The 56,693-nt window shown below is 66.5% G+C and carries 58 protein-coding genes (1 of these 58 running past the window's edge); 27 read left to right on the top strand and 31 right to left on the bottom strand.

Annotation, left to right across the window (positions count from 1 at the left end):
* From rplR to map, 7 genes are all read left to right on the top strand, one after another.
* On the top strand, window positions 1–384 hold the full coding sequence (gene rplR / locus FFF93_RS12810) for a 50S ribosomal protein L18 (protein WP_138768576.1): 384 nt from the start codon (window positions 1–3) through the stop codon (window positions 382–384).
* A gap of 26 nt (window positions 385–410) precedes the next feature.
* The gene (rpsE, locus tag FFF93_RS12805) at window positions 411–1,082 is read left to right on the top strand and encodes a 30S ribosomal protein S5 (protein WP_186372161.1); all 672 of its coding nucleotides are present in this window, start codon (window positions 411–413) and stop codon (window positions 1,080–1,082) included.
* A 3-nt stretch (window positions 1,083–1,085) separates the two neighbouring features.
* Window positions 1,086–1,292, top strand: coding sequence for a 50S ribosomal protein L30 (rpmD, locus tag FFF93_RS12800; RefSeq protein ID WP_056626615.1), 207 nt, complete (start codon window positions 1,086–1,088; stop codon window positions 1,290–1,292).
* Entirely contained in the window at window positions 1,293–1,787 is a 495-nt protein-coding gene (gene rplO, locus FFF93_RS12795) for a 50S ribosomal protein L15 (RefSeq protein ID WP_138768577.1), read from the top strand.
* A gap of 184 nt (window positions 1,788–1,971) precedes the next feature.
* Window positions 1,972–3,282 (top strand): preprotein translocase subunit SecY, encoded by a 1,311-nt coding sequence (secY, locus tag FFF93_RS12790; RefSeq protein WP_138768578.1) that lies wholly within the window; start codon window positions 1,972–1,974, stop codon window positions 3,280–3,282.
* A 5-nt stretch (window positions 3,283–3,287) separates the two neighbouring features.
* Entirely contained in the window at window positions 3,288–3,857 is a 570-nt protein-coding gene (locus FFF93_RS12785) for an adenylate kinase (protein WP_186372286.1), read from the top strand.
* Window positions 3,858–3,965: 108 nt separating this feature from the next.
* Window positions 3,966–4,793, top strand: a complete 828-nt coding sequence (gene map, locus FFF93_RS12780; RefSeq protein WP_138768580.1) for a type I methionyl aminopeptidase — start codon at window positions 3,966–3,968, stop codon at window positions 4,791–4,793.
* An 85-nt stretch (window positions 4,794–4,878) separates the two neighbouring features.
* Here map and FFF93_RS12775 read toward each other — a convergent pair whose 3' ends face one another.
* The 3 genes from FFF93_RS12775 to FFF93_RS12765 all read right to left on the bottom strand — a co-directional run bounded on the left by FFF93_RS12775 (window position 4,879) and on the right by FFF93_RS12765 (window position 8,190).
* Window positions 4,879–6,225 carry an ABC transporter substrate-binding protein gene (locus tag FFF93_RS12775; RefSeq protein ID WP_138768581.1) on the bottom strand — a complete coding sequence of 449 codons (1,347 nt, stop codon included), beginning with the start codon at window positions 6,223–6,225 and terminating at the stop codon, window positions 4,879–4,881.
* 85 nt (window positions 6,226–6,310) lie between these two features.
* Window positions 6,311–7,243 carry a carbohydrate ABC transporter permease gene (locus tag FFF93_RS12770; RefSeq protein ID WP_138768582.1) on the bottom strand — a complete coding sequence of 311 codons (933 nt, stop codon included), beginning with the start codon at window positions 7,241–7,243 and terminating at the stop codon, window positions 6,311–6,313.
* Window positions 7,240–8,190 (bottom strand): carbohydrate ABC transporter permease, encoded by a 951-nt coding sequence (locus tag FFF93_RS12765; RefSeq protein WP_186372160.1) that lies wholly within the window; start codon window positions 8,188–8,190, stop codon window positions 7,240–7,242. Before FFF93_RS12765 ends, FFF93_RS12770 begins: the two co-directional genes overlap by 4 nt.
* A gap of 235 nt (window positions 8,191–8,425) precedes the next feature.
* On the opposite strand from FFF93_RS12765, the gene FFF93_RS12760 reads away from it, so the two are divergent.
* From FFF93_RS12760 to FFF93_RS12725, 8 genes are all read left to right on the top strand, one after another.
* On the top strand, window positions 8,426–9,481 hold the full coding sequence (locus tag FFF93_RS12760) for a P1 family peptidase (protein ID WP_138768583.1): 1,056 nt from the start codon (window positions 8,426–8,428) through the stop codon (window positions 9,479–9,481).
* Between the two features lie 181 nt (window positions 9,482–9,662).
* Window positions 9,663–9,884, top strand: a complete 222-nt coding sequence (infA, locus tag FFF93_RS12755; protein ID WP_009358723.1) for a translation initiation factor IF-1 — start codon at window positions 9,663–9,665, stop codon at window positions 9,882–9,884.
* 69 nt (window positions 9,885–9,953) lie between these two features.
* Window positions 9,954–10,067 (top strand): 50S ribosomal protein L36, encoded by a 114-nt coding sequence (gene rpmJ, locus FFF93_RS12750; RefSeq protein ID WP_009358722.1) that lies wholly within the window; start codon window positions 9,954–9,956, stop codon window positions 10,065–10,067.
* Between the two features lie 183 nt (window positions 10,068–10,250).
* Complete coding sequence (gene rpsM / locus FFF93_RS12745; protein WP_011775569.1) at window positions 10,251–10,628, top strand: 30S ribosomal protein S13; 378 nt, start codon at window positions 10,251–10,253, stop codon at window positions 10,626–10,628.
* Window positions 10,629–10,673: 45 nt separating this feature from the next.
* Window positions 10,674–11,075, top strand: a complete 402-nt coding sequence (gene rpsK / locus FFF93_RS12740) for a 30S ribosomal protein S11 (RefSeq protein ID WP_018773682.1) — start codon at window positions 10,674–10,676, stop codon at window positions 11,073–11,075.
* A gap of 126 nt (window positions 11,076–11,201) precedes the next feature.
* A complete protein-coding gene (locus FFF93_RS12735) occupies window positions 11,202–12,212 on the top strand; it encodes a DNA-directed RNA polymerase subunit alpha (RefSeq protein ID WP_024366109.1) in 1,011 nt (336 codons plus the stop codon).
* A gap of 75 nt (window positions 12,213–12,287) precedes the next feature.
* On the top strand, window positions 12,288–12,866 hold the full coding sequence (gene rplQ, locus FFF93_RS12730; protein ID WP_138768584.1) for a 50S ribosomal protein L17: 579 nt from the start codon (window positions 12,288–12,290) through the stop codon (window positions 12,864–12,866).
* 31 nt (window positions 12,867–12,897) lie between these two features.
* Window positions 12,898–13,788 (top strand): tRNA pseudouridine(38-40) synthase TruA, encoded by an 891-nt coding sequence (locus FFF93_RS12725; protein ID WP_186372159.1) that lies wholly within the window; start codon window positions 12,898–12,900, stop codon window positions 13,786–13,788.
* Between the two features lie 10 nt (window positions 13,789–13,798).
* On the opposite strand, the gene FFF93_RS12720 is transcribed toward FFF93_RS12725, so the two are convergent.
* Window positions 13,799–15,481 (bottom strand): cell wall metabolism sensor histidine kinase WalK, encoded by a 1,683-nt coding sequence (locus FFF93_RS12720; RefSeq protein ID WP_261375123.1) that lies wholly within the window; start codon window positions 15,479–15,481, stop codon window positions 13,799–13,801.
* 234 nt (window positions 15,482–15,715) lie between these two features.
* Between FFF93_RS12720 and FFF93_RS12715 the strand changes: the two genes are divergently transcribed.
* The gene (locus FFF93_RS12715) at window positions 15,716–16,480 is read left to right on the top strand and encodes a response regulator transcription factor (RefSeq protein WP_138768585.1); all 765 of its coding nucleotides are present in this window, start codon (window positions 15,716–15,718) and stop codon (window positions 16,478–16,480) included.
* Here the strand turns inward: FFF93_RS12715 and FFF93_RS12710 are convergent.
* The 19 genes from FFF93_RS12710 to FFF93_RS12620 form a co-directional block, all read right to left on the bottom strand.
* Window positions 16,477–16,935: an Hpt domain-containing protein gene (locus FFF93_RS12710; RefSeq protein WP_138768586.1), complete on the bottom strand. Its 459-nt coding sequence runs from the start codon at window positions 16,933–16,935 to the stop codon at window positions 16,477–16,479. The genes FFF93_RS12715 and FFF93_RS12710 overlap by 4 nt on opposite strands.
* 96 nt (window positions 16,936–17,031) lie before the next feature.
* Complete coding sequence (locus tag FFF93_RS12705) at window positions 17,032–17,913, bottom strand: type II secretion system F family protein (RefSeq protein WP_138768587.1); 882 nt, start codon at window positions 17,911–17,913, stop codon at window positions 17,032–17,034.
* A gap of 7 nt (window positions 17,914–17,920) precedes the next feature.
* A complete protein-coding gene (locus FFF93_RS12700; protein WP_138768588.1) occupies window positions 17,921–18,853 on the bottom strand; it encodes a type II secretion system F family protein in 933 nt (310 codons plus the stop codon).
* Window positions 18,854–18,860: 7 nt separating this feature from the next.
* Complete coding sequence (locus FFF93_RS12695) at window positions 18,861–20,387, bottom strand: CpaF family protein (protein WP_138768589.1); 1,527 nt, start codon at window positions 20,385–20,387, stop codon at window positions 18,861–18,863.
* On the bottom strand, window positions 20,388–21,581 hold the full coding sequence (locus tag FFF93_RS12690; protein ID WP_138768590.1) for an AAA family ATPase: 1,194 nt from the start codon (window positions 21,579–21,581) through the stop codon (window positions 20,388–20,390).
* Window positions 21,578–22,354 carry a Flp pilus assembly protein CpaB gene (locus tag FFF93_RS12685; protein ID WP_138768591.1) on the bottom strand — a complete coding sequence of 259 codons (777 nt, stop codon included), beginning with the start codon at window positions 22,352–22,354 and terminating at the stop codon, window positions 21,578–21,580. The genes FFF93_RS12690 and FFF93_RS12685 overlap by 4 nt, the downstream gene beginning before the upstream one ends.
* Before the next feature lie 45 nt (window positions 22,355–22,399).
* On the bottom strand, window positions 22,400–23,437 hold the full coding sequence (locus FFF93_RS12680; RefSeq protein WP_315851452.1) for a pilus assembly protein TadG-related protein: 1,038 nt from the start codon (window positions 23,435–23,437) through the stop codon (window positions 22,400–22,402).
* Window positions 23,425–23,799, bottom strand: a complete 375-nt coding sequence (locus FFF93_RS12675; RefSeq protein WP_138768592.1) for a TadE/TadG family type IV pilus assembly protein — start codon at window positions 23,797–23,799, stop codon at window positions 23,425–23,427. The genes FFF93_RS12680 and FFF93_RS12675 overlap by 13 nt, the downstream gene beginning before the upstream one ends.
* A gap of 100 nt (window positions 23,800–23,899) precedes the next feature.
* Entirely contained in the window at window positions 23,900–24,130 is a 231-nt protein-coding gene (locus FFF93_RS12670; RefSeq protein ID WP_138768593.1) for a Flp family type IVb pilin, read from the bottom strand.
* 59 nt (window positions 24,131–24,189) lie between these two features.
* Window positions 24,190–24,429, bottom strand: a complete 240-nt coding sequence (locus tag FFF93_RS12665; protein WP_138768594.1) for a Flp family type IVb pilin — start codon at window positions 24,427–24,429, stop codon at window positions 24,190–24,192.
* 251 nt (window positions 24,430–24,680) lie between these two features.
* Window positions 24,681–25,562 carry a type II secretion system F family protein gene (locus FFF93_RS12660; RefSeq protein WP_138768595.1) on the bottom strand — a complete coding sequence of 294 codons (882 nt, stop codon included), beginning with the start codon at window positions 25,560–25,562 and terminating at the stop codon, window positions 24,681–24,683.
* A gap of 17 nt (window positions 25,563–25,579) precedes the next feature.
* Entirely contained in the window at window positions 25,580–26,527 is a 948-nt protein-coding gene (locus FFF93_RS12655; RefSeq protein ID WP_138768596.1) for a type II secretion system F family protein, read from the bottom strand.
* A gap of 2 nt (window positions 26,528–26,529) precedes the next feature.
* Window positions 26,530–28,002, bottom strand: coding sequence for a CpaF family protein (locus FFF93_RS12650; protein WP_138768597.1), 1,473 nt, complete (start codon window positions 28,000–28,002; stop codon window positions 26,530–26,532).
* Window positions 27,999–29,201 carry an AAA family ATPase gene (locus FFF93_RS12645; protein WP_138768598.1) on the bottom strand — a complete coding sequence of 401 codons (1,203 nt, stop codon included), beginning with the start codon at window positions 29,199–29,201 and terminating at the stop codon, window positions 27,999–28,001. Before FFF93_RS12645 ends, FFF93_RS12650 begins: the two co-directional genes overlap by 4 nt.
* Entirely contained in the window at window positions 29,198–29,992 is a 795-nt protein-coding gene (locus tag FFF93_RS12640) for a Flp pilus assembly protein CpaB (RefSeq protein WP_138768599.1), read from the bottom strand. Before FFF93_RS12640 ends, FFF93_RS12645 begins: the two co-directional genes overlap by 4 nt.
* 20 nt (window positions 29,993–30,012) lie before the next feature.
* Complete coding sequence (locus tag FFF93_RS12635; RefSeq protein WP_138768600.1) at window positions 30,013–31,122, bottom strand: pilus assembly protein TadG-related protein; 1,110 nt, start codon at window positions 31,120–31,122, stop codon at window positions 30,013–30,015.
* On the bottom strand, window positions 31,110–31,517 hold the full coding sequence (locus FFF93_RS12630) for a TadE/TadG family type IV pilus assembly protein (RefSeq protein WP_138768601.1): 408 nt from the start codon (window positions 31,515–31,517) through the stop codon (window positions 31,110–31,112). The genes FFF93_RS12635 and FFF93_RS12630 overlap by 13 nt, the downstream gene beginning before the upstream one ends.
* Before the next feature lie 115 nt (window positions 31,518–31,632).
* The gene (locus FFF93_RS12625) at window positions 31,633–31,845 is read right to left on the bottom strand and encodes a Flp family type IVb pilin (protein ID WP_138768602.1); all 213 of its coding nucleotides are present in this window, start codon (window positions 31,843–31,845) and stop codon (window positions 31,633–31,635) included.
* A gap of 268 nt (window positions 31,846–32,113) precedes the next feature.
* The gene (locus tag FFF93_RS12620; RefSeq protein ID WP_261375121.1) at window positions 32,114–32,779 is read right to left on the bottom strand and encodes an A24 family peptidase; all 666 of its coding nucleotides are present in this window, start codon (window positions 32,777–32,779) and stop codon (window positions 32,114–32,116) included.
* Between the two features lie 307 nt (window positions 32,780–33,086).
* Here FFF93_RS12620 and rplM point away from each other — a divergent pair, with 307 nt between their 5' ends.
* The 3 genes from rplM (at window position 33,087) to glmM (ending at window position 35,637) form a co-directional block, all read left to right on the top strand.
* On the top strand, window positions 33,087–33,530 hold the full coding sequence (gene rplM / locus FFF93_RS12615) for a 50S ribosomal protein L13 (RefSeq protein ID WP_015937805.1): 444 nt from the start codon (window positions 33,087–33,089) through the stop codon (window positions 33,528–33,530).
* A gap of 38 nt (window positions 33,531–33,568) precedes the next feature.
* Window positions 33,569–34,075 carry a 30S ribosomal protein S9 gene (rpsI, locus tag FFF93_RS12610; RefSeq protein ID WP_056737844.1) on the top strand — a complete coding sequence of 169 codons (507 nt, stop codon included), beginning with the start codon at window positions 33,569–33,571 and terminating at the stop codon, window positions 34,073–34,075.
* Between the two features lie 200 nt (window positions 34,076–34,275).
* The gene (gene glmM, locus FFF93_RS12605; protein ID WP_138768604.1) at window positions 34,276–35,637 is read left to right on the top strand and encodes a phosphoglucosamine mutase; all 1,362 of its coding nucleotides are present in this window, start codon (window positions 34,276–34,278) and stop codon (window positions 35,635–35,637) included.
* A gap of 66 nt (window positions 35,638–35,703) precedes the next feature.
* Here glmM and mscL read toward each other — a convergent pair whose 3' ends face one another.
* The 5 genes from mscL to coaA form a co-directional block, all read right to left on the bottom strand.
* Window positions 35,704–36,105 carry a large conductance mechanosensitive channel protein MscL gene (mscL, locus tag FFF93_RS12600; protein ID WP_138768605.1) on the bottom strand — a complete coding sequence of 134 codons (402 nt, stop codon included), beginning with the start codon at window positions 36,103–36,105 and terminating at the stop codon, window positions 35,704–35,706.
* Between the two features lie 83 nt (window positions 36,106–36,188).
* Window positions 36,189–36,422, bottom strand: a complete 234-nt coding sequence (locus tag FFF93_RS12595; RefSeq protein WP_138768606.1) for a hypothetical protein — start codon at window positions 36,420–36,422, stop codon at window positions 36,189–36,191.
* Window positions 36,419–38,074, bottom strand: a complete 1,656-nt coding sequence (locus FFF93_RS12590; RefSeq protein ID WP_138768607.1) for a hypothetical protein — start codon at window positions 38,072–38,074, stop codon at window positions 36,419–36,421. The genes FFF93_RS12595 and FFF93_RS12590 overlap by 4 nt, the downstream gene beginning before the upstream one ends.
* 65 nt (window positions 38,075–38,139) lie before the next feature.
* Complete coding sequence (locus FFF93_RS12585; RefSeq protein WP_261375120.1) at window positions 38,140–39,063, bottom strand: D-alanyl-D-alanine carboxypeptidase family protein; 924 nt, start codon at window positions 39,061–39,063, stop codon at window positions 38,140–38,142.
* A 5-nt stretch (window positions 39,064–39,068) separates the two neighbouring features.
* Complete coding sequence (coaA, locus tag FFF93_RS12580; protein ID WP_138768608.1) at window positions 39,069–40,034, bottom strand: type I pantothenate kinase; 966 nt, start codon at window positions 40,032–40,034, stop codon at window positions 39,069–39,071.
* A 121-nt stretch (window positions 40,035–40,155) separates the two neighbouring features.
* Here coaA and glmS point away from each other — a divergent pair, with 121 nt between their 5' ends.
* The 8 genes from glmS (at window position 40,156) to FFF93_RS12540 (ending at window position 52,719) form a co-directional block, all read left to right on the top strand.
* Window positions 40,156–42,048: a glutamine--fructose-6-phosphate transaminase (isomerizing) gene (gene glmS / locus FFF93_RS12575; RefSeq protein ID WP_138768609.1), complete on the top strand. Its 1,893-nt coding sequence runs from the start codon at window positions 40,156–40,158 to the stop codon at window positions 42,046–42,048.
* Between the two features lie 4 nt (window positions 42,049–42,052).
* On the top strand, window positions 42,053–42,400 hold the full coding sequence (locus FFF93_RS12570; RefSeq protein ID WP_138768610.1) for a holo-ACP synthase: 348 nt from the start codon (window positions 42,053–42,055) through the stop codon (window positions 42,398–42,400).
* Window positions 42,401–42,408: 8 nt separating this feature from the next.
* Entirely contained in the window at window positions 42,409–43,947 is a 1,539-nt protein-coding gene (locus tag FFF93_RS12565) for an NAD(P)H-hydrate epimerase (protein WP_138768611.1), read from the top strand.
* Between the two features lie 74 nt (window positions 43,948–44,021).
* Window positions 44,022–46,262: a glycogen debranching protein GlgX gene (gene glgX, locus FFF93_RS12560; RefSeq protein ID WP_138768612.1), complete on the top strand. Its 2,241-nt coding sequence runs from the start codon at window positions 44,022–44,024 to the stop codon at window positions 46,260–46,262.
* Window positions 46,259–48,595 carry a malto-oligosyltrehalose synthase gene (treY, locus tag FFF93_RS12555; RefSeq protein WP_138768613.1) on the top strand — a complete coding sequence of 779 codons (2,337 nt, stop codon included), beginning with the start codon at window positions 46,259–46,261 and terminating at the stop codon, window positions 48,593–48,595. Before glgX ends, treY begins: the two co-directional genes overlap by 4 nt.
* A 36-nt stretch (window positions 48,596–48,631) precedes the next feature.
* Window positions 48,632–50,389 carry a malto-oligosyltrehalose trehalohydrolase gene (gene treZ / locus FFF93_RS12550; protein WP_138768614.1) on the top strand — a complete coding sequence of 586 codons (1,758 nt, stop codon included), beginning with the start codon at window positions 48,632–48,634 and terminating at the stop codon, window positions 50,387–50,389.
* Window positions 50,390–50,403: 14 nt separating this feature from the next.
* Window positions 50,404–51,441, top strand: a complete 1,038-nt coding sequence (gene mgrA / locus FFF93_RS12545) for an L-glyceraldehyde 3-phosphate reductase (RefSeq protein WP_138768615.1) — start codon at window positions 50,404–50,406, stop codon at window positions 51,439–51,441.
* Between the two features lie 192 nt (window positions 51,442–51,633).
* The gene (locus FFF93_RS12540; RefSeq protein WP_138768616.1) at window positions 51,634–52,719 is read left to right on the top strand and encodes an inositol-3-phosphate synthase; all 1,086 of its coding nucleotides are present in this window, start codon (window positions 51,634–51,636) and stop codon (window positions 52,717–52,719) included.
* Window positions 52,720–52,803: 84 nt separating this feature from the next.
* Here the strand turns inward: FFF93_RS12540 and FFF93_RS12535 are convergent, their stop codons facing one another.
* The 3 genes from FFF93_RS12535 to mshA form a co-directional block, all read right to left on the bottom strand.
* Window positions 52,804–53,721, bottom strand: a complete 918-nt coding sequence (locus FFF93_RS12535) for a DUF559 domain-containing protein (RefSeq protein ID WP_138768617.1) — start codon at window positions 53,719–53,721, stop codon at window positions 52,804–52,806.
* A 118-nt stretch (window positions 53,722–53,839) separates the two neighbouring features.
* On the bottom strand, window positions 53,840–55,477 hold the full coding sequence (locus FFF93_RS12530) for a formate--tetrahydrofolate ligase (RefSeq protein ID WP_261375442.1): 1,638 nt from the start codon (window positions 55,475–55,477) through the stop codon (window positions 53,840–53,842).
* A gap of 189 nt (window positions 55,478–55,666) precedes the next feature.
* Window positions 55,667–56,693 carry the 3' portion of a D-inositol-3-phosphate glycosyltransferase gene (gene mshA / locus FFF93_RS12525; RefSeq protein ID WP_138768618.1) on the bottom strand. The gene runs 239 nt beyond the window's last position, so the window shows 1,027 of its 1,266 coding nt (coding positions 240–1,266); the start codon falls outside the window, past its right edge; the stop codon is at window positions 55,667–55,669.

Below are 56,693 nucleotides of genomic sequence, written 5' to 3'. Positions count from 1 at the left end.
ATGGCCATCGCAATTAACAAGAAGCGTTCGAACAAGAGCAAGTCTGCCCAGCGCAGCCGCCGCCAGCTTCGTATCCGCAAGCGCATCTCCGGTACGGCTGTACGTCCTCGTCTGGTCGTCAACCGCTCCGCCCGCCACGTATTCGTCCAGGTTGTCGATGACACCAAGGGCCTGACCGTAGCGAGCGCCTCCACGCTGGAAGCCGACCTTCGTGCATTCGACGGTGACAAGACTGCCAAGGCCAAGCGCGTTGGCGAGCTCGTCGCCGAGCGTGCCAAGGCTGCCGGTATCGAAGCTGTTGTCTTCGACCGCGGTGGTAACAAGTACCACGGCCGGATCGCCGCCGTCGCTGACGGCGCACGTGAAGGTGGGCTGGCACTGTGACCGAAAATAACGAAAAGGACATTCAGGTGACTGAAGCTGTAGCTGCTCCGGCAACTGAGACCGCTGCGCCTGCTACCACTGACGACCGCCGTGGTGGCGCCCGTCGTGGCGAGCGTGGCGACCGCGGCCAGGGCCGTGGTGGCCGTGGTGGCCGCGACGGCGGCCGCGAAGCCGAGAAGAGCCAGTTCGTAGAGCGCGTCGTAACCATCAACCGTGTTTCCAAGGTCGTCAAGGGTGGTCGTCGCTTCAGCTTCACCGCCCTCGTCGTCGTCGGTGACGGCAACGGTATGGTCGGCGTCGGCTACGGCAAGGCTAAGGAAGTTCCCGCCGCCATCGCGAAGGGCGTTGAAGAGGCCAAGAAGTCCTTCTTCCGCGTTCCCCGCATCGGCAGCACCATCCCGCACCGCGTACAGGGTGAAGCCGCTGCAGGCGTCGTCATGCTGCGTCCGGCTTCCGCCGGTACCGGTGTTATCGCCGGTGGTCCGGTCCGTGCAGTACTGGAGTGCGTGGGCATCCACGACATCCTCTCCAAGTCGCTCGGTTCCTCCAACGCCATCAACATCGTTCACGCGACCGTTGATGCACTGAAGCGCCTCGAAGAGCCGGCAGCAGTGGCAGCACGCCGCGGCCTGCCCCTCGACGAGATCGCTCCGCCGGCAATGGTGAAGGCGCTCCTGAACCAGAAGGCAGGTGTCTGAGTCATGGCTAAGAACCTGATTCCCTCCGACGCTCAGTTGGAGATCACTCAGATCAAGTCCGCCATTGGCGGCAAGCAGAACCAGCGCGACACCCTTCGGTCCCTCGGCCTGAAGCGGATCGGACACACCGTTGTCCGCACCGCCGACGCCGTGACCGTTGGAATGCTCAACACGGTTCCGCACCTGGTAAAGGTAGAGGAGGCGAAGTAAATGGCAGAGAAGAACACCGCCGAAAAGGCACAGGGCGCCGATGCTGAGAAGCAGAACGCACTGAAGGTTCACCACCTGCGTCCCGCCCCGGGTGCCAAGACCGCCAAGACCCGCGTTGGTCGTGGTGAAGGTTCCAAGGGTAAGACCGCTGGTCGCGGTACCAAGGGTACGAAGGCCCGTTACCAGATCAAGGCTGGCTTTGCCGGCGGCCAACTGCCGCTGCACATGCGCCTGCCGAAGCTGCGCGGCTTCAAGAACCCGTTCCGGGTTGAGTACCAGGTTGTAAACCTGGACAAGCTCAACGAGCTGTTCCCGGAAGGTGGCGCAGTCACCGTGGAGAACCTGGTCGAAAAGGGTGCCGTTCGCAAGAACCAGCCCGTCAAGGTGCTGGGCACCGGCGACATCACCGTCAAGGTTGACGTCACCGTCCACGCATTCTCGGCCAGCGCCGCAGAAAAGATTGCAGCAGCAGGCGGAAGCACCACCGCCCTCTAACGAGGCGGCGGGGCAGTCGCCCGTTGTTGAAACTCCCGGCACCGGGGCTCACGCCCTTGGTGCCGGGAGTTTTTTCGTTTTCCCGCCCTGCGGATTGTTCGCCGGGCACATCCACCCGTTAGACTCGGTTGTTGGGTTTATTTGACCTATCTCACACGACTTTACTTAATACTCAGGAGGACGCTTGCTTAGCGCATTTGGCCGGGCCTTTCGCACGCCTGATCTGCGACGCAAGTTGTTGTTCACGCTGGGAATCATCACAATCTTCCGCTTGGGTGCCTTCATCCCCTCGCCTGGTGTGAACTACCAGAATGTCCAGCAATGCTTGCAGAACGGTCAGACCTCGGGCGGGATCTACCAGCTCGTCAACCTGTTCAGCGGCGGTGCATTGCTGCAGGTCTCAATCTTCGCGCTCGGGATCATGCCGTACATCACGGCCAGTATCATCGTCCAGCTGCTCCGCGTGGTCATTCCCCGGTTCCAGCAGCTCTACGACGAGGGTGCCTCGGGCCAGTCCAAGCTGACCCAGTACACCCGGTACCTGACGATCGCCCTGGGCCTGCTCAACGCCACCACGCTGGTGTCGCTGGCGCGCTCCGGCCAGCTGCTGCCCAACTGCCAGCTGCCGATCATCCCGGACGCGAGCATCATCACCACCATCCTGATCATCATCACCTTGACTGCCGGCACCGGCCTGATCATGTGGATGGGCGAGCTCGTGACCGAGAAGGGCGTGGGCAACGGCATGTCGCTGTTGATCTTCACCTCGATCGCCGCCGGATTCCCGACCTCCCTCGGCGCCATCTGGACTTCCCAGGGCCCCGGTACCTTCTTTATGGTCCTGGCCATCGGCCTGCTGACCGTGGCGCTCGTCGTCTTCGTGGAGCAGTCCCAGCGCCGCATCCCGGTGCAGTACGCCAAGCGCATGATCGGCCGCCGCACGGTGGGTGGCACCAGCACGTACATCCCCATCAAGGTGAACATGGCCGGCGTCGTGCCCGTCATCTTCGCGTCTTCGATGCTGTACCTGCCGGGCCTGATCTCCCAGTTCAACCGTCCCGCGCCCGGTGAGCCCATGGCGCCGTGGGTCGAGTGGATCAACAACAACCTCACCCGCGGTGACCACCCCATCTACATGGCCCTCTACTTCGCCATGATTGTGTTCTTCACTTACTTCTATGTTGCGATCACTTTCAACCCTGAGGAAGTTTCTGACAACATGAAGAAGTACGGCGGCTTCATTCCGGGTATCCGTGCCGGCAAGCCGACCGCGGACTACCTGCAGTATGTGCTTTCCAGGATCACCCTGCCCGGCGCGTTCTACCTGGGCCTGGTGGCCCTGATCCCGCTGATTGCCTTGGTCCTGATCAACGCCAACCAGAACTTCCCGTTCGGCGGCACCTCGATCCTGATCATGGTGGGCGTAGGTTTGGAGACCGTCAAGCAGATTGATGCGCAGCTACAGCAGCGTCACTACGAAGGGCTTTTGCGATGACGAGAATGTTGATTATCGGACCTCCCGGTTCTGGCAAGGGGACGCAGGCGGAACGCATTTCGGAGCGCCTCGGCGTTGTTGCGATTTCCACCGGAGACATTTTCCGTGCCAACGTCAAGGGTGAGACGCCGCTCGGCATCGAAGCCAAGAAGTTCATGGACGCGGGCGACTTCGTCCCGGACAGCGTCACCAACAAGATGGTCCGGGACCGCCTCACTGAGGACGACGTCGAAGCAGGCTTCCTGCTCGACGGCTACCCGCGGACCACCGCGCAGGTGGACTACCTCGACGCGATCCTTGCGGACGGCGAGCAGAAGCTCGACGTCGTCCTGCAGCTCACGGCCGACGACGAGGAACTCGTCAAGCGCCTGCTGGGCCGCGCCAAGGACACCGGCCGCAGCGATGACAACGAAGCCGTCATCCGCCACCGGCTGGACCTCTACCACGGCCAGACGGAGGCTGTGGTCGCCAAGTACGCCGACCGCGGCATCCTCACCCAGGTGGACGGCATCGGCGGCATCGACGAGGTTACCGACCGCGTCATGCAGGCCATCAAGGCGGCTCAGTCCGCCTAATCCGGGCCCGTAACCATTGAGGCTCCTCCCGCAGCGTCGGGAGGAGCCTCAGGCATTTCCCCGCGCAGCCCTTCCCGGGCAGCCGGAACCACCGAAAGGACGCTGAGGATGGCATTCGGCCAGACCCGCATTGAATACAAGACCAACGCCCAGATGCGGACCATGCAGGAAGCCGGACTGGTCCTCAGCCGGGCCCTGGACGCCGCCGTCGCGGCCGCCGTTCCCGGCGTCACCACCCGGGACCTGGACGCCGTGTTCGCCGGCGTGCTGCAGGAGGCAGGGGCGAAGTCCAACTTCCTGGGCTACCACGGCTTCCCGGCCACCATCTGCACGTCCGTGAACGAGGAAGTGGTGCACGGCATCCCGGGCGACCGCGTCCTGCAGGACGGGGACATCATCTCGATCGACGGCGGCGCGATCGTGGACGGCTGGCACTCGGACTCGGCCCGGACCGTCATCGTGGGCACGGCCGACCCCGAGGACCAGCGGCTCTCGGACGTCACCGAGGCGGCCATGTGGCACGGCATCGCTGCGCTGGCCACCGGCAAGTTCGTTGGCGACATCGGCAACGCCGTGGACGACTACGTCTCCTCGGTCCCCGGCAAGCCGCTCGGCATCCTGGAGGACTACGTAGGACACGGGATTGGCTCGGAGATGCACATGGCCCCGGACGTGCTGAACTACCGCACCGGGCACCGAGGGGCCAAGATCCGCCCGGGGCTGTGCCTGGCCATCGAGCCCATGCTGGTCCGCGGCAGCATTGACACCGCCGTGCTGGAGGACGACTGGACGGTCGTCACCACTGACGGCAAACGCTCCTGCCAGTGGGAGCACTCCGTTGCGGTCCACGAGAAGGGCATCTGGGTGCTCTCCGCCCCCGACGGGGGAGCCGCGAAGCTGGCGCCGCTCGGCGTCGTGCCTGTCCCGATTCCCTAAGTCCCCTTAAAGCCAAGTAGCTCGCATTTGTTGTCGTTCCGAGCGTTCGAAACGACAACACATGCGAGCTACGTTGGTTTAAGGCCTAGCTCTTCAGCTTGGGCTTCACGTCCTTGGTGTAGATGCCCTCCAGGGTGCCCTTGAGCTCGGTCATGGTGGCCTTGACGTCGCCCTGCTGGGTGAGGATCTTCGCGGCCGCCTTGGCCATTTCCTGGTCGGCGCCCGGCAGGAACACGCGGGCGTTGTCCTGGACATGGGTGACAGCGAGCTGGTCCATGGCCGTCTTGATCTGCGGCGTCTTGGCCAGCACGGCACCCATGTCAGCCGAAGTGCGCGTCGGCATGTAGCCGGTGGCTGCCGAGAACGCCGCCGTGCTCTCCGGCTCCGTCATGAACTTCAGGAAGGTCGCAGCCGCGAGCTGGACTTCCTTGCTCACGCCGCTGGGGATGCCGAGTCCGGCGCCGCCGGTGGGGCAGACGCCGGTGTCCTTCTTGGGGCCGCCCGGCAGGAAGCCGACGCCCACGTTGAATTTCGCGGACTTCAGCACCCCGAGCAGGTCGCCGGTGGACGAGATCGTGGCGGAGGCAATCCCGGCGGCAAAGTCGTCGGCGGCGTTCTTGGAGGAGACGCCCGCCCACTTGTCCTTGTAGACGGAATCCTGTGCCCACTGCAGCGCTGCCACGGATTCGGCGGAGTCGCAATTGATGTCCCAGCCGTTGGACCAGCTGCCGCCCCAGCCCCACAGGTTGTTCTGGAGCGTCCAGCCGGCGTAGCCGGCCAGGGCCGGGTACATGTAGGCGTAGCTGGCGCCGGAAGCGGCCTTGAGCTTGGGAGCCCACTCGCCGAACTCCTGCCAGGTCTTCGGCGCGCGGTCCGGCAGGCCGGCAGCCTTGAAGTGGTCCTTGTTGTAGTAGAAGAGTGGGGTGGAACGGCCGTAGGGGAGGGCCCACTGCTTGTCGGCGTACTGGTAGTCGGCCACGAGGGACTTCTGGAAGTCGTCGAGCTTGAAGTCCAACTGCTTGATCAGCCCGTCCAGCGGGATGATGTTGCCGTTGGTGTAGTACCGGAACCACCACACATCCGAGAGCACAACCAGTCCGGGGAGTGCGGACTTGGCAGCCTGTGAGGTCTGGAACTTCTGCGCGATTTCCTCGTAGTTGGCGCCGGCGGTCACCAGGTTGACCTTGATGTCCGGGTACTTCGCCTGGAACTTGTCGATGATGGCCTTTTCCACGTCCTGGGACTTGCCCGGGTGGCTGGTCCAGAAATCGAACGAACCGGCCGGCTTCACGCCGTTGAAGTCGATGTCGGACGCGCCGCTGGTGGCGCCACCTCCGCTGGTCGACGGTCCTCCGCAGGCAGCCAGCGCTGCTGCGCCGGCGCTGGCGCCGGCCAGTCCAAGGAAGTTTCTGCGGTCAAGGTTCATGGCCATAGTGGGTCCTCTCAAAAGAAGTTTTGACTCGGGTCGATGCTGTGGTGGAGACGGGTGGAGCTAGTGGATTTTGCGCTGTCAGGTGTTATCCGGTGACGCTGCCCTGGGTGAGGCCAGCGACGATGTAGCGCTGCAAGGCGGCGAAGACCAGGAGAATCGGAACGATCACCAGCATTGCGCCGGCCATCAGGATGCCCCAGCCGGCGCCGTTTCCTTCGGAGTTCTGCAGCAGGGTCAGGCCGACCGGCAGGGTCATGGTTTCGGGACGGTCGGTGATGATTAGCGGCCAGATGTAGTCGTTCCACTCGCTGACCACCGTCACGAGGGCCACGGTGGCAATGGACGGCAGGGACACCGGCGCGACAACCTGCCAGAGGCGGCGCCAGTGCCCGGCGCCGTCGATCTCGGCGGCTTCCAGGATGGAGGCGGGCAGGGTCATGAAGTGCTGCCGCAGCAGGAAGGTGCCGAAGGCCGTGCCCAGGCCCGGAAGAATGATGCCCCAGAGCGTGTTTTTCCCGCCGATGCCCGCGATCAGGATGTAGTTCGGCAGGATCGATACCTGGGGCGGCACCATGAGGGCCACGAGGATCACCACGAAGATGACGTTCTTGAACGGGAAGCGCACAAAGACCAGTGCGTACGCCGTCAGGATGGCGAGGATGACTTTCACGGTGGAGCCGACGGTGGTGACGATCAGGCTGTTCAGGAAGAACTGGCCGAAAGGCACGGTGGTCATGGCGGTGCGGTAGTTGTCGAGGTTGAGGCTCTCCGGCAGGATCTTCAGATCCGTGGTGACGATCTCGCCGGGCTGCTTGAACGAGCTCAGCAGCATCCACAGCAGGGGCACGACCACCACGAGGGTGGCGAGGATCAGCGGGACGTAGCCGCCTGCGATGGTCTGGACCAGGTTGGCGCGGGAGAACGGCCGGTTGCGCTGCAGCGGGACCTCCGGACCGCCGTCGGGAGCGTACCCGGTGCCTGCGGCGGGGTCGGGACTGACAGGGGAGAGAGTGCTCACGAGTAGTGCACCTTCCGTTCGACGAACCGCAGTTGCAGCACGGTGATGATAAGCAGGATGGCGAAAAGGACCACGGAGATCGACGCCGAGTATCCTGCCCGGTTGTAGGCGCCGAACGCCTGCAGATACGCCTCGTAAATCAGGGTGGACGTGCCGTTGCCCAGCGGGGTCATGATCCGGATCAGGTCGAAGGCCTGCAAGGAGCTGAGCATCGTGGTGATCAGCAGGAAGAAGGTGGTGGGGGAGAGCAGCGGGACGGACATGCTGATGAAGCGGCGGAAGCCGTTCGCACCATCCAGCGAGGCCGCTTCCATCACGTCCTTCGGGAGCGACTGGAGGCCCGCGAGGTAGACCACGGCGCAGTACCCGAGGTTCTTCCAGATGTAAACGATGATCACCATGACCAGGGACAGCTGCGGGTCGTTGATCCACTGCGGGCTCTGCTGGCCGATCCCTCGCAGCAGCCAGGACAGCACCCCGTAGCCCGGGTCGAAGATGAACAGCCAGACGAGGCCGACGCCGACCCCGCTGAGCACGTAGGGGGCGAAGACGGCGGACCGTGCGAAGGTGGTGCCCCGGACCTTGGAGTTCAGTGCGAGGGCCACCAGCAGCCCGAGGACCATGGAGCCGCCGACCGTGACGACGGTAAAGATCGCCGTCGTCCCCAGGACCGTTGGGGCGTCCGTACTGGTGAAGAAGTTGATGTAGTTGTCGAAGCCGACCACTGTGGCGTTGGCAGAGCCCAGCGTCCAGTCCAGCGTCGAATAGTAGATGTTGTTGATCAGCGGGAGATAGGTGAACACCGCGATCAAAGCCAGATTTGGCAGGGCCAGCGCCAAGAACACGATGAAGTCCCTGCGGGTCCGGGCGGACCAGCGTCCCCTGCGCTGGTCCGGTGTGACGGTCCGGGCGGTAGCCACTGGACGGTCAGTCAATTGTCTAGTCATAGGGGTCTCTAACGGATCCAGGCCTGCCGATGGCAGGCGGTTGGGCGGGGGATCAACAACACTTCACCACACAGTTGGTGGGCGGAACCCCGCACAAGGCCTTCTCAGAGCTTTGTTTTGCCAGGCTTCCTTGCCCGTTTACCTCTTGTTGGTTGCAGTATTCCACAACGTTCGTTTCCGCGCGGGGAGATCGCGGCAAACGGAGTTCCGGGCGGCGCGGGCGCACAATGGAGCCATGACTGCGATTACGGACGTCCCCGGCATTCGCGTGGGCCATGCGTCCCGGACCGGGGAGGGGTGGCTGAGCGGCGTCACCGTGGTGCTCCCGCCGCCGGGCACGGTTGGCTCGGTTGATGTCCGGGGCGGCGGTCCCGGCACACACGAGACCGACGCGCTGGACCCCACCACGCTGAGCGCCGCCGTCGACGCCGTGGTCCTCACCGGCGGCAGTGCCTTTGGCCTGGCAACCGCCCACGGCGCCCAGCGCTGGTGCGAGGAGCAGGGCCGGGGCTTCGCCGTTCCCGGCGGCGTGGTGCCGATCGTTCCCGCGGCCGCCATTTTCGACCTGGGCCGCGGCGGGGACTTCGCCGCACGCCCCGATGAGGCCATGGGCTACGCGGCAACCGCCGACGCCGCCACCCGCAAGGACGGGCACGACGTCGAACGCGGCAACGTCGGCGCCGGCACGGGAGCGGCCATCGGCCGGGGCCAGTTCAAGGGCGGAATAGGGACTGCCTCGATCACTTTAAACAACATCTCCGCGGACGGCCCGGTGGTCGTCGGAGCGATAGCGGTAGTCAACGCCTTAGGACTGCCGTTCGACGCCTCGACCGCGACTGCCGATCAGAGCGCGGAACCGGAGCGGGCGGCACAGCCGGAACCCGGAAGCGTGCGTCTAAGCGAGGAACGAGCGAGCACGCGGAGGGTTTCGGATGCGCCGCCGGCCGAGCCAGATCCGCCGCCCCTCAACACGACCCTCATCGTCGTCGCCACCAATGCCATCCTGGACAAGGCCGAATGCAAACGCACGGCCTCGGCAGCGCACGCAGGCCTCGCCCGGGCCCTGAACCCCAGCCACACGCTGGCCGACGGCGATACGGTGTTCGCGCTGGCCACGGGCGCCGTCGGGCTGGACCGGAGTACCGAAGCAGCGCGGCAGGTGAGCCTGATTACGCTGCAGAGCGCGGCGGCCGACGTCGTCCGGCTGGCCATTCTGGACGGGATCGCGGCGGCGGCGGCAGTGGAGACGCCGGCGGGGCGATTTCGTGCATACGGGGACGGAGTGCGCTAGCATGGCTGGATTTAACATTCGGCCCGAAATGCCGTAGTGTTGACTGTTGGTTGTCTGCCCTGTTGTGCCCTTTTGAGGCTCAAGGGCTGTAGGCAAGCATGCAAAACAAGCAATTAAAATCGTCCGCAGTGATCGCCGGTGCAAGCCGGAGGGGCTGCGGCAACAACAGTTAGCGGAGGGTATGGCCAAGAAGGACGGGGTCATTGAGATCGAGGGCGTTGTGACTGAGGCGCTGCCTAACGCGATGTTTCGCGTTGAGCTCACCAACAAGCACATCGTTCTGGCACACATCTCTGGAAAGATGCGTCAGCACTACATCAGGATTCTCCCTGAGGACCGGGTAGTGGTGGAGCTGAGCCCGTACGACCTGACACGTGGTCGTATCGTCTACCGCTACAAGTAAACACTGGGCGGCCAAGGCAATAGCCTCGGGCCGGTCCAGCTGACCAACTGCAACACGCAAAGGAACGCCATGAAGGTCAAGCCGAGCGTCAAGCAGATCTGCGAAAAGTGCAAAGTGATCCGCCGTAATGGCCGGGTCATGGTGATCTGCGAGAACCCGCGCCACAAGCAGCGCCAGGGCTAATTTCCTTCACAGGAAATCCTGGGTTGCTAACCCACGCAAGTAAATAAAAGGCAGCACAAGCTGATCTGGGACATTGAGCAGTAACGAGTCCGGACAGCTAACCCCCGGTCGGAGGCTGGGGCCGTACGGATTGTACGGGTGTACTGCCTACGACCTCCGGTTTATTCAAGGAGCACTGCCACTATGGCTCGTCTCGCTGGCGTAGACATTCCCCGCGAAAAGCGGTTGGAAATTGCGCTTACTTACATCTACGGCGTGGGCAAGACCCGTGCACACGAAACCCTGGCTGCCACCGGCATCAGCGCTGACGTTCGGGTCAAGGACCTGACCGACGCTGAGCTGGTCCAGCTGCGTGACTACATTGAAGGCAACTACAAGGTTGAGGGTGACCTTCGCCGCGAGGTAGCCGCCGACATCCGCCGCAAGGTTGAGATCGGCAGCTACGAAGGCCTGCGTCACCGCAAGGGCCTGCCCGTACGCGGTCAGCGTACGAAGACCAACGCCCGTACCCGCAAGGGTCCGAAGCGTACCGTCGCCGGCAAGAAGAAGGCCGGACGCTAAAAATAGCGTTCTCCCTTCCCCCAATAACTTTCTGTAGGAGAAATAATGCCCCCGAAGACTCGTGGCGCGGTTCGCAAGCCGCGTAAGAAGGACAAGAAGAATATCGCGCTGGGCCAGGCGCACATCAAGAGCACCTTTAACAACACCATCGTTTCCATCACGGACCCGAACGGTGCTGTCATCTCCTGGGCTTCGTCCGGTGAGGTTGGCTTCAAGGGCTCCCGTAAGTCCACCCCGTTCGCAGCCCAGATGGCCGCCGAAGCCGCCGCGAAGCGTGCGCAGGAGCACGGCATGCGCAAGGTTGACGTATTCGTCAAGGGACCGGGATCCGGACGCGAGACCGCCATCCGTTCACTGCAGGCCGCTGGCCTCGAGGTTGGATCCATCCAGGATGTAACCCCCAGCGCGCACAACGGCTGCCGCCCGCCGAAGCGCCGCCGCGTCTAAGTCTTAGCCGGAGCTTGCCCGGACCCTTGCCGGTCCGGGCAAGCCCAGCCGCGTTAAGTCTTCAGACCGATCTTTCCACCACCTGTGTTGCGTCATATAGCGGATGCTCGCCGAAAGGAAACCTAAGTGCTCATTGCACAGCGCCCCACCCTCTCCGAAGAGGTCGTCTCCGATAACCGCTCCCGTTTCATCATTGAACCGCTGGAGCCGGGCTTCGGTTACACCCTCGGAAACTCCCTCCGCCGTACCCTGCTCTCCTCCATCCCCGGTGCCTCTGTAACGAGCATCCGGATCGATGGCGTGCTGCACGAGTTCACCACGGTTCCGGGTGTCAAGGAAGATGTCACCGAGATCATCCTGAACATCAAGAACCTGTCGGTCTCCTCCGAGCACGACGAGCCGGTTGTTGCTTACCTGCGCAAGCAGGGCCCGGGAGTCGTCACCGCCGCGGACATCGCTCCGCCGGCCGGCGTCGAATTCCACAACCCGGATCTGCACATTGCCACGCTGAACTCGAAGGGTAAGTTCGAGCTCGAACTGACCATCGAGCGCGGCCGCGGCTACGTTTCGGCAGCTCAGAACAAGTCCGGCGACTCCGAGATCGGCCGCATCCCGGTCGACTCGATCTACTCGCCGGTGCTGAAGGTTACTTTCCGCGTGGAAGCTACCCGTGTTGAGCAGCGCACCGACTTCGACAAGCTGATTGTCGACGTCGAGACCAAGCAGGCCATCGCCCCGCGCGATGCGGTTGCTTCGGCCGGTACCACCCTGGTGGAACTGTTCGGTCTGGCCCGCGAGCTGAACACCGCAGCTGAAGGTATCGAGATTGGCCCGTCGCCGACGGATGCTGCCCTGGCAGCAGACATGGCTCTGCCGATCGAGGATCTGGACCTCACCGTCCGTTCCTACAACTGCCTCAAGCGTGAGGGCATCCACACCGTGGGTGAACTCGTTGCCCGCTCCGAGGCTGACCTGATGGACATCCGTAACTTCGGTGCGAAGTCCATTGATGAGGTCAAGGCGAAGCTCGTTGAACTGGGTCTGTCCCTCAAGGACTCCCCTCCCGGTTTCGATCTCGCAGCCCGCGCCGCAGCCATCGAAGAGGACGACGCCGCTTTCAGCGACGACGAGCTCTAAAACAGATCTTGGCCAGCAGGCTGGACGCACCGCAGCGTGCGCAGCCCGCCGGCTTCCATATGAGGAGAAACTATAATGCCTACCCCCGCTAAGGGTCCGCGCCTCGGAGGCGGAGCGGCTCACGAGCGTCTTATGCTCGCGAACCTGTCCGCCGCACTGTTCGAGCACAAGCGGATCACCACCACGGTGACCAAGGCCAAGCGCCTGAAGCCGTACGCCGAGCGCCTGGTGACCTTCGCCAAGCGCGGTGACCTCGCTTCCCGCCGTCGTGTACTCGGCCTGATCAGCAACAAGGGCATCGTCCACGAGCTGTTCACCGACATTGCACAGGCAGTGGAGAACCGCGACGGCGGCTACACCCGCATCACCAAGATCGGCAACCGCAAGGGCGACAACGCTCCCATGGCTGTCATCGAACTGGTGCTCGAGCCGGTTTCCGCCAAGCAGGCCGTGGTAGCCGAGGCTACTTCCGCTGCGAAGCGCGACGCCGAGAAGAAGGACGCCGACAAGGCTGAAGCAGCTCCGGTCGCCGAGACCGAAGCAGCTGAAACCGAAGAGGCTCCCGCGGCTGAGGTTGCAGAAACCGAAGCAGCCGAGACCGAAGAGGCTCCGGCCGCTGAGGAAGCTGCCAAGGCCGAGAAGGACGCGAAGTAATTCGCTAAACCCTTCTTATAGACTTGAGTCTATGAACGAGCTCAAACCCGCTGCCCCCGTTTTGGGGGGCGGCGGGTTTTTGCGTATCCGGCTGGACCTTTCCTACGACGGCGGGCCGTTCAACGGCTGGGCGTTGCAGCCCGGGCTCCGAACCGTGCAGGGTGTGCTGGAGGAGGCCCTCGCGCTGCTGATCCGCCGCCCGGTCCGGGTCACCGTGGCAGGCCGCACTGACGCAGGGGTGCATGCCAGGGGGCAGGTGGTGCATCTGGACCTGAGCGAGGCTGAGTGGCGCGGGCTGAACCGCGGTGCCGAAGTCGACCCATCGGCCGCCCTGTTGCGGCGGCTCCGCGGTGCACTGAGCCGTGGGCTGGGCGAACTCAGCGGGGCCATCGAGGTGCACCACGCCGCACTCGCCCCGGCTGGCTTCGACGCACGGTTCTCGGCGCTCTGGCGGCGCTACAGCTACCGGATCGCTGACGGCCCGGCCCGCTGGGATCCGCTGGGCCGGTACTCGACGCTCTGGCACAAGCAGCGCCTCGACACGGCGCTGCTCAACGAGGGCGCCGCCCGGCTCCTGGGCCTGCAGGACTTCCGCTCCTACTGCAAGCCCCGCGAGGGCGCCACGACCATCCGGGAACTGCAGCGTTTTGAGTTCACCCGCGGCGCCGACGGCGTTATTGTCGCCACCGTCCAGGCAGACGCCTTCTGCCACAACATGGTCCGCTCACTCGTGGGATCCGCGCTCTATGTGGGGGCCGGGGAGGAACAGCCCGGCTGGCTGTACGAGCGACTGATCGCCCGGCAGCGCGACGCGCGGTCCGTCCTCGCGGCCCCGCACCCGCTCGTGCTGGAAGAGGTGGCCTACCCGTCGCCCAGCGGGCTATTGGCCCGGGCCGAGCTGACACGCGCCCGGCGCGAGTAGGCCCGGCCGACTAGAAAGCCGCCGGGTGGCCGTCCGCCGGGAGCTCCACGGTAAACGTGCTGCCGCGGCCGGGGAAGGTGCTGCACGTGATCGAGCCGCCGTGCCCTTCCACAATCGCCTTGGTGATGGACAGTCCGAGTCCGGCCCCGGGGATCGACCCGTCCCGCACAGCCGGGCTCCGGAAGAAGCGGGTGAATACCCTGGCTGCGTCGGCGGCGGTCATTCCGATGCCGCTGTCCGCCACCTGCAACAGCACCCGGCCGCCCTCGGTCCGGGCCGAGACCGTCACGGCCCCGCCGTCCGGTGAATATTTGATGGCGTTGGAGACGAGGTTGTCCAGCGCCTGGCCGATGCGCAGCGGGTCCACATTTGCCCACAGCGGGGCCGGAACGTCCATCCCCAGCGAGACCCGGGAGGCCTGAGCGTGGGCCTGTGCGGAGCCCAGGCTCGCCTCCACGAGGCCGGCCAGGTCGGTCTTCCGCGGGTGGACCTGGACCGCGGAGTTGGCGGACATCAGCAGGTCCGAGACCAGCGCGAGCAAACGCTCGGCGTTGCGCTGCGCGACCTCGATCCGTCGCAGCACCGGCAGGGGCAAATCCTCGCCCAGCACCAGGTCCAGGTTGCCGATGATCGACGTCAGCGGGGTCCGGAATTCGTGCGAGACGGTGGCGACCACGTCCTCCTTGGCCGCCAGGGCGTTCACCAGTCCGGTCACCTCGTTGTAGACGACGACGGCGCCGCGGAACTCGCCGTCGTCGTTCTTCAGCGGACCGGCCCCGGTGGACACCACGCGGCTGCCGGGCGCCTCCCCAAAGCAGACCAGGTGGTCCGCGAAGGATTCACCGGCCAGCGCCCGACGCAGCGGTCGCCGTCCGGGCGGGATTGGCGTGGACTGGTCCCGGCCCGTCAGCAGGAGCTGCTCTTCCCATTCCGGGTCCGCGGGGCCGGCGCCACTGGGCGGCGCCGCGGACGCCTCCAGCCGGGCCTGCCAGCTGTTGGTCAGCAACCGCCGTCCGTCCGCCCCGATGGCCACGATGCCGACGTCGACGGTGTCCAGGATGGTGTTCAGGAGCCGTTCACGCTCCCTGCTTTCCGCCAGGAGGGCCTGGAGCTCCGCCTCCTTGGACTCGACTCTGCGCTGCTGGCGGCGCAACTGCGCCCTGGCGAACTGCATGGCCAGCGAGACGGCGAGGGTCATCAGGGCCAGAAGCGACACCGTGGCGATGCGCCCCGGACTGTCGTCGACACCGCCGGCGAAGAACCAGGGCACGCCTGCGAGCAGCGGCCCGAAGAAGCTGAGGGAGACAATGGCGGCGGGCGCGAGCCGCGAAGCGGAGATCCAGACGACAGGCAGCACGGAGAGCACCCCGAGGCCCGGGAGCTCCTCTGCGGCAGCGACCCGGCTCAGCCCGATCGCGGCCAGGTCCAGGACCGGAATTACGAGGGAAGCCAGCGGCCCGAACCGTTGCCACGGCACGAGGAGGCAGGCAAGGAAAAGCGCTGCATGGAGGGCCAGGGCGGCCTGGCCCCAGGCGCTGGCGAGATGGAGGTTCCAAGCGGCCGGCGCAGCGGCGACGCCGGCGGCCAGCAGTACGGTGAGGGGCAGTTGGCTTGCCAGCACGCGGGCGCGCGGATGCAGGGCGCCGAAGTGCCGGTCGACGCCCACGCTACGGACCAGCCGCCGTTCACTCAAAGACTCGTGCCCCTTCCTCGCAACTGGAGTTTACATTGCTGTCACACTAACTTGACACAAAACCCATGATTGTTGGCCGTGTTACTGCGCCGGTGCCCCAAATCGACGCCCGGGATGGGTATTGTGGCAGGACATGCGTACCCCGTCGCCCTGCGGCGGGGCGTGGGCAGCCGGGGCATGGGGCCCCGGTTTGTAACGGCGCTGTAGCTGAATAGCATCGGATGTGAGGGTGGCATGACTGACCTTGGGGTGGCCGTCGTTGTTGAGGACGACGCGGATGTGCGCAACCTCGTGGAGGCCGTGCTCCGGCAGGCGGGCTTCGAGGTGCATTCGGCCGCCGAGGGCCGGGAGGGTGTCGAGGTTGTCCGTCACCGGGAAGCGAATGTGGTCACGCTGGACGTTGGCCTGCCCGATATCGACGGCTATGAGGTGCTGCGCCGGATCCGGCAGTTCAGCGACGCGTACATTGTGATGCTGACCGCCCGGACCGATGAACTCGACACGCTGACGGCGCTGCACACCGGAGCCGACGACTTCCTGACCAAGCCCTTCCGGCCCCGTGAGCTGCGTGCCCGGGTGGCGGCGATGATGCGCCGCCCGCGGCACGACGGCCAGGGCGTGGTGACCCTGGCCGCGGCGCGGCCCGCCGTCGCTCCTGAGGTTTCCGACAACGTGCTGCGGCACAACGGCCTGGCCCTGAACCCGGAGATGCGCTCGGTGACGGTGGACGGGGAGCCGCTCGCCCTGACCCGCAGCGAGTTCGACCTCCTGCAGGCGCTCCTGCGGGGTGCCGGCGCCGTGAAGTCCAAGACCGAGCTGGTGCGCGTGGTGCGCGGGGAGTACTACCGGGCCGATGCCTACATCAGCGAGTCCGATGAACGGGCCGTTGAGGTGCACATCGGCAACCTGCGCCGGAAACTCCGGGAAGATCCGGTGCAGCCGCGGTGGCTCCAGACGGTGCGCGGCGTGGGCTACCGGCTGGCGCCTGCCCGTTCCTAGCGGTCCCAGAGAATGTAGCTGAACTGGAGCTCGTCCACAGTTGCGTTGCCGCGCGCGGCGACGTCGTCCAGACGGGACGCTGCCTGCGCCAGGCTGCCCGCCCGGATGACTTCTTCAAGCTCGGCAGCGAGCTCGGCCAGGCGCAGGCCCCCGACCATCGACGAGGACGTCTTGAGGCTGAGCACGGCGTCCAGCGCCGCTGCCTGGTCGCGGCGGTCCAGGGAGGTGGCCAGGGCGTCGTAGCGCTGGTCCCACATCTGCGCGTAGTCGCGGGCGAAGCCCTTGGCGACGGCGGCACTGTTCAGCTGCTCGCCCAGGTCCTGCAGGGCGGTCGGGTCCACCAGCGGCGCCGCGCCGGAATCCGGTGCCGCCGTTATGGCTCCGCCGGCGGGGGCATCACCGGCGGCCAGGGGGCCCGTTTTCCCGTCGTCGGGGCAGGCAGCTAAAAGAGACATGGCACTACGGTACTAGGTGTCCGGACCGGTGTCGGAGGCGGCGGGGTATCCTGCGGAAACCTTGCGGCTATCCTTGTGCCGCCCCGGCGGCGTCCTTCAGTGGCCACTGAAAGTCTCGATGGCGTTGATCACGGCGGGTCCCAGGATGGCGATAAAGAGCACCGGAAAAATGAAGAACAGCAGCGGGAACAGAATGGTGACCGGCAGTTTCATGGCCTTCTCCTCGGCCCGCTGGCGGCGCTTGACGCGCATCACCTTGGCCTGGATCCGGAGTACCCGGCTGATCGCAATGCCGTAGGTGTCGGCCTGCACCACGGCCTGGACGAAGCTGCGCAGCTCAGGGATGTTGGTCCGCTCCGCCAGGGCCTGGTATGACTCGCGGCGGCTGCGCCCCACCTGCATGTCCTGGAGGGTGCGGACCAGTTCCTCGGCGAGCGGGCCCTTGCCGTTTTCCCCGGCCCGGGCCATGGCGCCTTCGAAGCCGAGTCCGGCCTCTACCGAGATGAGCATCTGGTCCAGCGTGTTGGCCAGTTCCAGTTGCATGATCTTCTGGCGCTCCTGGCCCTTGCTGTACAGGAGCAGGTCCGGGATGAAGTAGCCCAGCAGCATCACGAACAGCCCGACCAGCTTCAGGACCGGCGCCGGCGTGCTGGCGAGCCACAGGCCCAGGAGGGCGCCAACCAGTCCAAGCAGCGGTTTGGCCGCCAGGACGCGCCCCAACGGGAGCGAGGCCGGGCGGCCGGCCAGGGAGAGCAGCCGGTCAAGTTTCCGGACGTAGGCCGCGGGCGTCAGCCGGTGGCCAAGCCGCTCCAGCAGCGCCGCCTGGTGCGGTCCGGCTGACTCGGCCGGCCCGGAGCCCAGCGAGAGCATGTCCCGGATGGCGCGCTGGGATTTCCGGTCCACGGACAGGAACGACCACGCCAGGTAGGCCAACGGACAGCAGATCAGCAGTAGTGAGCTAAGGATCAGGGGACTCATCGGGGCCTCAGAACTTCAAATCGATGATCTTGCGCATCCACAGACCACCAATGGTCATCAGGATCACGGAGGCCGCGATCATGGCCCAGCCCAGCGGATTGGTGAACATGACGTTCATGTAGCCGGGGTTGACCAGCATCAGCATCAGCACGATGCCGATCGGCATGGCCATCAGGATGTACGCGGAGAACTTTCCCTCGGCCGCGAGGGACTTGATGTGGCCCTTGATCTCGGCGCGCTCACGGATGGTCTCGTTCACCTGGTCCAGTACCTCGGCCAGGTTGCCGCCCACCTCGCGGTTGATCTGGATGGCCTGCGCGATCCAGACAAAGTCCTCGCTGCGCATCCGGTCCGCAGTGTCACTGAGCGAGGCCAGCAGATCGCGCCCGAGCGACGTTTCGGTGATGACGCGGCGCATTTCCTCCGCGGTAGGGCTCTGCGATTCACTGCCGGCGGCGTCAATGGCCCGCAGGATGCTGTGCCCGGCCCGCAGGCCCCCGGAGAGCAGCTGCAGGGTATCGCCCAGCTGGTCATCGAATTTCGCGCGGCGTTTGCCGGTCAGAAAGGTGAGCACCAGATGCCCGGCGACGGGGGCGAGGACGACGAGCAGGATGGCCAGCAGGGGTCCGCCCACAACCAAGCCGGCAAGGGCACCCACGAACGCGCCGACGGCCAGCAGGACGTAGAAGTCGCCCTGGCCCATACGCAGCCCCGCTTGTTCCAGGGCGTCCCGGTTGAAGAGCCGGACTTTCCGCTGCGCGAAGAAGCCTTCCGCCAGATTGACGGCGGAACCGGCGAACCGGCTGAGCGAGGAATCCGGGGCCGCCTGGACCGGGCGCCGTCGGTCCAGCGGAACGCGAACGGCCCCCGGCGAGAGGAACACTGTCGCCAGCAGGAGGACGGCAGTGACGAGGAAAGCGACGCCAAAAGTCAGGGTCATGGCCGGGTCACGCCTTCCCGGCCTGAGCCAGGGGAGCGGCGAAGACGCCGGGGGACACGAAAATCCCCATGTCCTCGAAGCGGTCGATGAAGCGGGGCCGGATGCCTGTGGCCACCGGCTTGCCGAGGAACCGGCCGTGGGCGTCCACCCCGGCGGAGTAGTCGAAGATGAAGGCGTCCTGGAGGGTGACAATGTCGCCCTCCATCCCCTGCACCTCCGTGACATGGGTGATGCGGCGGGTCCCGTCGCGTAGGCGGGAGATTTGCACGATCAGGTTCACGGCGGAGGCGATCTGCTCCCGGATGGCGCGCAGGGGCAGGTCCATGCCGGCCATCAGGACCAGCGTCTCCAGGCGGGCGACGGCGTCGCGCGGCGAGTTGGAGTGGACCGTCGAGAGTGACCCGTCGTGGCCGGTGTTCATGGCCTGGAGCATGTCGAGGGATTCGCCGCCGCGGACCTCGCCGACCACAATGCGGTCCGGCCGCATACGCAGCGAGTTGCGCAGCAGGTCGCGGATGGTGACCTCGCCCTTGCCCTCGGTGTTGGGCGGCCGGCTTTCCAGGCGCACGACGTGCTCCTGCTGGATCTGCAGTTCCACCGCGTCCTCGATGGTAACGATGCGCTCGTCGTGCGGCAGGAAGGAGGAGAGGACATTGAGCAGCGTGGTCTTGCCCGTACCGGTGCCGCCGGAGACGATGATGTTCAGTTTGGCCCGGACACAGGCGTTCAGCAGCTCCGCCATCTCCGGGGTCAGCGTGCCGAAGTCGATCAGGTTGCGGACCGTGAGGGGCACCTTGCTGAACTTTCGGATGGTCAGCGAGGAGCCGCCGACCGCCAGCGGGGGGATAACGGCGTTGACGCGGGAGCCGTCCTCGAGCCGCGCGTCCACCAGCGGGGACGACTCGTCGATGCGGCGGCCCACCTTCGAGACGATCCGCTCGATCACCTTGCGCAGGTGCTCCTCGGAGCTGAAGCGCGAATCGGTGAGGGTCAGCTGGCCCTTCCGCTCGACGTAGATCTGGTCCATCCGGTTGACCATGATCTCGGTGACCGCCGGGTCGTCGAGCAGCCGCTGGAGCGGGCCGTAGCCCAGCACGTCGTCGGCGACATCACGGACCAGGCGGGTGCGTTCCTCGGTGGACAGCGGCACCTGTTCGGCATCGACGATGCGGGTCAGTTCGTCGCGCGCGGTGGCGCGCAGCTCATCCTCCTTGACCGCCGAATCACTGAAGCGCGTACCCATCCGCTCGAACAGGGCGGTGGCGGCGCGTTCCTTGAGTGCGGCAAAGGCATCAACGGGCTGCTGGCCCTTGGTCCGGGCGGTGTCCGGGTGTTCCGCAAACGCCGGAGCAGCCGCCGCGGCGAGGCGGGACGGCTCAGGGCGTGACGGTTCGGGACGGGCTGGTTCGGGGCGGGCCGGCGCACTCACGGGGCGGGCGGCCGCGGCGGGGGACAGTGTGGCGGTCGACGACGACGGCGCCGGGGCCGGCCGCGGGCCGGCTTCCGCCGCGGACAGGCGCTCGGAGAGCTTCATCTAGACCACCACCCGTCGGTGCAGTTTCTTCTGGGCGGTCGCCCGCCAGGCCGGATCGAAGCGGGTCACCAGCTGGCGAAGGCCCTTCACCGCAGGGTCCTTGCGGGCGTCCTGCAGGACCGGGATCCCGCGGTTCGTGGAGTACGCCACCGCCTTGGACCGCGGAATGCTGATATCGACCGGGGCGCCGATGGTGGCCTCGACGTCCTGGACGCTGAGCCCGGACTTGGAATCGGCCATGTTCAGGACCACGTGCCGGGTCTCCGGAAGGAGGTCCAGCCGACGCAGGATTTCCAGGCCGGAGCGGAGCCCGCGGATGCTGGGAACGTCCATGGCGCTGACCCAGACGACGTCGGTGCACTGCTCCATCGCGGCCAGGCCAACCTCGGGCAAGCCGGGGGCGGTGTCTATCACGACGTACTGGAATTGTTCCGCTAGCTGCTCGATCAGCCGGCTGACCTGCTGGGGCGTGATGTCGTCGGCTTCCACCGGGGTCCGGGGGGCGCAGAGAGCGTAGATGCTGCTGGGGTGGACCGTGAGGAAGGCCTTGAGGACCAGCGAGTCCTGGCTTGCCGATGCCGACACGGCGTCGGTGACGGTGTGCTCCGGGTTCAGGTACAAACCGGACGCGACGTCGCCGAACTGAAGGTCCAGGTCCACGATGACGACGCCCATCGGGGCGACCCGGCCCAGCCCGATGGCGATGTTGGTGGCGATGGTGGTTTTGCCGACGCCGCCCTTGGGGGAGAAGACGCCGATCACGAGCCCTCGGGGCCTGCTGTCCGGCTGCTGAACGGCGGTTGTGCGGTTACGGCTGGCGAACGACTGGCAGGCCCGTTCCAGCAGCACCCGGATCTGCGCCGGATCCGCCGCGGGGCTGAGGATGTCACGGATGCCGGCGCGCATAGCCAGCAGAACGAAGTCCGGGTCGGCCTCCGCGACCAGGATGACGCTCAGCTCCGGCAGTTGCACGTCGAAGACGGTCGCGAGCCGGAGCGCGTCCTCGACGGGGACATCCGGACCAAGGATCAGCACCTCGGGACGTTCTTGGTTGAGGTTGGCGAACAGCTCGCCCGGGTCCGCCGGGTTGACGAAGGCAAAGGTCTGGACGCCGCCGGGCAGGCCGCCCGCGACGGCCTGCCGTACCCGTGCGTCGAAGTCGGTGTTGGGGGTGATCAGGACAAAGCGGCTCACTTGTAGACCTCCGGCTTGGTCATGATTCCAGGGCGGCCACTGTCTGTGGCATCAAGGGGTTCCCGGCTCAACCAGATACTCGCGCCTTCGGTGAAATTCGAGGCATAGACAATCTTTGTGGCCTCGACGTCGTTGACCGCCACGGTCACGATCATTGAACCGACCGGCAGTGAGGTGTCCGCGCTCGGCGCCGCCGGGCCGCTCGGCGAGGGCTGCGGGCTGGGCGTGGTGACAGGAGCGCGCTGCACCGCCGTGACCAAGGCCTTGTGGACCGTCAGCTGGGTGGTCTCTTTGTCGCTCTTGCCCTCGATTCCGCCGTTCTTCAGGTTGATGAAGACCCCGACGTGGTCGCCGGCCGCAATGCGGCCGCCAACGACGCGCTGCGGTTCGAGCTGGAAGGAAACTTCCTGCAGGCCCTTGGGAATGTCCACCGTGCCGCTGGTCTTGAGCTCAGCAGGTTCGACCAGCCGCTCGGCGACGAGCTGCTCGCCGGGCAGCAGTGCGACGGCGGTGACCTTCCCGGCCAGACCGTCGAGGTTTTTCAGTGCCGTCTTGGAGACTGCCTTGCCGGGAAGTTCCTGGCTGGTGACGAAGGCTGTCAGCGTGGCCACCGGGGTGCCGGCGGGGATGGCCTTCTGTACCACCAGCACGCTGACCGGTTCCAGGTTCTGCACCGCCCGGCTGTCGGCGCCCTGGGCGTAGCTGACGACGAGGATGGCTCCGACGATGGCCAGCACGACGGCGGCCAGTCCTGCCAATAAGCGTGACTTCAAAAAACTGCTCCTGAACCGGTGAGGGGGATTGCGGGGTACAAAGTGCTACTGGGTGAGGCGGACGATTGTGGCGCCGTTGGTGTCGACTGGACCCAGGGTGAAGCCATCCGCCAGGGAAACGTATTTGATGAAGCTGCCGATGATGCCGCGGCAGTTGCCGTCGCAGGCCACGGCCGCGGTGACGGTCGGCGTCGTATTTTGGAAGGTGTCCGGGAGCGTACTGTTGCCGCTGAATTTCCAGCCCTTGACCTTGAACGCGGCGAACGTCGTCAGGCCGTAGATGGCGCTGTTGCCGGTGCCGGTGACGCGGTTGAAAACGGGAAGCAAAACGACCACCTCCTTGCCGGCGGTGATGTCGGCGGCCCAGCTGTTCAGCGTGGCGGCGCAAATGGCCGGGGAGCTGTTGCCCGGATCGCTCCCGCCCTCGGCGAGGGCAAGATCGATGAGCCCGCCGCACACACCAGGATCGCTGACCAGCCAGCCAAAACCGCCCTCCACGGCAGCTCCGGAGGGTCCGTAGTTGCAGTCCGCGTTGGCGTTGCTGCCGTGGTTTTGCAGCAGTTGCAGCGTGCCGTCGACGTGTCCCTGCACTTGGCAGATCGAGAATGCGACCGGGAAGGCCGTCGGGCCCTTGACCGGGCTGCCCCAGGTGACGCTCGACGTGGCCGAGACCTCGGTGGAGTTATAGCCGAGGGCGCGGGCCAAAAACAATGAAACCTGGTTGGGCGCCTTGCCCGCTTCCTGGGATCCGGCGGCGACTGTGACAGTGCGGTTTGTCTTGTCCAACAGCAGCGACTTGATATTGCTTAACCCGTCGCCGGCATTGCCGTTAGCCAGCCCCTGTGCCAGCGCCGAAGTGGCGGAACACTCGACGTCGTTAATGTCCTTGGCACATTTTTGCGCGACGGCCAGCGCGGCGGCGTCGGAACCGTTACGAAGCTGGGTCCGCTCGGCGTACAGCATGCCAACGTCGACAGCCAGCGCGCCGAAACCCAGCAGAACCACCATCAGGATGGCGACCATGATGGCGATCCCGCCGCGCTCGCGGTTCGCGCCACGGACCGGATCAGCTAACCTCCGCACAGCATGACTCCTTTGCCTTCCATCGGGAACGGCCCGGCAATGCCGGTCATGGTGGAGAGCGTGTAGGTGATCTTGACCGTGACCTGCGCACCGGACGTACAGGGCGTGGGGCTGATGGTGATGTTGGTATCGGCCAGGGCGGGCTGCAACGCGGCGGCGGCATTTTTCACAGCCGTTTTCGCGGCGTTGGTGTTGTTATTGATGGCCATTACCCGGACGCCCTCGCGGGCAGCGCTGGAGAGCGAGATCTGTACGTTGTAGGCGCGGCCGAATTCCATGATGCCCAGCAGGATCATGACCAGGACGGGGGCCAGCAGGGCGAACTCCACTGCGACGGCACCCCGTTCGCTTGCTTTGGACATGGGGACCGCCTTCCTGCCGTGGAGAATCGGAGATGCCAGTGTGGCGGCGGCTAACGCCGCCGCCACACTTTCAGGGGCGCCGTGCGCCTTGGAATAGCCCTTACTTGGGTGTGCAGGTGGCCTTGCCCGCGTCCGCGCCGGCAGCGTAGGTGCCGCCACTGACCGAGCACTGAACTTGGGTGAACGTGTCCTTCAGGGTGCCGCCGAGCATCGTGACGGCGACGATGATCACGACGGCGATGAGGGAGACCATGATGCCGTACTCAACGGCGGTGGCGCCGCGCTGGTCGCGGCGCAGACGGGCAGCAAGGCTGCTAAAGAACGAACGCACGGGTGCCTCCTGGGCAGTGGGTGCGGCCCGGGGTGGGCCTGAGACGAACGGTCGGAAGACTACTTGGAGCACTTACCATCGGTAGTGACGCCGCCTGTGGTGCTGGCTGCCGTGTAGGCGCCGCCCTTGACGCTGCACTGGACCGAGTTGAAGGTTTCCTTCAGAGTGCCGCCGAGCATGGTGACGGCGACGATGATGACCACGGCGATGAGGGAGACCATGATGCCGTATTCGACGGCGGTGGCGCCGCGCTGGTCGCGGCGAAGGCGGGCTGCGATATTGGAGAAGTAGGAACGCATTGGTGACTCCTGAGCGAGTTGGGCGGCTGGCCCTGCACCAGCACTGAGAGGAACTTAGCAAGCGCCGACACGCCGTGAATCCGACTTGGGAACATCCTGTGCCAAGACTTCCCATACTGCCCATTTCCTGTACGTTCCCTGCGCGGAACCTGCGCCAGGGGCTGGGCCGGCCACGCAAAAGGGGACCCCCCTCAGCTCTGGGTTCCAAGGGGGGTCCGGTCTTGGGGGCGGCCCGATACCGGGCCGCGAGGTTACTTCTTGGCGAAAAGTTCCATGATGCTCATCACTGTCGGTCCCAGTACCACGATGAACAGCGTGGGCAGGATGGAGAAGATGAGCGGAAAGAGCATCTTGACCGGCATCTTCATGGCGTGCTCCTCCGCCCGCTGGCGCCTCTTGACCCGCATGTCCTTCGCCTGCGAGTTCAACACATTCGCGATGGCGATGCCGTAGGCGTCGGCCTGGACCACAGCCCGGACGAAGGACCGCAGGTCCGGTACGTCCACGCGCTGGGCCATGGCCAGGTAGGCGTCCTTGCGCGAGCGGCCCACTTGGATGTCCTGCAGGGTCCGGATGAGTTCCTCGGCCAGGGGGCCCTTGCCGTTCTGGCCCGCACGGGCCATGGCAGTTTCGAAACCCAGGCCGGCCTGGACCGAGATGAGCATCTGGTCCAAGGTGTCCGGCAGTTCCAATTTGATCTTCTCGCGCCGCTTCTGGGCGTTGTTCCGGATCAAGATGTCGGGCACGAAGTAGGCAAGCGCCGTGACGCCCACCATGAGGAGGACGTTGGTTGTCGTGGGGCTTCCCGCGACAAGGAAGACGCCCATCACGGCCCCGGCCAGGGCCAGCAGCGGCTTGACCATGATGACGCGGCCCAGCGGCCAGTCCTTCGGCCGACCTGCACCGGCGAGCTGCTTGTCCAGCCAGGCCGTGTAGCCCTTCGGGGTGACCTTGCGGCTCAGGGCCGCGAGCTGGCCGGTGGCGGACAACACGGAGCCGGCGGCCTCAGGGCGCCGGCCGAGGTTGGCCTGGATATTACGGAACCCGGCCCGGTCGCCGGTGAAGGCGAGCCAAGTCATGATCGAGAGCGGGGCGATGACCGCCAGGATTGCAGCGTAGGCAATAGTTTGCACTGTTCTCTCCCTTCGTCTCAGAACTTCGGTTTGATGAGTCGGCTAAGCCAGAAACCGCCTACGGCCAGCAGCACCACGGCGGCGACGATCATCAGGAAGCCGGGAAAAGTGGTGAGAAAAACCTTTGAATACAGCGGGTTGAAAAGCGTCAGCCCAAAGAACATCACAATCGGGAGCGCCATCAGGACTACCGCCGACATGCGTCCTTCCGCGCTGAGCGCTTTCACCTGCCCACGGAGTTGGTTACGGTCCCGGATGGTCTCGCCGACGTTGTCGAGGACCTGGGCGAGGTCACCACCGACTTCCCTGTGGATCTCAATGGCCCGGGTTATTGAGGCAAAGTCCTCGTTGTCGGTGCGGCGGGCAACCTCCGCGAGCGATTCGCCGAGGTCCCTGCCGATCCGCGTTTCGTTCACGACCCGGTTGAGCTCCTCCTTCATCGGTGCCTCGTTCTCTTCGGCAGCCGCGTCCACGGAGCGGAGCAGGCTGTGCCCGGCGCGTAGGCCGCCGGCGAGCATCTGCAGGGAATCCGGGACCTGTTCGTCGAACTTCTTGCGGCGCCGCGCGACCAAGACATTCAGGAGGAGAAGAAGGCCCACCGGTGCCAGCAACAGCATCAACACCGCGAATAGGATGCCGCCCAACAGGAATCCAAGGACCACCGCCACGAAGGTGAAGGCCCCGGCGATCAGCAGGTAGTCTCCCGGCTGCTTTTTCAGCCCGGCGCTGTCCAGTTTCTCGCGGTTGAGCAGACCGGAACCGCGGCTGCGGAGGCCCTGGTTCAGGGAATGCACGGCCTGGTCTGTGAGTTTAGTCAGGTTCGACGTATGGACGGCCGCCTCGTCGGGGCGGCGGCGAGTCAGCGGTACCGACCGTGACTTGAACACGACGGCGACCAAGATCGCCAGGGCCGCGTAAGTCAGGAGGAGTCCGCCGACGAAGACAAGCGGCGACTGGTCCAGCACGGTTACCGCCCCCTGACGGGTGCTGCGCCAAAGACCGCCGGCGAGATCGGGATCCCGAGTTCGGCGAAGCGGTCGGTAAAGCGCGGGCGCACCCCGGTGGGGATGGGCTTGCCCAGGAACCTGCCGCTGGCGTCGATGCCGGCCGAATAGTCGAACACGAAGGCATCCTGGAGGGTGACGACGTCGCCCTCCATGCCCTGGACCTCCGTGATATGCGTGACGCGCCGGGAGCCGTCGCGAAGCCGGGAGATGTGGACAATCAGGTTGACCGCGGAGGCCACCTGTTCGCGAATGGCCCGCAGGGGCAGGTCCATGCCGGCCATCAGCACCAGGGTTTCGAGCCGGGCAATGGCATCCCGGGGTGAGTTCGCGTGAACCGTGGAGATGGAGCCGTCGTGGCCGGTGTTCATGGCCTGCAGCATGTCCAGGCACTCCCCGCCACGGACTTCGCCCACCACAATCCGGTCCGGCCGCATACGCAGCGAGTTGCGGACCAGGTCGCGGATGGAGATTTCGCCCTTGCCCTCGATGTTTTGCGGCCGGCTCTCCAGCCGGACCACGTGGTCCTGCTGCAGTTGCAGTTCCACGGCGTCCTCGATCGTGACGATCCGGTCGTCGCTCGGAATGAACGAGGAGAGCACGTTGAGCAGGGTGGTCTTGCCGGTACCGGTACCGCCCGAGACGATGATGTTCAGCCGGGCGAGCACGCAGGCCTGCAACAGCTCGGCCATTTCCGGCGAGAGGCTGCCCATCGAAATCAGGTCATGGACGGTCAGCGGATCCCGGCCGAACTTCCTGATGGTCAGGGCGGGCCCGTTGACGGCAAGCGGCGGGATGATGGCGTTGACGCGGGAGCCGTCAGAGAGCCGCGCATCCACCAAGGGGGACGACTCGTCGATCCGGCGTCCCACGTTGGAGACGATCCGCTCGATGACGCGCCGCAGGGCATCGTCGGAGGTGAATTTCGAGTCCGTAAGCTGGAGGTGTCCCTGGCGTTCCACGTAGATCTGGTCGAAGCGGTTGACCATGACCTCGGTGACGGTGGGGTCGTCCAAGTACCGCTGGATGGGCCCGTGGCCGAGCACATCGTCGATGATCTCGCGGATCAGCCGCTGCCGCTCGAGCGTGGTGAGGGGGATCTGCTCCTCGTCCACGACAGCTTTCAGCTCGTCCTTGACCGATTGGTGCAGTTCCGCCTCATCGATCGAGGAATCGGTGATCCGGGAACCAAGCCGTTCGAAAAGCGCTTGGCTTGCACGTTCCTTAAGGGCGTTCAGGGCCTCGCTTGCGACGGTGGCGGTCTGCTGGAGTTCGGTGAAGCCGGGCTGTGCCTCGGCCGCCGTCTTGGCTTCGAGGATCCGCCCGAGCGTCGCCGGCGGTGCGTGCGAGGCGAAGACGTCGACGGCGGGCTTTTCCTCGGGCGCGTCGGGCTGAGCCCCGCCGCGCAGTTGCTGGAATCGGTCCGTGAGGCTCACTGGACTACCGCCCTTCTGTGGAGTTGCTTGTGCGGCCTGGCTTCCCACTCCGGCTTGAAGCGGTCGACCAGTTGGCGAAGGCCCTTCAGAGTGGAGTCCCTGCTTCCTTCCTGGAGGACGGGAACGCCCTTGTTGGTGGAAAACGGAAGAGTCCGGGAGCGTGGCAGCACCACGTCCACGGGCGCCCCGATGGTGGCTTCGACGTCCTTGAGCGAGAGCCCCGCCCGGCGGTCGGCCATGTTGAGCACGATGTGACGGTTGGCCGGTACCAGGTTCAGTTCGTCAAGGATCTGGAAACCGGTCCGCATGCCCCGAATGCTTGGCACGTCCATACCGCAGATCCAGACAGCGTCCGTTGCCTGCTCCAGGGTGGCCAGGACATGTTCGCCCAGGCCCGGAGCAGTGTCCACCACGATGTAGCGGAACTCCTGCCGCAACTGCTCCAGCAGGTGGGAGACGTGGGCCGCACTGATGCGGTCCATCTCCACCGGAGTCCGGGGGGCACACAGTGCGTAGATGCCTGCCGGATGGACCGTGAGGTACGTCTTCAGCACCATGGAGTCCTGGCTTGCGGCCCCCATGACGGCGTCGGTGATGGTGAATTCCGGTTCGAGCAGCAGCCCGCTGGCCACGTCGCCGAACTGGAGGTCGAGATCCACGATCACCACGCTCATAGGCGCGGTTTTTCCGAGCCCGACGGCGAGGTTGGTGGCCACCGTCGTCTTGCCGACACCGCCCTTGGGCGACATGACCGCGATGACACGCCCGGAGCCATGGTCGGCATGTTCGGTGGCCTGCGGGCCGAGGCCGCGTCGACGGCCCGCGGCGGCGAGGCTGGCCCGCTCCAGCATGACCCGGATGGTGTCCGGATCGGCCCCGGGATCCAGCAGGTCCCGGACGCCGGCACGCATCGCCTGCACTACTGTGTCCGGGCTGGCAGTAACCGCCAGGACCACGCTGATCTCGGGGTACTGCAGGTCCATGACGGCCGCCAGTTTCAGCGAGTCAGCGACTGGTACCCCGGGCCCGAGAATCAGGACCTCGGGCGGGTCGCCTACCATTTGACGCATGATGTCGGCGGGGCCTTCGGGCAGGTAGTCGGCTTTGAAGACGTGCAGCTCGCCGTGCATGCCGCCGATTGCCAGGCGGACCAGCCGCTCGAAATCGGTGTTGGGCGTGATCAGAACGAAGCGGCTCATCGGAACAGCCCTGCCGCGTCAACTGTCCCCTTGACCGAATCGGGTGAATCGCCCGGCTCCTTGGACAGGTAGATCTTGCCGAACTCCGCGGCGAAGACGATCCGCTCCGCGTCCGCAGAGTTCCTGGCCAGAGTGATGAGGTAGCTGCCGTCGCCCTGCGGTTTGGTGGACGTGGTGGAAGACACCTGGCTGGCTCCGGCTGAAGAGTCAGCGGTTCCGGTCTGTGTGGCTGCGCCGTCGCTGTATTGAGCCGCGGTCACCAGGACCTTGTGGAAGGTCTGCTGCGTCTTGCTCAACTTGGCGCCTGCAGCCGCTCCGTCGGCTCCGGAGGATGCCAGATCCAGCGAAAGGAAGATGCCGACGGTGTCCCCGGCCTTCAGAATGCCGCCGGCGACGCGCTCGATGGGAAGCTTGAGCGTGATCTCCTGGAGTCCCGCGGGCACCTGGACTCGGGAGGGTCCCAGGAAGGCGTTCTCTTCGACCATCCGGCTGGAGAGCAGCTGCTCGCCAGGCATGAGGGCGACGGAGGTGACCTTGGAGCCAAGCTGTCCCAAATCGGTGACGCTGTTTTCGGCTAGCGCCAGCTTTGGGACTTCCTTCTTCGTCACCATGCCAGCGATCTTGTCTGCGGCGGTTCCGGCCGGAATGGCCTTTTGTACTACGTAGATGGATTCGGTTTCCGTGCCGGACAATGCTCGTTTATCAGCGTTCTGAACATATGAGACCAGCAATACGGTTCCGATAATTGCCACAAGTAATGCGGCGATGCCTCCCAGCAGGCGTGTTTTCATCGTAACTCCTTAGAAATTTCTTATTTGATGAGTTTGATTTCTCCGGTACCCAAGTCGGCGCCGTTCCCCGGAGGACCTCCAGCGGAATTAATGGTTTCGAATTTCACGAATTGGCCGATGACGCAGCGGGCGTTGCCGCTTGTGCCGCCATTGCCCCCATTGCCGCCGTTACCTCCGTTGCCCCCGTTGCCCCCGTTGCCGCCGCCGGAGTTCACCGACGTGCAGGCCAGGGAGCTGTTCATCCCGGGATCGGTGGCCGCATTGCGGAACTCATAAGGCGTGCCGTTGCCGAACTTCCAGCCCCAGATCTTGAAGGTGGCGTAGCCAATGATGTGGAAGTAGCCGTTCTGGCCTTGGCTCGAGGCGTCGTCGAAGACGGGGAAGGTTACCTTGACCTCTCCGCCGGCGGTGATGGTGTTGATCCACCCGGTCAGGACGGTGGAACATTCGGTCGGCGGGTTGTTGCCAGGATCCGAGCCGATCCGGTTGCTGCCGGTCTGAGTCGTGGCGACGCAGGGCGAGCTCTGGTCGAGCCAGCCCCAGCCGCCCGGAATCTCCGTTCCCGACGGGCCGGTGCAGGTTCCTCCTGGCTTGTAGGAGATCTTCTGGACCTGGGCGGTGGCGGCAGCCGTGGAGAGGTTGTAGCAGTGGTCCGAGATGGCCAGCGGAAATGCGGAACCGCCGCTGGGCGGCGCCCAGGATGCGGTGGCGCCGGCACGTACAGTCGCCGGCGGGGCGTTCAGTGCACTGGCAAACATTTTCGTCAGGAAGCCTGCCCCGTTGCTGCCCAGGGTGGACGTGACGACCTTCACCTGACGGGGAACGGACAGGTCCACCGAATCGACAGCGGACGCGCCATCGTTGGAGTTAGGGCCGGCCAGTGCGCGGGCCCAGGTCAAGGCCTGGGGGACAGTGCAAGTCCCAGCGGCGTGGCACTGTTGCGCCGCAGCTATAGCGCCGGCGTCCGCGGCGTTCTGCAGCTGCGCCCGTTCGGCGTAGATCTGACCGGTGTCCACAGCCAGCGCGCCGGCGCCGATGAGTACCAGCATCATTACCGCGACGAGGACGCCGGTGGCGCCACGCTCCTTGCCCTGTTTGGTCTTGGAGGAGAGATCCCTTAGCCGTGGCATCGCATGGCTCCTGTCCCTCTGACAGTGACGGAGCGGCCGAATATTCCGGTCATGGTGTTGGCCGTGTAGCCGACAGCAACTTGGGCGTTCCCGGTGCCACCTGCGGGGCACGTGCCGGTGAAGGTGTACGTGAAGCCGGCCGCATTGAGACCTGGTGCACCTGCCACGGCGGCTGCTTGCGCCCGGCCCTGATCGTTGAAGATGGCCATGGTCCGGGCGGCCTCGCGTGCCGCCTGCGTGACGGAGATCTGCAGGTTGTACGTGTACGAAAACTCGATGATTCCGCCCACCAGAGCGAGCAGGATGGGTGCCACGAGGGCGAATTCGACGGCGGCGGCCCCCCGCTCCCGTGCCTGCGCTTTAGACCGGCGCGTCGGTAAACTGCTGCGCTTCATTGGATCCCCCCAGGGATAGATGCAGCCGAAGGATTAACAACTGTGCCGCGTCCGCGAGACACGGACGCGGCACAGTGGGTGTTGCTGAGACCAGCGGTGCTGCTGCGACGGAACCCTACTGTCCGTTGCGCCAGCCGCCGACGGTGGTGCCGAGGCCGGTGAACCAAGCGTTGAGCTGCTGTCCGAAGAACGTGACGCCGGCGATGATGAGGAAGGCGATGAAGGCGACCAGGAGCGAATATTCCGTCGCCGTGGCTCCCTTTTCCGGGGTGAGCTTGTCCTTGACGCCGGCAACAAAAGCGAGCATTGAGACCATGAGACCAGTCATTTTAAAGTCCTTTTCCAGAGTTTTGAATAGTTTTACGGAATTCCAGCAAATCCCCTTTTGCTACCTGGTGGAGCTCCGATGGGACAAGAATTGCACGCCGATTAACGGCCCGGCAATGTGTCCGGATACTCGACTTCTGGCGGCAAATTGTGGGTTTTACTTACCCCTCTGGAAAGGTGTACTCAGTTTTTCTGGGCGCGCCGACGGCCACTACTTGGTTTGATCAGTTGACTTACTGGTTCGCCCGCGGGGCAGGCGGCAAGGGGCGCTACGCGAAGAGCAGGATGGCTAGCAGGGCGGCGGCCAGCATGGACGGCCCATAGGCCACTTCATTAGGCTTGTTTCCGCGGTTCCTAAGCACGAGCGCCAAAGAGGTAAGGCCGCCGGCGACGAAGCCCAGGGCGCCCCCATAGAACAGCGGCGCCCAGCCCAAGTAGCCCAAGTACAGCCCGAGGGGGGCGGCGAGCTTTACATCGCCCATTCCGAGGCTCTTGGGGCTGATGAGAGCCAAGATGAAGTAGAAAAAGAAGAGAATCGCGCCGCCGGCGAGCCCCCGGACCAGCTCCGCCCACGCCCCGAGGGCGAGCGACGCCGCTCCGAGGAGCACTACGCCGGACCCAAGCAGGGGTACAACCAGGCGGTTGGGCAGCAAATGGTGAATAACGTCAATTCGCGCCAGCTGTACGCCGACAATTGCGAGCAGTAGAAATGCCGGCAATTCCGGAGAAGCCCCGAAGCGCCAGGCCAGCAACGCGCACAGCGCCGCGGCGGCCGCCGTCGTCGTTGTCCGCTGCAGGGGAGTAGGGCTGCCCGCCAGTGCGGGGAGGGCGCGCCGGACGACTGCATCGCCCAGCAGTCCCAGGCACAGCCCGGCGGCGGCGATTGCGGCGATGAACAGCAGCGGCGCGGCACCTGCGACGGCGGGGTCGGGCACGGTACCTCCAGGATCGCGGCGGGCCGGAACTGCGCGGCACGCAGGGCAGCGTGCCACCGGACACCCCATTTTGACCCACGGCCCCGGCTTCCGCTATTCTTGGTAGTCGTTGTGCGTGTCCTATCTCGATGATGCGTGCCCGCTTGAGAATCCGGTTGCAGGATAGCTACTCAACGTGCACATTCGAGACCACTGGATGACTGGTTACATGGAGCCCTCACCTCTGTTCCGGTAGCGCATAGATAGTAGGTGCACCTTTGCGTGACGCCTAAAACAAGAACGCCAGAACAAGAACGAGGCAAACACCGTGCGTACGTACACCCCGAAGCCCGGCGATATCAACCGCCAGTGGCACGTCATTGACGCCACCGACGTTGTCCTTGGTCGTCTCGCCAGCCAGACCGCAATCCTGCTGCGCGGCAAGCACAAGGCCACCTTCGCGTCCCACATGGACATGGGCGACTTCGTCATCATCATCAACGCTGAAAAGGTTGCCCTCACCGGCGCCAAGCTGGAGCAGAAGCGCGCATACCGCCACTCCGGTTACCCGGGCGGCCTGACCTCCGTCAACTACGCGGAGCTGCTGGAATCCAACCCGGTCCGCGCCGTGGAGAAGGCCATCAAGGGCATGCTCCCGAAGAACTCCCTCGCTGCGCAGCAGCTGGGCAAGCTGAAGGTTTACCGCGGTGCAGAGCACCCGCACGCCGCCCAGCAGCCCAAGACTTTCGAAATCACCCAGGTCGCCCAGTAGTCCTGGCCACCAAACAACTTATTAATACAAGGAGAACCGTGGCTCAGAACGAAGAGACCACCGAAGCCGTTGAGGCTGAGGAAAACCTGACCAGCTACACCTCGGAAAGCGGAGCTGCGGATGCAGCGGCGCCGAAGAAGGAACGTCCGGCACTGACCGTCGCCGGCGCAGCTGTTGGCCGCCGCAAGGAAGCCGTTGCACGCGTTCGCGTTGTTCCGGGCTCCGGCAAGTGGACCATCAACGGCCGCGAGCTGTCGAACTACTTCCCGAACAAGCTGCACCAGCAGGACGTCAACGAGCCCTTCAAGATTCTCGATCTCGAAGGCGCCTACGACGTTATTGCCCGCATCCACGGCGGTGGCCCCTCCGGCCAGGCCGGTGCACTGCGCCTCGGCATCGCCCGTTCGCTGAACGAGATCGACGTCGAGAACAACCGCGCCACCCTGAAGAAGGCCGGCTACCTCACCCGTGACGCACGCGTCATCGAGCGTAAGAAGGCTGGTCTCAAGAAGGCACGTAAGGCTCAGCAGTACTCCAAGCGCTAAACAGCGCCTTCCCAGTCTGCGGCCGCTGGCGCGACCACAGACTGGGCCCCGCGGCGCTTTTCAGCGCTCGGATCCCCAAGCGCTAAGCACGCTCACCGGAAGCCCGTCCCGCACTTGTGCGGGGCGGGCTTCCGTCGTTTAACGCCCGTCCGGCCGCCCGGGGCGGGAGCTGGGCGTGCCATCGACTAAACTTGGACACGATGTCTAGATTATTTGGAACAGATGGAGTCCGAGGCCTGGCTAACGGTCTACTGACGGCAGAGCTTGCGATGCAGCTGGCGCAGGCCGCCGCCGTCGTGCTTGGCCACGACCGCAGCATCGACGGCAAACGGCCCCGCGCGGTCGTCGCCCGCGATCCGCGGGCCAGCGGGGAATTCCTCGCTGCCGCCGTGGAGGCCGGGCTCTCCAGCTCCGGCATCGATGTCTACGACGCCGGGGTGCTGCCCACCCCTGCCGCGGCATACCTCGTGGCGGACCTTGACGCCGACTTCGGCGTGATGATTTCCGCCTCCCACAACCCGGCACCGGACAACGGCATCAAATTCTTCGCCCGCGGCGGCCAGAAGCTCCCCGACGACGTCGAAGACGCCATCGAAGAACAGCTGACCAAGGAGCCCTACCGCCCCGTCGGCGGCGAGGTGGGCCGGATCCAGCGCTTCTCCGACGCCGAGGACCGCTACATCGTGCACCTGCTGGGCACCCTCCCGCACCGGCTTGACGGCCTGAAGGTGGTCTTGGACTGTGCGCACGGCGCCGCCAGCGGCTGCTCTCCCCAGGTCTTCAAGGACGCCGGGGCCGAGGTGGTGGTCATCGGAGCCGAACCTGACGGCCTCAACATCAACGACGGGGTGGGCTCGACGCACCTCGGCCCGCTTAAGCAGGCGGTCCTGGAGTGCGGCGCCGACCTCGGCATCGCACACGACGGCGACGCCGACCGCTGCCTCGCGGTGGACCACGAAGGCAACGAGGTGGACGGCGATGAGATCATGGCCATCCTCGCCGTGGCCCTCAAGGATGCCGGCAAGCTCAAGGATGACGTCCTCGTGGCTACCGTGATGAGCAATCTGGGACTCAAGCTCGCCCTGCGTGACGCCGGCATCAGCCTCCGCGAGACCGGCGTGGGCGACCGCTACGTGCTCGAGGGCATGCGCGAAGGCGGCTTCAACCTCGGCGGCGAACAGTCCGGCCACGTCATTTTCGCGGACCACGCCACCACCGGCGACGGGGTGCTGACCGGCCTCCAGCTTGCAGCCCAGGTGGCGCTGACCGGCCGCCCGCTCAAGGAGCTGGCCAAGGTCATGACCAAGCTCCCGCAGGTGCTCATCAACGTCAAGGGCGTCGACCGTACCCGCGTCAACGGCGACGAGGCCGTGGCGGAGGCCGTGGCCCAGGCCGAGGCGCAGCTGGGCGACACCGGACGCGTGCTGCTGCGGCCGTCCGGTACCGAACCGGTCGTCCGGGTCATGGTGGAAGCCGGCGACCACGACACCGCGCAGGAAGTCGCCGAAGGGCTCGCCCAGGTGGTCCGGACCGAATTAGCCCTTGCCCTCGTGTCTGACTGACCCCACATCTGCAAAAAAGTGGCCCGCCTCCGAAAGGAAGCGGGCCACTTTTGTTTGCTGCTGGAACTAGTGGGTGCGCGTCAGGGCGTCGCGGATCTCGGTCAGCAGGGCGATCTGCGGGTCCTCGGCCGCCTCTTCCTTGACATCCTGGCTGATGCCCAGCCGGCGGTTGCGACGTTCGATCATGTGGTTCATCGGCACCACAACGACGAAGTAGATAGCGGCCGCGACGAGCAGGAAATTGACGATCGCCGTCAGCAACACGCCGAACTTGATGTCGTTGCCGTTCAAGGTGACGACGGCGAAGCTGTCGAAGTTGGGCGAGCCAACCAGGCCGGCGATGAACGGCATGAGGACGCTTTGGACAAGGGCCGTTACCACGGAGCCAAAGGCGGCGCCGATGACGACTGCGACGGCAAGGTCCACGACGTTGCCCTTAAGAATGAAATTCTTGAATCCTGTCAGCATGGACACTAACCTAGCCCAGCGCTGTTAACCCGGAGTGACGGCCATGTAATATCGCGTACCTGGCGGGCCGTCAGAGCCGGACCCTACCGCAGGAAGAACGTGAGCAGCGACGGGCCCGCCGCGCAGAGCAGAGCTACGACAACCAGCCCGCGGACTATCTGAACCCGGCGGTCGCGGAGGAAGGCCGAGGCCGCGGGTGCAAGGAGAGACCGGGGCCGCCGTTCGTACTCCAGCGCCTCCCTTTCGTAGTCCGTGCCTTCCAGTACGGCGTCCTGGCGCAACAACAAGTGGATGCGTTCCTCAATCTCCGGGGTCAATGTCCGCATCCCTTGCTGGGAAATGCCCGGACCTTCAAGGGAGCTGAGGTTCCGGAGCCCCTCGACGAGCGCCAGGGCAGCCTTGACCGGATCAGCTTCCAAAAATGTGCGGTGGTCCAGGCAACCTTGGCGCGTTCGAGCGGGAAAGCCAGCCTCACGTCCGCACCGCCCTGCCGAACCATGAGGATCACACGCTGGCCGTCGCCCGGCCTGGCCCGGCGCCCGCGGGCGGGCGGTTCTGCCAGGATCCGGCGCACATGCAGCCAATGAAATGCGGCGAGGACCGCGGGTTGTTCGCGGCCGCCAAGCAGCAACGCCCCTTCCTTGTCGAAAAAGAGAGTGAACAGCCGTGGCAGGCCCGCCGTCGCAGACCCGTCGAACAGGCCTGGGCGAAGAACTCGCAGGGCGTCCAGGAACTCTTTATTCCTTCGCCCCTGCAGCACCGTGTAGGGGCTGAGCTGACGGGCCACCGAGAAAAACCCGTTGACCCGAAGTTCCAGCAAGGACGAGATCCCCACGGCGATCAGGCATCCGCCCAAGGCCTCGGATAGGACAAATGCCGTAAGTCCTTTCCACGCGTTCTTTCCGGCGCCCCGCAGCAGCTCTTCCACGGCCGGCGCGGCCATCCAGACGGAAATGGCGACGACGGCGAGTGGACAGCCAATCCAGATGATCGCCTTGAGCCGCCGGAGGGCGGTGGTGGATTTCCTGCGGGAGATGTGTTTCTCGAAAGCATCTCCGGCCGTGGCGGGATTGCGTGCGGTCGGCGGGACGGTGACTTCGAAACTTCCCATCGCGCCGTCGTCGAGTTCCGGGAAGTCGGAGCGGCGCCTCCGGGGCCCGTCCGGGTTGCTGCTGCCGCCACCCGGGCTTTGAGGGCTGGGAGCCGCCAGGCCGGACAGCTTGTCGGCCACCGCGGAAACATCCGCCCGGGCGAGCTCCACCCGCAGCTCCTCCGGGTCCAGCTCGGCTGGGGATATCCCATATTTGGCCAGTCGCCCCTTGGCGGCAAGGGCAGCGACGGTGGCAGGAGCGGGGTCGGTCTGCAAAATCCAGCGGGCGAACGGGGCGGTCATGGAACGGCAGTCGTCCTGAGCGTCGGCGTAAGCGTCCAAACCCGTGTAACCCATCTGGGGCGTGATGTGGGCGGATGTTTGGCTGAACTGGAGCTCTGCCACAGACACTGCGGTGTTCAAGAGTGTGGCCACTCCGCGGGCACCGTACCGGGCGGCGCCGTGTTCGGCCAGGCTGTCTTCCGGGCCGAGGCCCAGGAGGTCCTTGACGCGGTCAAAACACCGGTGAAACATAGTGCTGCCATGAGCCAGCCGGACGTCGCGGAACATCAGCTGGTCGAGCAACGACGCGTCGATCGCGTGAGCGGTGAGCGGGGAGCTGTACGGGCGACGGGTCTGCGAGCACGCGCGGACGAGGAACCGTGCTACGCCTGGTTCGCCGGCTCGCCTCCGGCCCTGCATTCCGCCGGTTGCGAGGCTGTCCGGCCGGGCGAGGTCCTTTTCCAGGGCCCGAAGGGTGGGGAGCCTGAGCTGCGGCAGAAACGCAAGCGCAGCGCCGAGTTCGGTTGGCAACTCCGCGTCCGGGCCGCCCTTGCCCAGCCGCTCATCGGCATACGCCAGTGCGGCAATCCGCTGCACGATGGCGCTGATTTATCCCTGGTCACTGCTGGCCCCGGTGTCCCCCATCCCGCCAATCTACAGGCTCAGAGGTAGGACGGTGCCGGCTCCAAGCCGAAGTACTCCTCAAGCGTGGCAACGCCGCGGGTGTGCATGTCGACGGCGGCCTCGATGCCAACGTAGCGCAGGTGCCACGGCTCGTAGTAGTAGCCGGTGATCTGGTGGAACATCCAGGGGTAGCGGACCACAAAGCCGAAACGGTGGGCGTTGGCCTTGGCCCACACGGCGGCCGGCTGTTCCGCGAAGCACGGCTGGAAGCTGCAGGCGCCGCCGCCGTCGCCGATGTCGAAGGACCAGCCGGTCTGGTGCTCCGAGTGGCCCGGGCGGGCGGATGCGGTGTCCGCTTCGGCGCGCCCGCGGGAGTTCACGTAGCTGTTGTAGGTGGCTGTCTGGGTGGCGAAGGAGCGGTAGCCACTCGCCAGGACCAGGACGACGCCGGCCGCGGCCGCGTCCGTGAACATCCGCTGGGCCGCCGCCGCCGTCGTGCTGTTCAACAGCGCAGCCTCCCCGGATACCGCAAGCCGGACTGCGGGCTGCACCAGGTCCGGCGGTACGAAGGCCGCGGGGGAGAGCGGACGGTGCTTGTTCACCACCACCCACGGGCTCGTGGGATCCGTGAGGGAATACTGCCGGCCGGGCGCCGCGGCCGCCGGGGAACTGGCCGCCGGGGAGTTCGAACCGGGGGAAACGGCCGGGCCGGGGTCGGCGGGGTTCGTCGTCGTCGCCGCGGCCGTGGCGGCTGGTGATCCCGCGGAGGCCTGGGCCGTGGGGGAGGGGCTCCCAGTTGGCACGCCTGTGCCGGAAGGGGCGGCCTGCGTCCTGCCCTCCGGGCTGCAGGCGGCCACGGCGGCCAGCGCCGCGACCCCTGCGCCCGCGGCCACGATGCGCCCGAACGCCCGCCGACTGGGGCTTCCCGGGCTTTCCGCGCCGCCGCCGGCGTTCTGGCACACCTGCGCTAGACCTTGCGCAGCAGCATACGGCGGATGGAGTGGTCGGCGTCCTTGGTCAGCACCAGTTGGGCCCGGCCGCGCGTGGGGAGGACGTTTTCCTCCAGGTTCGGCTCGTTGATGCGCTTCCAGATGTCGCGGGCGGTCTGCTCGGCCTCGGAGTCGGACAGTGTCGCGTAACGGTGGAAGTACGATTCCGGCTGTGCGAAGGCGGTGGTCCGCAGCTTGCGGAAGCGGTCCACGTACCACTCCTCGATATAGGAGGTCTTGGCGTCCACGTAGATCGAAAAGTCGAAGAAGTCGCTCAGGGCGAGGCCCTGCCTCCCGTCGTGGCGTGGACGGGCCGGGGCCAGGACGTTGAGCCCCTCGACGATGAGCACGTCCGGCCGGCGGACCACGACCTCCTTGCCCGGAACGATGTCGTAGGTGACGTGCGAGTACCAGGGGGCGCGCACTTCCTCGGCGCCTCCCTTGACCTCGCTCACGAAACGCAACAGGGCACGGCGGTCGTAGGACTCCGGGAAACCCTTGCGGTCCAGGAGCTGCCGGCGCTTGAGCTCGGCGAGCGGGTACAGGAAGCCGTCGGTGGTGATGAGTTCCACGTTCGGGGTGCCCGGCCAGCGCCGCAGCATTTCACGGAGCACCCGGGCGATGGTCGATTTCCCCACCGCGACCGAGCCGGCCACACCGATGACAAACGGGGTGCGCTGGGTCTTCTCGCCCAGGAACGTGGTGGTCGCCGCGTGGAGCTGGTTGGCGGCCTCGACATAGAGGTGCAGCAACCGGGACAGCGGCAGGTAGACCTCCCGGACCTCCTTCATGTCGAGGGGGTCGCCCAGGCCGCGGAGGCGGAGCACGTCCTCTTCGTTGAGGGGCTGCTCCATCTGGGCAGCGAGCCGGGACCAGGTCTGCCGGTCCAGCTCAACAAACGGGGAGACACCCTCGCCGTTCGCGTCGTTGCGTTGCAAAGTCACCCTAGAGATTCTGCCCTTGACAACGCCCAGAGCGAAATGGAGGCCCCCGCGGCCCCCGGCAGGCGGGTCCGGGCCGCTCATCCTACGTCGGAGGACCGGGAAACCCGCTAGGCTTATGCCCATGTGTGGAATCGTTGGATATGTAGGCCGCGCGGCTGGCCGGGTAAATACTGAACACAAAGCCCTGGACGTTGTCCTGGAGGGATTGCGGCGCCTGGAGTACCGCGGCTACGACTCCGCGGGGATCGCCGTCGTCGCGGACGGTGCCATTTCGTCCCGCAAGAAGTCGGGCAAACTGAGCAACCTGATCGCCGAACTCGAGGCCAACCCGCTGCCCGAGGCCATGACCGGGATCGGTCACACCCGCTGGGCGACCCATGGCGGCCCCACTGACCAGAACGCCCACCCGCACCTGTCCGACGACGGGAAGCTGGCGCTCATCCACAACGGCATCATCGAAAACTTCGCAGAGCTGAAGCAGGAACTCGTCCGCAAGGGCGTGACGTTCCACTCCGAGACCGACACCGAGGTGGCCGCCGCGCTCCTCGGCGACATCTACCGGAACCAGCTCGGCGGCGACCTCTCCAAGGGCGGCCTGACAAAGGCCATGCAGCTTGCCTGCCAGCGCCTCGAGGGCGCCTTCACGCTGCTCGCAGTGCACGCGGACCAGCCCGACGTCGTCGTGGCCGCCCGCCGCAACTCCCCGCTGGTGGTGGGCCTGGGCGAGGGCGAGAACTTCCTCGGCTCGGACGTCTCCGGCTTCATCGACTACACCCGCCGCGCCGTGGAACTCGGCCAGGACCAGATCGTGACCATCACCGCGGACACCGTGGAGATCACCGACTTCTTCGGCGGCCCGGCCGAGGGCAAGGAATACCACGTCAACTGGGATCCCGCCTCCGCGGAGAAGGGCGGCTTCCCGTCCTTTATGGAGAAGGAAATCCACGACCAGCCGGACGCCGTGCTGCAGACCCTGCTGGGCCGCTCCGACGTCCACGGCAGGCTGACCCTCGATGAGCTCCGGATCGATCCCGAACTGCTCAAGGGCGTCGACAAGATCATCGTCCTGGCCTGCGGCACCTCCGCGTACGCCGGGCAGGTTGCGAAGTACGCCATCGAGCACTGGTGCCGGATCCCCACCGAGGTGGAGCTCTCGCACGAGTTCCGCTACCGGGACCCTATCGTCGACGCCAACACCCTGATCGTCTCCATCTCCCAGTCCGGCGAGACCATGGACACCCTCATGGCCGTCCGCTACGCCAAGGAACAGGGCGCCAAGACGGTCTCCATCTGCAACACCAACGGGTCGACGATTCCGCGTGAGTCCGACGCCGTGCTGTACACCCACGCGGGTCCGGAGATCGCCGTGGCCTCGACCAAGGCCTTCCTGGCCCAGATCACCGCCGCCTACCTGCTGGGCCTGTACCTGGCACAGCTGCGCGGCAACAAGTTCCAGGGCGAAATCAAGGACATCCTCGCCGACCTGGGCAAGATCCCGGCCAAGATCCAGCAGATCCTGGACAACGAGGGCCAGATCAAGGAACTCGGCACGGCCATGGCCGACGCCAAGTCCGTGCTGTTCCTGGGCCGCCACGTCGGCTTCCCGGTGGCCATGGAGGGTGCGCTCAAGCTCAAGGAGCTCGCCTACATCCATGCCGAGGGCTTCGCTGCCGGCGAGCTCAAGCATGGCCCGATCGCCCTGATCGAGGAAGGCCAGCCGGTCTTCGTGGTGGTTCCCTCCCCCCGCGGCCGCGACTCGCTGCACTCCAAGGTCGTCTCCAACATCCAGGAGGTCCGTGCCCGCGGCGCCAAGACGATCGTGATCGCCGAGGAGGGTGACGAGGCAGTCAAGGCCTACGCCGAGCACGTCATCTACATCCCGGAGACGCCGACGCTGCTGGCCCCGCTGCTGTCCACCGTGCCGCTGCAGATCTTCGCGCTCGCCCTCGCCAGCGCCAAGGGCTACGACGTGGACCAGCCGCGGAACCTGGCCAAGAGCGTGACCGTAGAATAGCCGCATGATTGTTGGCATCGGCGTAGACGTCGTAGACATAGAGCGGTTCGGACGGCAGCTTGAGCGCACCCCCGGGTTGCGTGACCGGCTCTTCGTCCCGGCCGAGCGGGAGCTGAACACCCGGTCACTGGCGGCGCGGTTCGCCGCCAAGGAAGCCGTGGCCAAGGTCCTCGGCGCCCCGGCCGGCATGAACTGGCAGGACTGCTGGATCGGTCTTGACCAGCACGGCCCCACGGTCCAGGTCAAGGGCACGGTGCTGGCCGTCGCGGAGTCGAAGGGCGTCAAACGCTGGCACCTCTCGATCAGCCATGACGGCGGCATCGCTACCGCCACGGTGATCGCCGAGGGCTAAGCACCACCATGATCAGCGCCTATACCGGAACCCACATCCGAGAAGTCGAAAAGCAGCTTCTCGAGGCCAGTGCGGACACCGGTATGGGCGCTGTTCTGATGCAGAGGGCCGCCTACGGCCTCGCCAACACGGTGATCCGCGAACTGCGGGACCGCGGCCTCCGGGCCTACGGCTCCAGCGTCACCGTGCTTGCCGGCAAGGGGAACAACGGCGGCGACGGCCTCTACGCCGCGGCGCTACTGGCCCGCCGCGGCCTCCGGACGACGGCGGTGCTCACTGCCGGGCAGGCCCACCCGGCCGGGCTGTCGGCGTTCCGCGCCGCGGGCGGCCGGGACACCGTCCTCACCGAGTCCAACGCGGCGGACCTCGCCGCGGCAGCCGCCCGGACCGACGTCGTGCTTGACGCTGTCCTCGGAACCGGTGCCCTAGGTGGACTGCGCGGTCCGGCGGCAGCACTGATCGACGCGCTGGGCCGTTCCCGCCCACGGCTGGTGGTGGCCTGCGACATCCCCAGCGGCGTCGACGCGGATACCGGCGAGGCGCACGGCCCGGTCCTGGCGGCCGAGGTGACAGTAACTTTCGGTGCGGCGAAGGCCGGCCTGCTCGCCGACCCCGGCGCGGACTTCACCGGCCGGCTGCGGACCATCCCGATCGGCATCGAGCACGCCCTTGGGGCCCCGGCGCTGCGCCGCCTCGAGGCTCCTGACCTGGCCGCGTTGCTGCCGCACCCCGGCCGGCGCTCCCACAAGTACTCCCGGGGCGTGCTTGGCGTCGTCGCCGGTTCCACACGCTACCCGGGGGCCGCCGTCCTGGCCTGCCGGGGTGCCCTGGCAGCCGGCGCCGGCATGGTCCGCTACCTGGGGCCGCCGGAGGTCGCTGACCTAGTCCGCCAGTCCTGTCCGGAGGTGGTGTGCGGCACGAGCGTCGCGGACGCCCACGTCCAGGCCTGGCTCATCGGCCCAGGGATGGACGACGGCGCCCACGAGCAGCTGGAGCGCGTCCGCGAGGCGGCGGCCACCGGGCTCCCCATCGCTGCCGACGCCGGCGCGCTCCCGGCCCTGCCTCGCCAGCTTTCCCCGCAGACGGTGCTTACCCCGCATGCCGGGGAACTGGCCGCCCTCCTGGGCCGCTATGGCGCCGGCCCGGCGCGCTCCGGCGTCGAGGACGCAACGCTCGCCGCCGTCGGGCAAGCCGCCGGGCTGACGGGGGCGACGGTGCTGCTCAAGGGCGCCACCACGCTTGTGGCCGCGCCGTCGGGCGCCGTCTTCAGCCAGGCCGAAGCCAGCCCCTGGATGGCCACCGCCGGCAGCGGCGACGTCCTGGCCGGAGTGCTCGGGTCCTTGCTGGCCCAGCTCGGCGACGACGCCGGGACCTTCGGTGCCCGCGGCATCGGCGGGCCGGACCGGTGGGCCGCCGTCGCCGCGCTGGCCGCCAGCCTGCACGGCCGCGCCGGAACGCTCGCCTCCGGCGGCGGACCAATCACGGCGTCGGCCATAGCGGACGCGCTGCCGGAGGTCATCGGGAGGTGTAACAAAGTCCGCGCATAGTGCGCCCGGTCAATTAGTAACCCTACTTACAAGTAGTCTGTCTAGAGATAGTTCGCATCGCACGAGGAGTACACATGGAAGTCTGGCCCGGAACGGCTTACCCGCTGGGAGCCACCTTTGACGGCACCGGCACCAATTTCGCCCTGTTCAGCGAACAGGCGGAACGGGTCGAACTCTGCCTGCTGGCTGATGACCTGAGTGAAACGCGGATCGAGCTGACCGAGGTGGACGGCTACGTCTGGCACTGCTACCTGCCTCAGATCCAGCCCGGCCAGAAGTACGGCTACCGCGTCCACGGCCCGTACGAACCCGAAAACGGCAACCGCTTCAATGCCAACAAGCTGCTGATGGACCCGTATGCCAAAGCCGTCCAGGGCCAGATCGACTGGGACCCGGCGCTCTTCACCTATGAATTCGGTGACCCCGACTCCCGCAACGACGCCGACTCGGCGCCGCACACGATGCATGGCGTGGTCATCAACCCGTTCTTCGAGTGGGACGGCGACCGCCAGCTGCGGATCCCGTACCACCAGTCGGTCATCTACGAAGCCCACGTCAAGGGCCTGACGGAGTTGCACCCGGATATTCCGGAAGAACAGCGCGGCACCTACGCCGGCGTCGCCCACCCGGCGGTCATCGAGCACATGAAGAAGCTCGGTGTCACGGCCATCGAGCTCATGCCCGTCCACCAGTTCGTCAACGACGGGACGCTCGTGGAGAAGGGCCTCAACAACTACTGGGGCTACAACACCATCGGCTTCTTCGCCCCGCAGAACACCTACAGCTCCTCCGGCGACGTCGGACACCAGGTCCAGGAATTCAAGGCCATGGTCCGGGAGCTGCACCGCGCCGGCATCGAGGTCATTCTCGACGTCGTCTACAACCACACAGCCGAAGGCAACCACCTCGGCCCCACGCTGTCCTTCAAGGGCATCGACAACCAGGCCTACTACCGTCTGGTCGACGGCGACCTGAAGCACTACATGGACTACACCGGCACGGGCAACTCGCTCAACGTGCGCCACCCGCACTCCCTGCAGCTGCTGATGGACTCCCTGCGCTACTGGGTGACGGAAATGCACGTTGACGGCTTCCGCTTCGACCTCGCCTCCACTTTGGCCCGCGAGTTCTACGACGTCGACAAGCTCTCCACCTTCTTCGAACTTATCCAGCAGGATCCGATCGTGTCCCAGGTGAAGCTGATCGCCGAGCCGTGGGACGTCGGCCCCGGCGGCTACCAGGTGGGCAACTTCCCGCCGCAGTGGACCGAATGGAACGGCAAGTACCGCGACACCGTCCGCGACTTCTGGCGCGGCGAACCGTCCACGCTGGGCGAATTCGCCTCCCGCCTGACCGGCTCGGCTGACCTCTACGAGAGCTCCGCCCGGCGCCCGGTGGCCTCCATCAACTTCGTCACCGCGCACGACGGCTTCACCATGCGGGACCTGGTCTCCTACAACGAGAAGCACAACGAGGCCAATGGCGAAGGCAACAACGACGGCGAATCGCACAACCGCTCGTGGAACTGCGGCGAGGAAGGCGACACCGACAACGACACCGTGTTGACCCTCCGCGCCCGCCAGCAGCGGAACTTCATTGCCACGCTGCTGCTCTCGCAGGGCGTTCCGATGCTGCTGCACGGCGACGAACTGGGGCGCACCCAGCAGGGCAACAACAACACCTACTGCCAGGACTCCGAACTGAGCTGGGTGCACTGGGAAGCCATGGACCAGCCGCTCGTGGAGTTCACCGCCTTCGTCAACAAGATCCGCCACGACCACCCGACGTTCCGCCGCAGCCGCTTCTTCGACGGCCGGCCGGTCGTCCGCGGTGAGGGCGAGAAATTGCCCGACATCGTCTGGCTGAAGACCGACGGCAGCGAAATGCTGCCCGAGGACTGGGACAGCGGCTTCGGCCGGACCATCGGCGTCTTCTACAACGGCCACGGCATCCAGGAGCAGGACTCGCGGGGCCGCCGGATCACCGACGACAGCTTCGTGATGGCCTTCAACGCCCACGACGACAACGTGGACTTCGTCCTGCCCAACGAGGAGTACTCGCCGTTCTGGGAGCTGCTCGTGGACACCGCGGACCAGGCCGACAAGGAAGAACCGCTCAAGGCCGGTGCCGCGCTGAACCTGGCTGCCAAGTCCATGGTGGTGCTGCGCGCCTACTCGGGTCCCGAAGTTGAGGTGGACTACTCCGCCGCCGCGTCGCTGGCCTCGATGGCCGAGCACGAGGACGCCCAGGAGGAGATGGTGGAGGCGCAGACCAAGGCTGCCGAAACCAGCGCCGCCAAGGCTTCCGCTTCATGAGGACCCCCGCCTCGACCTACCGGCTGCAGATCCGGCCGGGCTTCACCCTGCAGGATGCTGCCGCCACCGTGCCGTACCTGAAGGCCCTGGGCGTCGACTGGGTCTACCTGTCGCCGATCCTGACGGCAGAGCAGGGGTCGGACCACGGGTACGACGTCACTGACCCGGCCTCGATCGACCCGGACCGCGGCGGCCCGGAGGGACTGGCGGCAGTCTCCCGGGCCGCGCGGGACGCCGGTATGGGCGTGCTCGTGGACATCGTGCCCAACCATGTCGGCGTCGCCACCCCGGTGCAGAACCCCTGGTGGTGGTCGCTGCTCAAGGAGGGCCAGCAGTCGCGGTACGCCCAGGCGTTCGACGTCGACTGGGACTTCGGCGGCGGCCGGATCCGGATTCCGGTCCTCGGCGACGACTCGGACGTGGACGCCCTCGAGGTCCGCGACGGCGAACTGCGGTACTACGACCACCGGTTCCCGCTGGCCGAGGGCAGTTATACCGCAGGTGACTCCACTGCCGACGACCCGCGCGAGGTCCACGACCGGCAGCACTACGAACTCGTGGGCTGGCGCCGCGCCGACAACGAACTCAACTACCGCCGGTTCTTCGCGGTCAACACCCTCGCCGGGATCAAAGTCGAGATCCCGGAAGTCTTCGATGAGGCGCATGCAGAGGTGGTCCGCTGGTTCCGTGAGGGCCTGGTCGACGGCCTGCGCATCGACCACCCGGACGGCCTCGCGGATCCGGCCGGCTACCTCCGGCGGCTGCGCGAAGTGACCGGCGGGGCCTACCTGCTGATCGAGAAAATCCTGGAGCCGGGGGAGGAACTCCCCGCCGGCTTCGAGTGCGAGGGGACCACGGGGTACGACGCTCTCGCGGACGTGGACCGGGTCCTCGTGGACCCGGCCGGGCAGACCGGCCTCGACGCGCTGGACGCTTCGCTGCGCGGCGGGGCCACCGCGGACTATGAGGAAATGATCCGCGGCACCAAGCGCCGGATCACGGACGGGATCCTGCACTCGGAGATGCTGCGGCTGGCCCGGCTGGTCCCGGCGGACGCCGGGCTCACCACGGAAGCGGCGGCGGACGCGCTCTCCGAAATCACTGCGGCCTTCCCGGTGTACCGCAGCTACCTGCCCGAGGGGGAGGACGTGCTGCGCGAGGCGTGCGAACTCGCCGTCCGGCGGCGCCCCGAACTCGAGGCGGCCGTGCAGGCGCTGCTGCCGCTGCTGCTCCGCGCCGGCCCCGGTGCCGACGAGGAACTCGGCCGGCGCTTCCAGCAAACCTCCGGCATGGTGATGGCCAAGGGTGTCGAGGACACCGCCTTCTTCCGGTATACCCGGCTGGGCACCCTCACCGAAGTCGGCGCCGACCCCACCGAGTTCGCCCTGTCAACGGACGAGTTCCATGCGCGGATGGCCCGACGCCAGGCCCGGCAGCCGTTGTCCATGACCACGCTCAGCACCCACGACACGAAACGCAGCGAGGACACCCGGGCCCGGATTTCGGTGCTCGCGGAGCTCGCCCCGGAATGGACCGCGTCGCTTCGCCGGCTCCAGGAGCTCGCGCCGCTGCCCGACGGCCCGCTGGCCAACCTGCTGTGGCAGGCGGTCGCCGGTGTCTGGCCCGCGGACCGGGACCGGCTCCAGTCCTACGCCCAGAAGGCCGCCCGCGAGGCCGGCAACTCGACCAACTGGCTCGACCCCAACGCGGAGTTCGAAGCGAAGCTGGCGGCGGCGGTCGACGCGGCCTTTGACAACGCCGAGGTGCGCGCCGAACTCGATGCCCTGGTGGCCCTGCTGGACCCGTACGGCTCCGCCAATGCGCTCTCCGCCAAAGTCGTCCAGCTCACCATGCCCGGAGTGCCGGACGTGTACCAGGGCACCGAGTTCTGGGACCGTTCGCTGACGGACCCGGACAACCGGCGCCCCTTCGACTTCGGGGCCCGGCGCGCCGCCCTCAAAGCGATCGACGCCGGCGAGCTCCCGGCGTCGTACCGGGACGACGCAGCGAAACTGCTGGTCACCTCCCGGGCCCTGCGGCTGCGGCGGGACCGGCCCGAGCTGTTCACCGGCTACGCCGCGGTTCCGGCCACCGGGGCCGCCGCCGGCCACCTGATCGCCTTTGACCGCGGGGCCGGCACACCGGGGGCCATCACCCTGGCCACTAGGCTGCCCCGAGGCCTCGAACAGCGGGGAGGCTGGCAGGACACCGCTTTTCGTCTCGCCGTCGCCGTGACGGACCAGCTCAGCGGCAGGTCCTTCGGCCCGGGCACGGTGGAAGTCGCGGACATCCTGCGCGACTACCCGGTGGCACTGCTCGTGCCGGCCGCCTGAACGCACGTACTGACGAACCGATAGAGGGGAACGGCAATGACTCTGCCCGCACACGGAACCGAACGCTTCGACCTCTGGGCACCCAAAGCCCAGCACGTCACGCTGCTCGCCGGCGGACAGCGGTACCCGATGGGCCCCGCGTCCGGGGACGGGTGGTGGACCGCCCCGGAGGCGCCCGCTTCGGGCGAGGTGGACTACGGCTACCTGCTGGACGGGGACACGACGCCGCTCCCGGACCCGCGGTCCCGCCGCCAGCCTGACGGCGTGCACTCGCTCTCCCGGACCTTCGACGCCGGCGCCCATGAGTGGGCCGACGGCGCCTGGCAGGGCCGCGGGCTGCAGGGCGGTGTGATCTACGAGCTTCACGTGGGCACCTTCACGCCCGAAGGGACCCTCGACGCCGCGGCCGGAAAGCTCAGCTACCTGGCGGACCTCGGCGTCGACTTCGTGGAACTGCTGCCGGTCAACGGGTTCAACGGCACCCATAACTGGGGCTACGACGGAGTCCTCTGGTACACCGTGCACGAGGGCTACGGCGGGCCCGCCGCCTACCAGCGTTTCGTCGACGCGGCCCACGCGGCCGGGCTGGGCGTCATCCAGGACGTGGTCTACAACCACCTCGGTCCCAGCGGCAACTACCTGCCCCGGTTCGGGCCCTACCTCAAATCCGGGGAGGGCAACACCTGGGGCGACTCGGTCAACCTGGACGGCCCGGGCTCCGACGTCGTCCGCGACTACATCCTGGCGAACGCGGCCATGTGGCTGCGCGACTACCACGTGGACGGGCTCCGCCTCGATGCCGTGCACGCCTTCAAGGACGAGCGCGCGGTCCACCTGCTGGAGGACTTCGGTGCCCTGGCCGATGCCGTCGCGGCCGAAACCGGGCGCCCCGCGACGATGATTGCCGAGTCGGATCTGAACAACCCGCGCCTGCTCTACCCGCGGGATGTCAACGGCTACGGCCTGGCCGGGCAGTGGAGCGACGACTTCCACCACGCGGTCCACGTCAACGTCAGCGGCGAAACCACGGGTTACTACAGCGACTTCGATTCACTCGCGGCGCTGGCCAAGGTCCTCGTCGACGGGTTCTTCCACGACGGCAGCTACTCCAGCTTCCGGGAACGGCACCACGGCCGTCCCATTAACCCGTCACTGGTCCACCCTGCCGCCCTGGTGGTATGCAGCCAGAACCACGACCAGATCGGCAACCGGGCCACCGGCGACAGGCTCTCCCAGAGCCTCGGCTACGGCCCGCTGGCGCTCGCCGCCGTCGCGACCCTGACCTCGCCGTTCACCCCGATGCTGTTCATGGGCGAGGAGTACGGCGCCACCACGCCGTGGCAGTTCTTCACCTCGCACCCGGAGCCCGAACTGGGCAAGGCCACCGCGGAGGGCAGGATCGAGGAATTCGAACGGATGGGCTGGGACCCCGCCGTCGTGCCGGACCCGCAGGACCCGGCAACGTTCACCCGCTCCAAGCTGGACTGGGCCGAAGCCCAGGCCGGCGACCACGCGCGCGTGCTGGAGCTGTACCGGAACCTGATCGCGCTGCGCCGCGCGACCCCCGAACTCGCCGGGCTCGGTTTCGAGGACACCGCCGTTGCCTTCAGCGAGGCCGACCGCTGGCTGCGCCTGCGCCGCGGCAACGTGGAGGTGGCGATGAACTTCTCCGCCGAATCCCGCCAGATTGCCGTGGGCGGCGGCTCGCTGCTGCTGGCCACCGAGGACGGCGTCGCGCTTGCGGCCGGCCAGGTCGAACTGCCCGGCCACAGCGCCGCCGTCGTCTCGAAATAGGAAGGATAGTACCCATGACGTACCTTGCAGCGGAGAACCGCTATGACTCCATGCCCTACCGCAGGGTGGGCCGCAGCGGCCTGAAGCTGCCCGCCATTTCGCTGGGCCTCTGGCACAACTTCGGTGACGACAAACCGTTTGAGGTCCAGCGCGCCATCCTGCGCCGGGCCTTCGACCTGGGCGTCACCCATTTCGACCTCGCCAACAACTACGGCCCGCCCTACGGCAGCGCCGAGACTAACTTCGGCCGCCACTTCAAGGACGACTTCGCCCCGTACCGGGACGAACTGGTCATCTCCAGCAAGGCCGGCTACGACATGTGGCCCGGGCCCTACGGCAACTGGGGCTCCCGCAAGTACCTGCTGGCCAGCCTGGACCAGTCGCTGACCCGCATGGGCCTGGACTACGTCGACATTTTCTACAGCCACCGGCCCGACCCGGAAACCCCGCTGGAAGAAACCATGGGTGCCCTGGACCAGGCCGTCCGCTCCGGCAAGGCCCTGTACGCGGGCATCTCCTCCTACACCCCGGAGCAGACCCTCGAAGCCGCCCGGATCCTCAAGGAACTTGGCACCCCGCTGCTGATCCACCAGCCCAGCTACTCCATGCTGAACCGCTGGACCGAGAACGGCAGCCCCAGCCTCTACGAGGCGCTGGAGCAGGTAGGCGCCGGAGCGATCGCCTTCTCGCCGCTGGCGCAGGGAATGCTCACCGACCGCTACCTTGACGGCGTTCCGAAAGATTCCCGCGCGGCGCAGGACAAGTCCCTGGACCAAGGCATGATTTCCGAGGAAAACCTGGGCCGGGTGCGCGGGCTCAACCGGATCGCCGAGGGCCGGGGCCAGACCCTGGCGCAGATGGCGATCGCCTGGATCCTCCGCGAGCAGGGCAAGGGCACCTCGGTGACGTCTGCGCTGGTCGGGGCCTCCAGTGTCCGCCAGCTCGAGGACACCCTCGCCGCGGTCGACAACCTGGAATTCACGTCCGATGAGCTGGACGCGATCGACGAGTTCGCCGTCGAGTCCGACATCAATCTCTGGGCCCAGAAGTAAGCCGGCACGGGGCCGCCCCTGGCGGCACCTGCCGGCCGTAACAGATTCGGTGCCGCGGCCGGGAACAACTTGAGTCCCGGCGCCGTTGACTAGAATGCAAGGGCGCCGCATGGCGTTGTGCCCGTTTGCCGCCGTCGTACATCAGAGTGCGGCCGCGCCGGGCGCGTGAAGTTTGTTCTCAAAGGGAGTTTCGTGTCTGCAAATCCGATTCGTGTTGCAATCGTGGGCGTGGGTAACTGCGCCACGTCGCTGGTCCAGGGTGTCGAGTACTACCGGGACGCCGATCCCGAGGCCACGATCCCGGGTCTGATGCACGTCCAGTTCGGTAAGTACCACGTCAATGACGTGCAGTTCGTCGCGGCTTTCGACGTCGACGGCAAGAAGGTTGGCCAGGACCTGTCCGCCGCGATCCTTGCCAGCGAAAACAACACCATCAAGATCGCCGACGTCCCGCCGACCGGCGTCACGGTCCAGCGCGGTCCGACCCTCGACGGCCTCGGCAAGTACTACCTCGAGACCATCGAGCAGTCCCCGGAGGAGCCGGTCGACGTCGTCCAGGCCCTCAAGGACGCCCAGGTCGACGTGATGGTTTGCTACCTGCCGGTCGGTTCCCAGGAAGCCGCCGAGTACTACGCCCAGTGCGCCATCGACGCCGGTGTGGCGTTCGTCAACGCGCTGCCGGTCTTCATCGCCGGGACCAAGGAATGGGCGGACAAGTTCACCGCCGCCGGCGTGCCGATCGTGGGCGACGACATCAAGAGCCAGATCGGTGCCACCATCACGCACCGCGTCATGGCCAAGCTGTTCGAGGACCGCGGCGTCACCCTGGACCGCACCTACCAGCTGAATGTCGGCGGCAACATGGACTTCAAGAACATGCTCGAGCGGGACCGCCTCGAATCCAAGAAGATCTCCAAGACGCAGGCGGTCACCTCCAACGTCGAGGCCGAACTCGCCGCCAAGGACGTTCACATCGGCCCGTCGGACTACGTCCAGTGGCTCGACGACCGCAAGTGGGCCTTCGTCCGCCTCGAGGGCCGCAACTTTGGCGACGCGCCCGTCTCGCTCGAATACAAGCTGGAGGTCTGGGACTCGCCCAACTCCGCCGGCGTGATCATCGACGCCGTCCGTGCCGCCAAGATCGGCCTGGACCGCGGCATCGGCGGCCCGCTGCTCTCGGCGTCGAGCTACTTCATGAAGTCCCCGCCGGAGCAGTTCAACGACGACCTCGCCCGCGAAAAGGTCGAGGCCTTCATCCGCGGCGACGTGGAGCGCTAAGCCCCACCCTTCCTTGAGTTGCCCTATCACTTACGGCGCCTAAACAGCCGGTTTAGCCGCCACAAGTGATAGGGCAACCGGCGTTTAACGGCCGTGGAGCGCTAGGCGGACCCGTCGGACGGCACCGCGGAAGTCGTCCGCCAGGTCGTCGGCGTTGAATTTGAAGTAGCGCCAGCCGGCCGCGTTGAACCTTTCGTCGCGGCGATTGTCGCGGGACTGTTGTTCGCGCGTGAGGTGGTGGCCGCCGTCGTACTGGATTGCAATCCTTTGCCTCCGGTATCCGAGGTCGGCCGCGGGGGAGAGAGGGTCGTCCGGCACCATCCTGAGCTGCAGCTCGGGCTCCGGCAGCCCGGCAGCGGTCAATGCCAGTCGCATGAAGGTTTCCGGCGCGGAGTCGGAACCGGGCCGGATGTGCTCCAGCGCCTGGCGCGCTTTCACGATTCCTTTGAGCTTGGGGTGCCGGGTGAGCATGTCCCGCAGCTGAGGGAGTGTGGCCCACGGCTCCGAACGGCCCTCCAGCTCCAGGCGGGGCTGCCGTACGAGCTGGTCGCCCGCGGCTACGAGATCCTCCAACGGCAGGATGCGGGCAAGGTCCAACCACGTCCGGGCAGGCGTTGAAATCCGGATGCCGTCCCAGACCATGAGCTCGTCGTCGAACGCAAGAACGGTATGGCCCACAACGCCCTCGCGCCGGACGGGCGGCAGCGCCTTCGGCTTGCTGAGATGGAGCTCCCGGCAGCCACGAAACCACGACGGGAGCCACAGCCCCAGCAACACAGCGGCCGTAAGGTGCGAAATCCACGCGCCCGGCGTTGCGGCCGAAAGGGCGCGGGCCAGGCCGCGGAGCTCGAACTCCCAGCCGGCAGGCAGGTAGAGCAACCGGCCGGCCGTCGCGAGGTCGGAAGCGCGGAGCCGCGACGTTCCCGGCGTCGCGGCCCGCGCTTCATAGACGGTGAACGGGGCCGAGGCGAGGTGGGCCGGCAAGGCAACAGGTGGTCGCATGCGGACCATTCTTATCCGAACCCCGGATCCCCGCTCCGGTTATCCACAGGCCTGTTGAGCTGTCACTTTTGGTCGCCATCCGCCGGGAATGGCAGCCAAGAGTGATAGCGCAACGGGGTTAGAAGAGCCCGACCGGGTTGCCGTCGGCGTCGACGTCCATCCGCATCGCGGCCGGAACCTTGGGCAGGCCGGGCATGGTCATCACCGCGCCCGTGAGCGCCACGATGAACCCGGCCCCGGTCTTGGGAATCAGGTCGCGCACGTGGACCGTGAAGCCCTTCGGAGCGCCCAGCTTGGTGGCGTCGTCGCTGAAGGAGTACTGCGTCTTCGCCATGCAGACCGGCATCCCGGACCAGCCGTTCTTCTCGATTTCCGCGAGCCGCTTGAGCGCCGGGACGGAGAAGTCGACGCCGTCGGCCCCGTAAATCTCCTGCACGATGGTGCGGATCTTGTCCTCCACGGTCATCTCCAGCGGGTACAAGTGCCGGAAGCCATGCGGGGCGTCGATGGCGGCGGCGACCTTCGCGGCGAGTTCATCGCCGCCGTCGCCGCCTCCGCCGCGGCCCCAGACGTCGGCCACGGCGGCCTGCACGCCCTCCGCGGCGCACCAGTCCAGCAGCCAATCCAGCTCCTCCTGGGTATCCGTGCCGAACCTGTTGATGGCCACCACCGGGGTGATGCCGAACTTCTCCACGTTGCGCACGTGCCGCTGCAGGTTGGCGACGCCGGCGGCCAGCGCCTCGACGTTGGGCTCCTTGAGCTGGTCCTTGGCGACACCGCCGTGCATCTTCAGCGCGCGGATGGTCGCCACCACCACGACGGCGGACGGCGCGACGTCGGCCATCCTCGCTTTGATGTCCATGTACTTTTCGGCGCCCAGGTCGGCGCCGAAGCCGGCCTCGGTGATGACGACGTCGGCCAGGGACCGCGCCGTCTGGGTGGCTATCAGCGAGTTGCAGCCGTGGGCGATGTTGGCGAACGGACCGCCGTGCACCAGGGCAGGGGTGCCGGCGATGGTCTGCACCAGGTTGGGCTTGATCGCGTCCTTGAGCAGCATGGTCAGGGCGCCCTGGACACCGAGGTCGGCCACCGTGACCGGCTCCCGGTCGTAGGTGTAGCCGAAGGTGATCCGGCCGAGCCGGGTGCGCAGGTCGTTCAGGTCGGTGGCGAGGCAGAACACCGCCATGATCTCCGAGGCCACTGTGATGTCGAAGCCGTCCTGCCGCGGCACGCCCTGCGTCGGGCCGCCCAGGCCGATCACGACCTCGCGCAGCGCCCGGTCGTTCATGTCCAGCACCCGCTTGAATGTCATCCGGCGCGGATCGATGTTGAGCGCGTTGCCCTGGTAGATGTGGTTGTCCACGAGCGCCATCAGCGCGTTGTTCGCCGAGGTGATGGCGTGGAAGTCGCCGGTGAAATGCAGGTTGATCTCATCCATCGGGAGGACCTGGGAGTAGCCGCCGCCGGTCGCGCCGCCCTTCATGCCCAGAATCGGCCCCAGTGATGGCTCGCGCAGCGCGATCATCACCCGGTGTCCCGCCCGGGCCAGGGAGTCGGCCAGGCCCACGGTGGTGGTGGACTTGCCCTCGCCGGCCGGGGTCGGGGACATCGCCGAGACCAGCACCACCTTGCCGGGGGCGTGGGCACCGTCCCGCTCCAGCTTGGCCGGGTCAATCTTCGCCTTGTAGCGGCCGTAGAACTCCAGTGCCTCCGGGTTGATCCCGGCGGCGGCGGCGATATCCTCGATCGGCTGCATGGTGGCGCGCTGCGCGATTTCCAGGTCGCTCGGGACCGGCGCCTGGGCGGCCCCGCTGGCGGCCACGTCGACGGTGGCGTGCCCGGCTGCTGCGGTTTCCGTGGTGTTCTCAGACATCGTTGTCCTTCGGCTCGTGGCGTCGTGGCGCTCCCGCCGGTGGTTTCGGCAGGGCGCCCGGTCTGATCCCGGTCAAGGCGTGTGGGCCACCGGGATGCTTCGTGTTCCAAAATACTGGACCAGGGCGGCCTGGTAGCTCTCCAGCGTGATCGCGGCGGTGCGCTGCCAGCCGAAGCCCTGGGCGTGCACGGATGCCGCGCGGCCCATGTCCTCCCGGGTGGCCGGGTCGTCATGCAGGGCCTCGAGCGCATCGGCCCAGTCCGCGGCCTTGTGGCCCTCCACCAGTAACCCGGTCCGGCCGTCGAAGATGGCCCGGGACAGGCCGCCGACCTTGGTGGCCACCACGGGGGTGCCGCAGGCCTGGGCCTCCAGGGCGACGAGACCGAAGGACTCGCTGTAGGAGGGCATCACCACGACGTCGGCCGAGCGGTACCAGCCGGCCAGCTTGGGCGCGCTGACCGGCGGGTGGTGCGTGACGACGTCGTCCATGCCCGCGGCGGTGATCAGCGCCTTGAGGTCGAAATCCTTTGTCCCGCTCACCGCGCCCAGGATGGTGATCTGCAGGTCGATGTCCGGGCGGCGGGCGCGCAGCAGCGCGGCGGCCTTGACCAGGATCTGCGGGCCCTTGAGCCGCTGGATGCGCCCGGCAAACAGCAGGTGGAAGCGCCCCGGCGGGACACCGTGCTGGCTGCGGGCGCGGCTCCGGAAGGCGGGGGTGAACACGGAGAGGTCAACGCCCGGCGGCGCCACATCGATGCGGTCGGGATCGGCGTCGTAATGCGAAACGAGTTCGGCGGCCTCGGTGCCGGTGTTGGCGATCAGCCGGGTGGCGCCGTCGACGATCCGGTGTTCGCCCTCCTCGCGCCGACGCGGCTCCTGCTGCTCGCCGGATTCGAGCAGCAGGTTCTTGACCTTGGCCATGGTGTGCATGGTGTGTACCAGCGGCACCCCCCACAGCTCCGAAAGCTCCAGCCCCGCGACCCCGGAAACCCAATAGTGGGAGTGGACGACGTCGTAGCGGCCATGCGGCTGCAACTGCTTGATCCGGTCGATTTCTGCGACCATGCTGTGCAGCAGCGCCGGAAGTTCCTCCTTGGGA

It is taken from the genome of Arthrobacter sp. KBS0702, from assembly GCF_005937985.2.
GTDB lineage: Bacteria > Actinomycetota > Actinomycetes > Actinomycetales > Micrococcaceae > Arthrobacter.
The sequence above is the reverse complement of the archived record's forward strand: the minus strand, read 5'-3'. Positions and strand labels throughout refer to the sequence as shown.

Coding starts and splice junctions, on each gene's coding strand:
- FFF93_RS12785 (WP_186372286.1), top strand. CDS start 3,288: ATGTTGATTATCGGACCTCCCGGTTCTGGCAAGGGGACGCAGGCGGAA.
- glmS (WP_138768609.1), top strand. CDS start 40,156: ATGTGTGGAATCGTTGGATATGTAGGCCGCGCGGCTGGCCGGGTAAAT.
- FFF93_RS12695 (WP_138768589.1), bottom strand. CDS start 20,387: ATGAAGCTCTCCGAGCGCCTGTCCGCGGCGGAAGCCGGCCCGCGGCCG.
- FFF93_RS12705 (WP_138768587.1), bottom strand. CDS start 17,913: ATGAGTCCCCTGATCCTTAGCTCACTACTGCTGATCTGCTGTCCGTTG.
- rpmJ (WP_009358722.1), top strand. CDS start 9,954: ATGAAGGTCAAGCCGAGCGTCAAGCAGATCTGCGAAAAGTGCAAAGTG.
- FFF93_RS12535 (WP_138768617.1), bottom strand. CDS start 53,721: ATGCGACCACCTGTTGCCTTGCCGGCCCACCTCGCCTCGGCCCCGTTC.
- rplO (WP_138768577.1), top strand. CDS start 1,293: ATGGCAGAGAAGAACACCGCCGAAAAGGCACAGGGCGCCGATGCTGAG.
- glgX (WP_138768612.1), top strand. CDS start 44,022: ATGGAAGTCTGGCCCGGAACGGCTTACCCGCTGGGAGCCACCTTTGAC.
- FFF93_RS12775 (WP_138768581.1), bottom strand. CDS start 6,225: ATGGCCATGAACCTTGACCGCAGAAACTTCCTTGGACTGGCCGGCGCC.
- FFF93_RS12710 (WP_138768586.1), bottom strand. CDS start 16,935: ATGTCTCTTTTAGCTGCCTGCCCCGACGACGGGAAAACGGGCCCCCTG.
- treY (WP_138768613.1), top strand. CDS start 46,259: ATGAGGACCCCCGCCTCGACCTACCGGCTGCAGATCCGGCCGGGCTTC.
- mscL (WP_138768605.1), bottom strand. CDS start 36,105: ATGCTGACAGGATTCAAGAATTTCATTCTTAAGGGCAACGTCGTGGAC.
- FFF93_RS12675 (WP_138768592.1), bottom strand. CDS start 23,799: ATGTCCAAAGCAAGCGAACGGGGTGCCGTCGCAGTGGAGTTCGCCCTG.
- FFF93_RS12645 (WP_138768598.1), bottom strand. CDS start 29,201: ATGAGCCGCTTCGTTCTGATCACGCCCAACACCGATTTCGAGCGGCTG.
- rpsM (WP_011775569.1), top strand. CDS start 10,251: ATGGCTCGTCTCGCTGGCGTAGACATTCCCCGCGAAAAGCGGTTGGAA.
- FFF93_RS12565 (WP_138768611.1), top strand. CDS start 42,409: ATGATCAGCGCCTATACCGGAACCCACATCCGAGAAGTCGAAAAGCAG.
- FFF93_RS12665 (WP_138768594.1), bottom strand. CDS start 24,429: ATGCGTTCCTACTTCTCCAATATCGCAGCCCGCCTTCGCCGCGACCAG.
- FFF93_RS12640 (WP_138768599.1), bottom strand. CDS start 29,992: ATGAAAACACGCCTGCTGGGAGGCATCGCCGCATTACTTGTGGCAATT.
- FFF93_RS12635 (WP_138768600.1), bottom strand. CDS start 31,122: ATGCCACGGCTAAGGGATCTCTCCTCCAAGACCAAACAGGGCAAGGAG.
- rpsK (WP_018773682.1), top strand. CDS start 10,674: ATGCCCCCGAAGACTCGTGGCGCGGTTCGCAAGCCGCGTAAGAAGGAC.
- infA (WP_009358723.1), top strand. CDS start 9,663: ATGGCCAAGAAGGACGGGGTCATTGAGATCGAGGGCGTTGTGACTGAG.
- treZ (WP_138768614.1), top strand. CDS start 48,632: ATGACTCTGCCCGCACACGGAACCGAACGCTTCGACCTCTGGGCACCC.
- FFF93_RS12570 (WP_138768610.1), top strand. CDS start 42,053: ATGATTGTTGGCATCGGCGTAGACGTCGTAGACATAGAGCGGTTCGGA.
- FFF93_RS12760 (WP_138768583.1), top strand. CDS start 8,426: ATGACTGCGATTACGGACGTCCCCGGCATTCGCGTGGGCCATGCGTCC.
- FFF93_RS12765 (WP_186372160.1), bottom strand. CDS start 8,190: ATGACTAGACAATTGACTGACCGTCCAGTGGCTACCGCCCGGACCGTC.
- FFF93_RS12725 (WP_186372159.1), top strand. CDS start 12,898: ATGAACGAGCTCAAACCCGCTGCCCCCGTTTTGGGGGGCGGCGGGTTT.
- FFF93_RS12700 (WP_138768588.1), bottom strand. CDS start 18,853: ATGACCCTGACTTTTGGCGTCGCTTTCCTCGTCACTGCCGTCCTCCTG.
- mgrA (WP_138768615.1), top strand. CDS start 50,404: ATGACGTACCTTGCAGCGGAGAACCGCTATGACTCCATGCCCTACCGC.
- glmM (WP_138768604.1), top strand. CDS start 34,276: ATGTCTAGATTATTTGGAACAGATGGAGTCCGAGGCCTGGCTAACGGT.
- rplR (WP_138768576.1), top strand. CDS start 1: ATGGCCATCGCAATTAACAAGAAGCGTTCGAACAAGAGCAAGTCTGCC.
- rpmD (WP_056626615.1), top strand. CDS start 1,086: ATGGCTAAGAACCTGATTCCCTCCGACGCTCAGTTGGAGATCACTCAG.
- map (WP_138768580.1), top strand. CDS start 3,966: ATGGCATTCGGCCAGACCCGCATTGAATACAAGACCAACGCCCAGATG.
- FFF93_RS12625 (WP_138768602.1), bottom strand. CDS start 31,845: ATGACTGGTCTCATGGTCTCAATGCTCGCTTTTGTTGCCGGCGTCAAG.
- FFF93_RS12530 (WP_261375442.1), bottom strand. CDS start 55,477: ATGCAGCCGATCGAGGATATCGCCGCCGCCGCCGGGATCAACCCGGAG.
- rplQ (WP_138768584.1), top strand. CDS start 12,288: ATGCCTACCCCCGCTAAGGGTCCGCGCCTCGGAGGCGGAGCGGCTCAC.
- FFF93_RS12630 (WP_138768601.1), bottom strand. CDS start 31,517: ATGAAGCGCAGCAGTTTACCGACGCGCCGGTCTAAAGCGCAGGCACGG.
- FFF93_RS12715 (WP_138768585.1), top strand. CDS start 15,716: ATGACTGACCTTGGGGTGGCCGTCGTTGTTGAGGACGACGCGGATGTG.